54 protein-coding genes (1 of these 54 running past the window's edge) are annotated in these 57,671 nt (G+C 50.7%); 33 read left to right on the top strand and 21 right to left on the bottom strand.

Annotation, left to right across the window (positions count from 1 at the left end; genetic code table 11):
• Positions 1 to 280 precede the first annotated feature (280 nt).
• On the top strand, positions 281 to 2,221 hold the full coding sequence (locus ACEVG1_RS14815; protein ID WP_374744532.1) for an ATP-binding protein: 1,941 nt from the start codon (positions 281 to 283) through the stop codon (positions 2,219 to 2,221).
• On the top strand, positions 2,221 to 2,832 hold the full coding sequence (locus tag ACEVG1_RS14820) for a response regulator (RefSeq protein WP_374744533.1): 612 nt from the start codon (positions 2,221 to 2,223) through the stop codon (positions 2,830 to 2,832). Before ACEVG1_RS14815 ends, ACEVG1_RS14820 begins: the two co-directional genes overlap by 1 nt.
• 10 nt (positions 2,833 to 2,842) lie before the next feature.
• Here the strand turns inward: ACEVG1_RS14820 and ACEVG1_RS14825 are convergent, their stop codons facing one another.
• Positions 2,843 to 3,316, bottom strand: coding sequence for a fumarate hydratase (locus tag ACEVG1_RS14825; RefSeq protein WP_374744534.1), 474 nt, complete (start codon positions 3,314 to 3,316; stop codon positions 2,843 to 2,845).
• A 23-nt stretch (positions 3,317 to 3,339) separates the two neighbouring features.
• On the bottom strand, positions 3,340 to 4,737 hold the full coding sequence (fumC, locus tag ACEVG1_RS14830) for a class II fumarate hydratase (RefSeq protein WP_374744535.1): 1,398 nt from the start codon (positions 4,735 to 4,737) through the stop codon (positions 3,340 to 3,342).
• A 117-nt stretch (positions 4,738 to 4,854) separates the two neighbouring features.
• Between fumC and ACEVG1_RS14835 the strand changes: the two genes are divergently transcribed.
• Complete coding sequence (locus ACEVG1_RS14835; protein WP_374744536.1) at positions 4,855 to 5,094, top strand: DUF4160 domain-containing protein; 240 nt, start codon at positions 4,855 to 4,857, stop codon at positions 5,092 to 5,094.
• Positions 5,075 to 5,389: a DUF2442 domain-containing protein gene (locus tag ACEVG1_RS14840; protein WP_374744537.1), complete on the top strand. Its 315-nt coding sequence runs from the start codon at positions 5,075 to 5,077 to the stop codon at positions 5,387 to 5,389. Before ACEVG1_RS14835 ends, ACEVG1_RS14840 begins: the two co-directional genes overlap by 20 nt.
• 14 nt (positions 5,390 to 5,403) lie before the next feature.
• On the opposite strand, the gene ACEVG1_RS14845 is transcribed toward ACEVG1_RS14840, so the two are convergent.
• Complete coding sequence (locus ACEVG1_RS14845) at positions 5,404 to 6,681, bottom strand: hypothetical protein (RefSeq protein WP_374744538.1); 1,278 nt, start codon at positions 6,679 to 6,681, stop codon at positions 5,404 to 5,406.
• Positions 6,636 to 7,244, bottom strand: coding sequence for a Crp/Fnr family transcriptional regulator (locus ACEVG1_RS14850; RefSeq protein ID WP_374744539.1), 609 nt, complete (start codon positions 7,242 to 7,244; stop codon positions 6,636 to 6,638). The genes ACEVG1_RS14845 and ACEVG1_RS14850 overlap by 46 nt, the downstream gene beginning before the upstream one ends.
• 337 nt (positions 7,245 to 7,581) lie before the next feature.
• Between ACEVG1_RS14850 and ACEVG1_RS14855 the strand changes: the two genes are divergently transcribed.
• From ACEVG1_RS14855 to ACEVG1_RS14910, 12 genes are all read left to right on the top strand, one after another.
• Positions 7,582 to 8,046, top strand: a complete 465-nt coding sequence (locus ACEVG1_RS14855; protein ID WP_374744540.1) for a c-type cytochrome — start codon at positions 7,582 to 7,584, stop codon at positions 8,044 to 8,046.
• 33 nt (positions 8,047 to 8,079) lie between these two features.
• A complete protein-coding gene (nosZ, locus tag ACEVG1_RS14860; RefSeq protein ID WP_374744541.1) occupies positions 8,080 to 10,053 on the top strand; it encodes a Sec-dependent nitrous-oxide reductase in 1,974 nt (657 codons plus the stop codon).
• A gap of 23 nt (positions 10,054 to 10,076) precedes the next feature.
• Positions 10,077 to 10,658: a hypothetical protein gene (locus tag ACEVG1_RS14865; RefSeq protein WP_325636476.1), complete on the top strand. Its 582-nt coding sequence runs from the start codon at positions 10,077 to 10,079 to the stop codon at positions 10,656 to 10,658.
• A complete protein-coding gene (locus ACEVG1_RS14870) occupies positions 10,655 to 11,101 on the top strand; it encodes a nitrous oxide reductase accessory protein NosL (protein WP_374744542.1) in 447 nt (148 codons plus the stop codon). The genes ACEVG1_RS14865 and ACEVG1_RS14870 overlap by 4 nt, the downstream gene beginning before the upstream one ends.
• A 43-nt stretch (positions 11,102 to 11,144) precedes the next feature.
• Positions 11,145 to 12,362 carry a nitrous oxide reductase family maturation protein NosD gene (locus tag ACEVG1_RS14875; protein ID WP_374744543.1) on the top strand — a complete coding sequence of 406 codons (1,218 nt, stop codon included), beginning with the start codon at positions 11,145 to 11,147 and terminating at the stop codon, positions 12,360 to 12,362.
• On the top strand, positions 12,359 to 13,090 hold the full coding sequence (locus ACEVG1_RS14880; RefSeq protein WP_374744544.1) for an ABC transporter ATP-binding protein: 732 nt from the start codon (positions 12,359 to 12,361) through the stop codon (positions 13,088 to 13,090). The genes ACEVG1_RS14875 and ACEVG1_RS14880 overlap by 4 nt, the downstream gene beginning before the upstream one ends.
• Positions 13,087 to 13,854, top strand: coding sequence for an ABC transporter permease (locus ACEVG1_RS14885; protein ID WP_374744545.1), 768 nt, complete (start codon positions 13,087 to 13,089; stop codon positions 13,852 to 13,854). Before ACEVG1_RS14880 ends, ACEVG1_RS14885 begins: the two co-directional genes overlap by 4 nt.
• Positions 13,855 to 13,958: 104 nt before the next feature.
• Positions 13,959 to 14,912 (top strand): iron-sulfur cluster repair di-iron protein, encoded by a 954-nt coding sequence (gene ric / locus ACEVG1_RS14890; RefSeq protein WP_374744546.1) that lies wholly within the window; start codon positions 13,959 to 13,961, stop codon positions 14,910 to 14,912.
• 12 nt (positions 14,913 to 14,924) lie between these two features.
• Positions 14,925 to 15,767 carry a DUF2249 domain-containing protein gene (locus ACEVG1_RS14895; RefSeq protein WP_374744547.1) on the top strand — a complete coding sequence of 281 codons (843 nt, stop codon included), beginning with the start codon at positions 14,925 to 14,927 and terminating at the stop codon, positions 15,765 to 15,767.
• Positions 15,768 to 15,836: 69 nt separating this feature from the next.
• Positions 15,837 to 17,117, top strand: coding sequence for a hypothetical protein (locus ACEVG1_RS14900; RefSeq protein WP_374744548.1), 1,281 nt, complete (start codon positions 15,837 to 15,839; stop codon positions 17,115 to 17,117).
• Positions 17,098 to 17,427, top strand: a complete 330-nt coding sequence (locus tag ACEVG1_RS14905; RefSeq protein ID WP_374744549.1) for a metal-sulfur cluster assembly factor — start codon at positions 17,098 to 17,100, stop codon at positions 17,425 to 17,427. The genes ACEVG1_RS14900 and ACEVG1_RS14905 overlap by 20 nt, the downstream gene beginning before the upstream one ends.
• A gap of 100 nt (positions 17,428 to 17,527) precedes the next feature.
• Complete coding sequence (locus tag ACEVG1_RS14910) at positions 17,528 to 19,351, top strand: hypothetical protein (RefSeq protein ID WP_374744550.1); 1,824 nt, start codon at positions 17,528 to 17,530, stop codon at positions 19,349 to 19,351.
• A gap of 23 nt (positions 19,352 to 19,374) precedes the next feature.
• On the opposite strand, the gene ACEVG1_RS14915 is transcribed toward ACEVG1_RS14910, so the two are convergent.
• The 6 genes from ACEVG1_RS14915 to ACEVG1_RS14940 all read right to left on the bottom strand — a co-directional run bounded on the left by ACEVG1_RS14915 (position 19,375) and on the right by ACEVG1_RS14940 (position 25,993).
• Entirely contained in the window at positions 19,375 to 20,400 is a 1,026-nt protein-coding gene (locus ACEVG1_RS14915) for a cytochrome-c peroxidase (protein WP_374744551.1), read from the bottom strand.
• An 8-nt stretch (positions 20,401 to 20,408) separates the two neighbouring features.
• Complete coding sequence (locus ACEVG1_RS14920; RefSeq protein ID WP_374744552.1) at positions 20,409 to 21,269, bottom strand: MbnP family protein; 861 nt, start codon at positions 21,267 to 21,269, stop codon at positions 20,409 to 20,411.
• Positions 21,270 to 21,291: 22 nt separating this feature from the next.
• Positions 21,292 to 23,286, bottom strand: a complete 1,995-nt coding sequence (locus ACEVG1_RS14925; RefSeq protein WP_374744553.1) for a TonB-dependent receptor plug domain-containing protein — start codon at positions 23,284 to 23,286, stop codon at positions 21,292 to 21,294.
• Positions 23,287 to 23,290: 4 nt separating this feature from the next.
• Positions 23,291 to 24,190 carry a hypothetical protein gene (locus ACEVG1_RS14930; protein WP_374744554.1) on the bottom strand — a complete coding sequence of 300 codons (900 nt, stop codon included), beginning with the start codon at positions 24,188 to 24,190 and terminating at the stop codon, positions 23,291 to 23,293.
• A 67-nt stretch (positions 24,191 to 24,257) separates the two neighbouring features.
• Positions 24,258 to 24,464: a hypothetical protein gene (locus ACEVG1_RS14935; protein ID WP_374744555.1), complete on the bottom strand. Its 207-nt coding sequence runs from the start codon at positions 24,462 to 24,464 to the stop codon at positions 24,258 to 24,260.
• 260 nt (positions 24,465 to 24,724) lie between these two features.
• Complete coding sequence (locus ACEVG1_RS14940; protein ID WP_374744556.1) at positions 24,725 to 25,993, bottom strand: CynX/NimT family MFS transporter; 1,269 nt, start codon at positions 25,991 to 25,993, stop codon at positions 24,725 to 24,727.
• A 159-nt stretch (positions 25,994 to 26,152) separates the two neighbouring features.
• Here ACEVG1_RS14940 and ACEVG1_RS14945 point away from each other — a divergent pair, with 159 nt between their 5' ends.
• From ACEVG1_RS14945 to ACEVG1_RS14955, 3 genes are read left to right on the top strand one after another with little or no spacing between them, the layout of a single operon-like run.
• On the top strand, positions 26,153 to 28,276 hold the full coding sequence (locus ACEVG1_RS14945; protein WP_374744557.1) for a ribonucleoside triphosphate reductase: 2,124 nt from the start codon (positions 26,153 to 26,155) through the stop codon (positions 28,274 to 28,276).
• Positions 28,254 to 28,436: an anaerobic ribonucleoside-triphosphate reductase gene (gene nrdD, locus ACEVG1_RS14950; protein ID WP_374744558.1), complete on the top strand. Its 183-nt coding sequence runs from the start codon at positions 28,254 to 28,256 to the stop codon at positions 28,434 to 28,436. The genes ACEVG1_RS14945 and nrdD overlap by 23 nt, the downstream gene beginning before the upstream one ends.
• Complete coding sequence (locus ACEVG1_RS14955; protein ID WP_374744559.1) at positions 28,417 to 29,094, top strand: anaerobic ribonucleoside-triphosphate reductase activating protein; 678 nt, start codon at positions 28,417 to 28,419, stop codon at positions 29,092 to 29,094. Before nrdD ends, ACEVG1_RS14955 begins: the two co-directional genes overlap by 20 nt.
• A 263-nt stretch (positions 29,095 to 29,357) precedes the next feature.
• Here ACEVG1_RS14955 and carB read toward each other — a convergent pair whose 3' ends face one another.
• Positions 29,358 to 32,174 (bottom strand): carbamoyl-phosphate synthase large subunit, encoded by a 2,817-nt coding sequence (gene carB / locus ACEVG1_RS14960; RefSeq protein ID WP_374744560.1) that lies wholly within the window; start codon positions 32,172 to 32,174, stop codon positions 29,358 to 29,360.
• Between the two features lie 211 nt (positions 32,175 to 32,385).
• Here carB and ACEVG1_RS14965 point away from each other — a divergent pair, with 211 nt between their 5' ends.
• Positions 32,386 to 32,886 carry a hypothetical protein gene (locus ACEVG1_RS14965; protein ID WP_374744561.1) on the top strand — a complete coding sequence of 167 codons (501 nt, stop codon included), beginning with the start codon at positions 32,386 to 32,388 and terminating at the stop codon, positions 32,884 to 32,886.
• Between the two features lie 473 nt (positions 32,887 to 33,359).
• Complete coding sequence (locus ACEVG1_RS14970; RefSeq protein ID WP_374744562.1) at positions 33,360 to 33,890, top strand: AAA family ATPase; 531 nt, start codon at positions 33,360 to 33,362, stop codon at positions 33,888 to 33,890.
• Between the two features lie 92 nt (positions 33,891 to 33,982).
• Here the strand turns inward: ACEVG1_RS14970 and ahcY are convergent, their stop codons facing one another.
• The gene (gene ahcY, locus ACEVG1_RS14975) at positions 33,983 to 35,299 is read right to left on the bottom strand and encodes an adenosylhomocysteinase (protein ID WP_374744563.1); all 1,317 of its coding nucleotides are present in this window, start codon (positions 35,297 to 35,299) and stop codon (positions 33,983 to 33,985) included.
• A 178-nt stretch (positions 35,300 to 35,477) separates the two neighbouring features.
• Between ahcY and ACEVG1_RS14980 the strand changes: the two genes are divergently transcribed.
• A complete protein-coding gene (locus ACEVG1_RS14980) occupies positions 35,478 to 35,888 on the top strand; it encodes a BrxA/BrxB family bacilliredoxin (RefSeq protein ID WP_374744564.1) in 411 nt (136 codons plus the stop codon).
• An 86-nt stretch (positions 35,889 to 35,974) separates the two neighbouring features.
• Here the strand turns inward: ACEVG1_RS14980 and ACEVG1_RS14985 are convergent, their stop codons facing one another.
• Complete coding sequence (locus tag ACEVG1_RS14985; protein WP_374744565.1) at positions 35,975 to 37,534, bottom strand: Do family serine endopeptidase; 1,560 nt, start codon at positions 37,532 to 37,534, stop codon at positions 35,975 to 35,977.
• A 202-nt stretch (positions 37,535 to 37,736) separates the two neighbouring features.
• On the opposite strand from ACEVG1_RS14985, the gene dapF reads away from it, so the two are divergent.
• The 9 genes from dapF to ACEVG1_RS15030 all read left to right on the top strand — a co-directional run bounded on the left by dapF (position 37,737) and on the right by ACEVG1_RS15030 (position 46,370).
• Positions 37,737 to 38,525, top strand: coding sequence for a diaminopimelate epimerase (gene dapF / locus ACEVG1_RS14990; protein WP_374744566.1), 789 nt, complete (start codon positions 37,737 to 37,739; stop codon positions 38,523 to 38,525).
• Positions 38,526 to 38,528: 3 nt separating this feature from the next.
• The gene (locus ACEVG1_RS14995; RefSeq protein ID WP_374744567.1) at positions 38,529 to 38,918 is read left to right on the top strand and encodes a hypothetical protein; all 390 of its coding nucleotides are present in this window, start codon (positions 38,529 to 38,531) and stop codon (positions 38,916 to 38,918) included.
• A gap of 14 nt (positions 38,919 to 38,932) precedes the next feature.
• On the top strand, positions 38,933 to 40,015 hold the full coding sequence (gene atpB / locus ACEVG1_RS15000; protein ID WP_374744568.1) for a F0F1 ATP synthase subunit A: 1,083 nt from the start codon (positions 38,933 to 38,935) through the stop codon (positions 40,013 to 40,015).
• A gap of 41 nt (positions 40,016 to 40,056) precedes the next feature.
• Positions 40,057 to 40,266 (top strand): ATP synthase F0 subunit C, encoded by a 210-nt coding sequence (gene atpE, locus ACEVG1_RS15005; RefSeq protein WP_325636436.1) that lies wholly within the window; start codon positions 40,057 to 40,059, stop codon positions 40,264 to 40,266.
• A 97-nt stretch (positions 40,267 to 40,363) separates the two neighbouring features.
• On the top strand, positions 40,364 to 40,864 hold the full coding sequence (locus ACEVG1_RS15010; RefSeq protein ID WP_374744569.1) for a F0F1 ATP synthase subunit B: 501 nt from the start codon (positions 40,364 to 40,366) through the stop codon (positions 40,862 to 40,864).
• Positions 40,865 to 40,891: 27 nt separating this feature from the next.
• Complete coding sequence (gene atpH / locus ACEVG1_RS15015) at positions 40,892 to 41,440, top strand: ATP synthase F1 subunit delta (protein ID WP_374744570.1); 549 nt, start codon at positions 40,892 to 40,894, stop codon at positions 41,438 to 41,440.
• 112 nt (positions 41,441 to 41,552) lie between these two features.
• Positions 41,553 to 43,127: a F0F1 ATP synthase subunit alpha gene (gene atpA / locus ACEVG1_RS15020; RefSeq protein WP_374744571.1), complete on the top strand. Its 1,575-nt coding sequence runs from the start codon at positions 41,553 to 41,555 to the stop codon at positions 43,125 to 43,127.
• A 111-nt stretch (positions 43,128 to 43,238) separates the two neighbouring features.
• Positions 43,239 to 44,123, top strand: coding sequence for an ATP synthase F1 subunit gamma (gene atpG / locus ACEVG1_RS15025; protein WP_374744572.1), 885 nt, complete (start codon positions 43,239 to 43,241; stop codon positions 44,121 to 44,123).
• A 306-nt stretch (positions 44,124 to 44,429) separates the two neighbouring features.
• Complete coding sequence (locus tag ACEVG1_RS15030) at positions 44,430 to 46,370, top strand: polysaccharide biosynthesis protein (RefSeq protein ID WP_374744573.1); 1,941 nt, start codon at positions 44,430 to 44,432, stop codon at positions 46,368 to 46,370.
• A 1-nt stretch (position 46,371) separates the two neighbouring features.
• Here ACEVG1_RS15030 and ACEVG1_RS15035 read toward each other — a convergent pair whose 3' ends face one another.
• Positions 46,372 to 47,418: a 3-oxoacyl-ACP synthase III family protein gene (locus ACEVG1_RS15035; protein WP_374744574.1), complete on the bottom strand. Its 1,047-nt coding sequence runs from the start codon at positions 47,416 to 47,418 to the stop codon at positions 46,372 to 46,374.
• 73 nt (positions 47,419 to 47,491) lie between these two features.
• Between ACEVG1_RS15035 and ACEVG1_RS15040 the strand changes: the two genes are divergently transcribed.
• Together ACEVG1_RS15040 and ACEVG1_RS15045 are read left to right on the top strand one after the other, a co-directional pair.
• Positions 47,492 to 47,773, top strand: a complete 282-nt coding sequence (locus ACEVG1_RS15040; RefSeq protein ID WP_374744575.1) for an ATP-dependent Clp protease adaptor ClpS — start codon at positions 47,492 to 47,494, stop codon at positions 47,771 to 47,773.
• A gap of 140 nt (positions 47,774 to 47,913) precedes the next feature.
• Positions 47,914 to 50,400, top strand: a complete 2,487-nt coding sequence (locus ACEVG1_RS15045) for a TonB-dependent receptor domain-containing protein (protein ID WP_374744576.1) — start codon at positions 47,914 to 47,916, stop codon at positions 50,398 to 50,400.
• On the opposite strand, the gene ACEVG1_RS15050 is transcribed toward ACEVG1_RS15045, so the two are convergent.
• The 7 genes in view from ACEVG1_RS15050 to ACEVG1_RS15080 are tightly spaced (at most 22 nt apart) and all read right to left on the bottom strand, a layout consistent with a single transcriptional unit that may run on beyond the window.
• Positions 50,397 to 51,098 (bottom strand): YjjG family noncanonical pyrimidine nucleotidase, encoded by a 702-nt coding sequence (locus tag ACEVG1_RS15050; protein WP_374744577.1) that lies wholly within the window; start codon positions 51,096 to 51,098, stop codon positions 50,397 to 50,399. The two genes, ACEVG1_RS15045 and ACEVG1_RS15050, sit on opposite strands and share 4 nt — an antisense overlap.
• Positions 51,099 to 51,116: 18 nt before the next feature.
• Positions 51,117 to 52,115 (bottom strand): glycoside hydrolase family 5 protein, encoded by a 999-nt coding sequence (locus ACEVG1_RS15055; protein ID WP_374744578.1) that lies wholly within the window; start codon positions 52,113 to 52,115, stop codon positions 51,117 to 51,119.
• 1 nt (position 52,116) lies between these two features.
• Positions 52,117 to 53,361 carry a glycoside hydrolase family 26 protein gene (locus ACEVG1_RS15060; RefSeq protein WP_374744579.1) on the bottom strand — a complete coding sequence of 415 codons (1,245 nt, stop codon included), beginning with the start codon at positions 53,359 to 53,361 and terminating at the stop codon, positions 52,117 to 52,119.
• 13 nt (positions 53,362 to 53,374) lie between these two features.
• Positions 53,375 to 54,658: a hypothetical protein gene (locus ACEVG1_RS15065; RefSeq protein WP_374744580.1), complete on the bottom strand. Its 1,284-nt coding sequence runs from the start codon at positions 54,656 to 54,658 to the stop codon at positions 53,375 to 53,377.
• Positions 54,659 to 54,677: 19 nt separating this feature from the next.
• The gene (locus ACEVG1_RS15070; protein ID WP_374744581.1) at positions 54,678 to 55,844 is read right to left on the bottom strand and encodes a glycan-binding surface protein; all 1,167 of its coding nucleotides are present in this window, start codon (positions 55,842 to 55,844) and stop codon (positions 54,678 to 54,680) included.
• 22 nt (positions 55,845 to 55,866) lie between these two features.
• Positions 55,867 to 57,549, bottom strand: a complete 1,683-nt coding sequence (locus ACEVG1_RS15075) for a RagB/SusD family nutrient uptake outer membrane protein (RefSeq protein WP_374744582.1) — start codon at positions 57,547 to 57,549, stop codon at positions 55,867 to 55,869.
• An 11-nt stretch (positions 57,550 to 57,560) separates the two neighbouring features.
• Positions 57,561 to 57,671, bottom strand: partial view of a SusC/RagA family TonB-linked outer membrane protein gene (locus ACEVG1_RS15080; RefSeq protein ID WP_374744623.1) — the 3' portion only. 3,024 nt of this gene lie beyond the right edge of the window; 111 of the gene's 3,135 nt are visible here — the last part of the coding sequence; its start codon lies off the right edge, out of view — the gene reads right to left on this strand; its stop codon occupies positions 57,561 to 57,563.

The raw sequence follows: 57,671 nt of genomic DNA on the forward strand, positions 1-57,671 counted from the left end.
CAAAAACAGCACATCAACAATGAGATTTAGAACACAAAAAATTTTCAAAAACCAAATCCCGAAAGGCAGAATACCTAGTTTTTAGAGATGCCCTTTAGTTATCATCGTTATTATTTCTGAGAGCTGTTCGCTACTTTGCAATACCTCCATGGCGAAAGCAAAGGTAGGCGCCCGCAGCGCCCCGGTTTTACCCCCCAAAGGGGGTTTTTAATTGGGAGTAAACAACATACATTTGTTTTGGTGGAACGCTTACATTTGCTAAACCTATATAGGTAATCTTATGAAAAGACATAGACGTAAAAAGACAATATGGGCACGCCTGTTGCTGATTGTGTCCATGGCAATTGCATCCCCTATCCTTTTATGTGGGCAGTCGCTGGATTCGCTGGAGCAGGCGTTGGCAACAGGGAAGTTGACGAATGCGGAAAAAATAGACGTATATAAAGAGCTCGCGCTAGGGTATATCAATGACCATCCCAGTCGGTCCAGGTTGTTTAGTGTAGAGGGGCTGAACATAGCGAAACAGGAAGGCGATCAAAAATCCGAGTCGGCATTTCTGTATTACCTTGGATCTTCCTATTACGTAAGCACGGTATATGATTCTGCAGCTTTTTATTTCGACAAAACGTTGGGGTTGACACGGCAAAACAAGGACAACGAAAGGGAAATTTCTACGCTCAAAATGTACGGCCAATTATACCGCAGGCAAGGGCAATACGAAAAAGCGTTGGGACGGTATCTCGAAGCAGTGAAAGTAGGCGAACAACTCGTAGATGACCAACAATTGTGTGATGTTTATATGGGGATAGGTGGAACCTACCACCTCATGCAGAATAATAAGCAAGCATTGGCCTATTATGAAAAAGCAGAAAAAATTGCGTTAAAAGACGGGAATAAGCAAAACCTGGGGGATATTTATCTCTCATTGAGCAGTGTTTACAAGTACGAGGAGGGCGGCAAAGAAAAAGCGATACACTATGCGGAGGCGTCACTTACAATTCATCGGGAATCAGGTAGCCTTTCTAACGAAATCAAAGCGCTGCAAACACTTTGCGGGGCTTATTTTCAGTATGACGACTATACCAATGCGATGAAATACGCGGAAGAAGGGTTTCATCTGGCAAAAAAGATTGGCAATACAAATCTCATTGCGCACTCGTACGCAGATATCTCCAGTATCAGCTATTACATGCAACACTATGAAAAATCTGCCCAAGCCGCACTGGCGGCCCTGGAAACTGATTCGACAGATCACCATCTGAAACTGACGGTATTTTCCAACCTACCGTTGATATATGCCCACTTGGGAAATCTCGATGCGATGGAGGATTATTTTGCACGATACAAATCGGCTGTAGACCATTATAGTAATGAAATGTATCAAAATTCCCTGACCGAAATGGAGGTAAAATACGAAACCGAAAAAAAGGAACTCAAGATCGGAGCTTTAGAAAAACAACGGCAATTGCACGGGTGGTTAGGTGTTGCGGGGGCAACTGTGCTGCTTATCGCGCTGGCATTTGCGTTTGTACGCTTTCGCCTGGCGGTCAGCAAACGGAAGTTGGCAGAGGAAGCAACGCAACGCTTGGAGCAAGAACAGCAATTGGTGGCTGTACAGGCTACACTAGACGGTGAAGCGGCCGAACGTACGCGCCTGGCCAAGGACCTGCACGACGGACTGGGCAGCATGCTGTCTGCAGTGAAGATCAATTTGCCGCAGGTGAAAGGCAATGCGGTGCTGGAAGCGGTAGACGTTTCCCGCTTCCAGACAGCGTTGGGTATGCTAGACGATTCCATACAGGAACTCCGTCGCGTAGCGCACCACATGATGCCGGAGTCACTCTTGCGCTATGGCTTGAAAATCTCCCTGTCGGATTTCTGTGATGCCATCCCCGTGGCTCACTTCCATTATTTCGGCGATGAGGCCCGCCTGCCCGAGAAACTCGAGATCATGATTTACCGGTGTATCCACGAGCTGGTCAACAATGCACTGAAACACGCCGAGAGTACGCAAATCAATGTGCAATTGGTCCAGGAACCGGAGCGGATATCCTTTACCGTACAGGATGATGGCAAAGGCTTTGATGAGCATACGGTCCCCGAAGGGATGGGATTGCAGAACATCCGACAGCGGGTAGCTGCCTTTCAGGGCAAAATGGAGATTTATTCGTCCGGGCAGGGGACGGAAATCCATGTGGAACTGGAACTAAAAGGACAGTAATGATCAGCGTAGCAATCGTAGACGACCATAAGATCCTAACGGAAGGATTGCAGAGCCTTATTGAAGATTCCGGCGTAGCAAAGGTCGTTGGTGTAGCACATAGCGCCGCGGATTGTCGACTTTCTCTTGGCTTCTGGAAACCGGACGTACTGCTGCTAGATGTCGGCTTGCCAGATAGCAGCGGGGTGGATTTCTGCAAGGAAGTGAAAGCGCAGTTTCCGGAAATCAACGTATTGGCATTGACGACGCATAACGAATATACAATCGTACGGCAGATGCTGGATAATGGTGCTTCGGGCTACTTGGTCAAAAATGCCATGGCAGACGAGGTATTGGCTGGCATAGCGGCGGTGGCTGCCGGCAAGACGTTCCTCTGCCATGAAATCGATCTCTTGATGAAAAGGCCATCGCCAAAGAAAATCTGGTTGAGTCCGCGCGAACGCGAACTGCTCCGCCTAATTTCGGAAGGGCTGACCAACGGTGAAATAGCCGAGCAGATTTTTTTGAGCCCCGAAACGATCAAAGGGTACCGGAAGAACCTGCTATTGAAATTGGGCGCAAAAAACACTGCAGTACTGGTGAAAATGGCACTTGAGCAAAAATTGATTTGATTAACTCCCTTCATTCCCAGCGTTTCTTAGGTACGCAGGTGATGTCGGCCGTTTTGCGTAAAAGGAGCGGCCGTTGATCATACCGGTTTTCGAGTATCAGTGAGTCGGCGGTATACCGGACGATTTTGAATCGGGGCAGGTATTGTCCGATGCGGTAGCAACCCGAGATTTTCTGGCGCCAATCTGCTTTGGTATATAATCCATCCACAAGTAAGCTATCGCCCCTTACCACATAGATTCCTTTGGCGTATTCCGTCCATTGTCCTTCGTTATAGCAGGAATCCGCTATGTTTTTGGCTTTGGAGGTAACGTGCATGGTGGCATAGATGGAATCGCAGGTGAATTTCAGTTCATGCAGCGTATATTGGAGCAGGGCATCCTGCATGGGAATACTGTCCTGCCTCCACACCCCTTGCAGGTAATCAGCGCCTTCGTATTGGATATCGGGGTTGAAACGGCAGCTGCTTGCCAGCAAAAAAAGCATACCGGCTAGAAATAGCCGGCAACTCATTTCAATCCACCGATCATGTCTTCCGGCCGTACCCACTCGTCAAATTGCTCGTTGGTCAGCAGTCCCAATTCGAGCGCGGCTTCCCGCAACGATTTATTTTCCTTGTGTGCTTTTTTGGCGATTTTCGCCGCATTCTCATAACCGATGTGCGGATTGAGTGCCGTGACAAGCATCAACGAGTTTTCTACATGTTTTTTGATGCCATCGTAATTTGGCTCAATACCAATGGCGCAGTGGTCGTTGAACGATACGCAGGCATCGCCGATAAGCCGGGCAGATTGCAGGAAATTGGTTGCCATGACAGGTTTGAACACATTCAGCTCGTAGTGCCCATTAGCGCCGCCAAAAGAAATGGCTACGTCGTTACCGATGACCTGTGCGGTTACCATGGTCAGGGCCTCGCATTGTGTTGGGTTTACCTTGCCCGGCATGATGGACGAACCTGGCTCATTTTCCGGAATGACAATTTCGCCAATACCGGACCGCGGGCCGGAAGCCAGCATGCGGATATCATTGGCGATCTTATGCAACGATACAGCTAATTGCTTCAACGCACCGTGGCTTTCCACGATGGCGTCGTGCGAAGCCAATGCCTCGAATTTGTTGGGTGCGGTACGGAACGGCAATCCCGTAAAATCAGCGATATATTTGGCCACGTTTTCCGCATATCCCTTCGGGGTGTTGATTCCCGTGCCCACGGCAGTACCGCCAAGGGCAAGCTCCGAAAGATGGGCCATGGTGTTGCGGAGTGCTTTGAGCCCGTAATCAAGCTGGGCTACATAACCCGAAAACTCCTGTCCAAGGGTAAGTGGTGTGGCGTCCATCAAATGCGTACGACCGATCTTCACCACTTGGGCGAAGGCCTCGGATTTGGCTTTCAGTGTGTCGCGCAATTTTTCAACACCCGGTATGGTGGTTTCCACCAGACGCTTATACGCCGCGATGTGCATGGCCGTTGGATACGTGTCGTTCGACGATTGCGACTTGTTGACGTCGTCATTGGGATGAATAAAGGCCTTCCCTTCACCCAGCTTATGACCTTGCAGCACATGGGCGCGGTTGGAAACCACTTCGTTGACGTTCATGTTGGACTGTGTACCCGATCCGGTCTGCCAGATGACCAGGGGGAACTCGTCGGCCAATTGGCCCGCGAGTATCTCATCACATACCTGGGCGATGAGGTCGCGCTTTTCCGCGGGCAGTATACCCGCATCGGTATTGGTATAAGCGGCGGCCTTTTTAAGGTAAGCAAAAGCTTCGATGATTTCCTTGGGCATCGATGCCGAAGGACCTATCTTGAAATTGTTGCGGGAACGCTCTGTTTGCGCACCCCAGTACTTGTCGGCGGGTACTTGCACCTCGCCCATGGTATCGTGTTCTATTCGGTATGACATGGAATCGTTGTTTTGATATGTTGCAAAGGTACGAAGATACAGGAGATGTGAAAATGCAAAAGCATTGGCTAATAGACGGAACTTTCTTACCTTTGGTAAGTATTCGGGTTAAATTAGATGCCGACACTATTAATTGAGAGTGGATTCAGGTTTTATTTTTACTCCTCGGAAGGTAATGAACCACCACACGTGCATGTTCAAAAGGCCGATGCCGAAGGGAAAATATGGCTGGAGCCCTTGTTTGAACGTGTATACATGCACGGTTTTACCAAACAAGAAGAAAAGAAGCTGCTCGACATAGCAGATAGGCACAAAGAAGAATTTAAAAAAGTTTGGCATGAGTATTTCGAACAATAGGTACGATGCATTAGAGCAATTGATTTACGGGGAGAACATAAGAATTCAAGCGATTGATGTACATACCGAATTGGATTTACTTCTTGTACTTTTAAATACAGGGGGAGTTTTGCGAGAGTCAATTTCTCAGTATCCAAGATTGAAAGATGCTTCGGGCGATCAATTGAGGAATTATGAGCTCATTGGAAAGGGAACGGGCATCCATTGGCCCGATGTAGACGAGGATTTAAGCCTAAAGGGATTTCTGAGTAATAGCTTGAAAAGCATTATTTATAATAAACATAAAGTAGCCTAACAAACGCCCTCAATTCATAAGCGCTTATGCCGCTGACTCCACAATAACCCTACGATACCAACAAGGAGCACACCGGCCGCGACCGCCAGCAACAGGGGCACATGATGGATGGGCGTAAGGGCCAATCCCGAAATGCCCTGCGCCATCAAGAGTAATTCGTTTAATATGACTCCGGCCACGAAGACAGTCGTCGACGTAATGGCGAGACGGTTGATTTGTAGCACGCCAACGATATAGCTATATGCGATGATGAAGAGGCTGATGACAGCCAGTAAAACGAGGTGAAGGTAACCGATGACAATGGGGCGGAAACTGTAACTCAATTGGCTCAGTGATGGGATGACCGATAACCCTTGGAGGACGAACTTGATGGTCGCCGCGGTGGCCACGCCGATAAGTAGCCATTTTGCCACGGCGGTTAATGAATGCCCGAACACCAGTCGATTTACCACACAGCTACGCAGCCATTGTGCCCAAGCAATGCTTTGCGCCACCACTGCCACTACCACGCCGACGTAGAGCCAGGCAGGCATATCCCACCAGAGCACGGAAAGCAGGTAGTTGATCGGACAGGTTAACGCAAATAACCAAAATATGGTCTTTGGATGGTTTACGGACACGCCAATACGATTGAACCAATGTTGCACCAAGGCCATGCACGCAAAGAAAAACCAGCCGTTATACTGGAAATGTAAGTAAAAATATACCGAGGCGAGTTGTAGCCGGGAGTCTATATTGTTTGACGTCATGAGGTGGGCCAAGTAAAATGTACCTACGGATGATAGCACGAGAAACAGCAATGCTGCCCGAAGCCAACTAAAGGCAAGAGAATGACGGCCACTGATCGCCATATCCCGCCAACACATCACCGCAAATACGTAGGAAACCGCAACGGTGGCCGTTGACGCCACAATGGAGTAAAGCCCATAGCCTTGGAGAAAGAAACTGATGAGCATGCCATAGCTGGCCAGCAGGTTGGCAAAAACCGTGAGTTGATATCGCCAAGGTAGCTTTTCGTGTTGTTGCCGGTTGAAGATCATTGCCACCACCAACACCATCAATGCATGCGACACCCACCCGGCGAACGCGAAGTGGGAATGGGCATGGAGCAGGAATTTCTGGTTGATTGCCGGCATAGGGAGCAACACTTTCAGTCGCATCAATAGGCCGAGCGCGGCAACCAATAATAGATTGAAAAGTGCCAATAACAGCCATTGGCGCACAGTGATACGGCCGAGGGCAGCCATCAGACCCCGTCGGCCGGAACGAATACTTTGCCTTTTACGATGCATAACTTGTCCTCTTGTTGCAGTTGCTTGATGGCCCGGATAACCGTTTCAACCCGTAGACCGAGCATGTTGGCTAGTTGCTGCCGGGTAACCATCAACCGGTTGCAGTCTTGGCATATCAGCTTGCCGTGCCGGTTGAAATAATCAATTAATTCAACAAGGGCAGTTTGGGGATTGTTTTTAGCCAGCGCATTGAGCAAGAAGACCTTGAAACGTAAATGGGAAACCATAGACTTGGTAAATGCCAAGTGAATGTCGGGATGTTCGGCAAGCAGCTCATGGAATGAGGTGGTGCTCAACCGCAGGAGGGTGCAGGGCGAATCGGCCACTGCGCTGGCCCCGTAGGGCTCCCCATCGAAAAGCGGCAGCTCACCGAAAGCTTCTCCAGCTTCCACGATTTTGTGAAGTACTTCTTTCCCGTTATCATCGAAGTGCGACCACCTTACCTTACCCGAAACCAATTGATAGTAGAATGTTGCCTGCGCACCTTCATTGAAAATGATCTCACCCGCCTCGGTATGCCGATAGGTTGCGCCTTTTTCTAATAGTAAATCGGTGTCTATCATGATGTTGAGATTAAAATAGTATCAACATTTCGTTAGCAATAAGCGATAGATACAAAGGTAATGGCTGGTACATGAAGGCCGCATGACTGCTGTCAACTGTAGAAGTGACAACAATCATAAATCATTAAAGTGTGATTTATATTATTGGAATACAATGTGTTAATGGTTATCTGGTGTTACCTTGTGCGATACGACAGGTTGTTTTGTGACCGTACGCATAAAATCACTAGCGCACGCTACTTAGTTTTGCTTCAGAAAGAAGGGAACGTCATACAAGGTAAATTAAAAACAATTCGTACCTTCATGGGTTACAATAATAACCCTAAAAAATAATAAAATGAAAAAGCTACTGGTTCTACTGACGCTGGGAGTTGCGCTGTACGCATGCTCCCAAGGAGGAAAACAAAACAACGACAACAACGCTACCGCACAGTCTACGGCCAACCCCGAAGACTACGATCCGAAGCGGGGTGAAGGAAAATTTGACAATGTGGACGTGGGCGATCAACTGGATGCAGCTATGGCACAGGAGGGCAAAGTGATTGCCGACCTGAAATGTGCAAGCTGCCATAAATATACCGATGAGCGGCTGGTCGGACCGGGTTGGGCGGGCGTTACCGAAAAACACCGTCCCGAATGGATTATGAATTTTATTACCAACCCCGATCCCATGATTGATAAGGATCCTGAACTACAGGCGCAGTTGGAAATCTGCTTGGTGCGTATGCCCAACCAGAACCTCGCTGATGAAGAAGCACGCAAGATCCTGGAGTTCATGCGTGAAAATGACGGGGTACAATAGCGAGACTTTAATATATCACTAATATATCGTATAATGAAGCCAAAACAATATCTCCTGTGGATGGCCGCCGTAGCCGCGGTATCGCTGTCCTTCAATGCTTGCAGACCCAAAGGAGCTGGAAGCGCAGTGTCTGGAAATGCGGCCCAACGGACGTATGTGCCCCCCGGGCAGTATGATGAATTTTATACCTTCACCTCCGGTGGATTCAGCGGGCAAATGAGTGTATACGGCTTGCCTAGTGGCCGGCTATTCCGGGTTATTCCCGTGTTTTCGGTCGATCCCGAAAAGGCATGGGGGTTCAGCGAGGAAACCAAGCCCATGCTGATGACCTCACATGGCTTCGTTCCGTGGGATGACCTGCACCACATCGAATCGTCTTTCACGGATGGCATGCCGGATGGTAAGTGGGTGTTTGCCAACTCCAACAACACGCCTCGCCTGGCGCGGATCGACCTCACGACGTTCCGTACGGCGGAGATCATCGAAATCCCCAATACGGGCGGTAACCACTGCTCGCCGTTTACCACGGAAAATTCGGAATACGTGATTGCCGCAACACGCTTCAGCGTACCGCCGGATGGGCCCGAGAGCGATGTGCCTATCGATTCCTATAAGGAAAATTTCAAAGGCCACATCAGTTTCGTAAGTGTGGATAAAGAAACCGGTGAATTCGATATCACGTTCCAATTAAAAACCCCCGGTCTGAATTTTGACTTGTCCGGTGCTGGAAAAGGCATATCAGGTGGATGGTTGTTTATCAGTTGCTACAACTCGGAGCAGGCCCACACCTTGCAGGAGGTCAACGCCTCACAGAACGACAAGGACTTCATCATGGCCATCAACTGGAAGAAAGCGGAAGAATATTTCAAGGCAGGGCGTGGTACCAAGCAAACCAACGTGCGCTATGCACACAACAAATGGGATGAACATACCCACAGCGCTACCCACGAAATAAAAACCGAAGTCACCGTGTTGGATGTGGCCGAATTTGACGACTTGGCGTATTTGCTCCCCTGTCCGAAATCACCCCACGGGGCTGACGTGAGCCCTACTGGCGAATACATTGTAGGCAGTGGTAAGCTGGCCGCGTTAATCCCGGTATTCAGTTTTGAGAAATTGCAGCAAGCCATTGCCAATAAGGAGTTCGAAGGCGAGCGTTACGGTGGTATACCCGTCATGAAGTACGAGTCAGTACTGCATGGGGAAGTCCAAAAGCCCGGATTGGGACCGCTACACACCGAATTTGACGCCAAAGGGAATGCCTATACTTCTTTCTTCGTTTCGTCGGAAGTGGTAAAATGGAATGTAGAGTCGCTGGAAGTCCTCGATAGGCAACCTACGTATTATTCTGTTGGCCACTTGATGGTGGCGGGTGGAAACTCCAAGAACCCCTATGGCAAATATTTGGTAGCGTACAACAAGATCACCAAAGACCGGTTCCTGCCTACAGGTCCCGAATTGGCGCACAGTGCCCAATTGTTTGACATCAGCGGCGATAAAATGGAATTACTCCTCGATTTCCCGACCATTGGCGAGCCCCACTATGCGCAAGCCATACCAGCGGAGATGCTGATGGATAAATCGTTGAAGATATACGACATCAATGCCAACGCACACCCGCATAAAACGAACGGCGAAGCCGAGGCCCGTATAGAACGTGAGGGTAACATTGTGCGGGTGTACATGACCACCATCCGGTCCCACCTCACTCCCGACGTCATCGAAGGCATACGGTTGGGCGATGAGGTTTATTTCCACGTGACCAACCTGGAGCAGGATTGGGATATGCCCCATGGATTTGCTATCAAAGGCGCCAATAACTCCGAGCTACTCATCATGCCGGGTGAGACGACAACGCTCAAGTGGGTGCCGGACCGCGTGGGTATCTTCCCATTCTATTGCACCGACTTCTGTTCGGCATTGCACCAGGAAATGTCAGGCTATGTACGTGTCTCTCCTAAAGGAAGTAACGTACCCATGACAGCCTATACCGGCACCAAAAAATAAGTGACGTGAAAAGCCAATATCCTATGAAATCATTGCACAGGGCCATACTCGCTATCAGCGGCGTGGCCCTGCTTGCCGTCATCGCATTGCCGATATGGCGTATCGAACTGGACGCTGCACAGTATCCCGAAGGGCTCGAACTGTTGATATACAGTTATAAACTGGATGGACAGGTCGACATCATCAATGGATTGAACCACTACATCGGGATGAAAGTACTCCATGCCGAGGATTTTATCGAATTTACCGTACTGCCTTACTTGATCGGTATCTACGGGCTTGCCTTTATTGTGGTGGGGCTTTTGGGGCGGCGGCGGTTGTTATACATTCTGTTTGGGGCATTCCTGCTTTTCGGGGTCGTCGCGATGGTCGATTTTTGGCGCTGGCTGTATGAATACGGACACGACCTCGACCCGACGGCACCTATACAGGTGCCCGGCATGGCTTACCAGCCACCGTTGATCGGGTTCAAACAGTTGCTGAACTTCGGTGCATTTTCGATACCCGATGTGGGGGGATGGATATTTATTTCCTGTGGTGTACTGCTAGCATACTGCGTTTTTGCCGAATGGAGATTGGTTAATACAAAACAAGTGGTATCATGAATATCATACGATTAGTAAGTTTATTCGCATTGGGAGTGGTGTTGGCATTGGCCGTTCAGGCATGTGGCGGCGGCGGACCGGAACCCATCAACTACGGGCATGACCAATGCGGTCATTGTAGGATGACGGTTAGCGATGCGCGCTTCGGATGCAAACTCGCTACCACGAAGGGCCGGGCGTACAATTTCGACGATGTGCAATGCATGATTGCTTTTGTGAAGGCTGGTAGCGTTGCCCAGGAAGATGTGGCTGAATACTACCTGCCCGATTATAGCCATGCAAATAAATTGCTCCCTTCAGACGGACTTTTCTTCCTGAAAAGCGAGTCCTTGAAAAGTCCCATGCGCGGTGATGTCGCGGCATTTGCGACCCGGGAAGAGCTGGCACAAGTGCAAGAGACTCATGGCGGTGAAGAACTGACATGGGCAGATCTCTGGAAATAAGTGGAATGTATCGATGTTAAGGCCTGTTTACGGTGTTTTTTGTATGTGTGTTTGCCTGATGGTGGGGGGCGTGGGATATGCCGCTACCATTCAGGTTGGCCCATCGCACCCCATAACTTCCATTAAGCAAGCCTTGGCGAAAGCAGTAGCTGGCGATACCATCCGGGTACACGCTGGGATATACCGGGAGGGCAATATCGAAATCCGGAAGGGTATTGTCTTGATCGGTGTGGACAACCCGATCATCGACGGTGAAAAGGAATACGAACCCTTTTCCGTTTTCGTTCCCTATGTGACGATAAGTGGTTTTACCATCAAAGCGTCCGGCCAATCGTCGATACGGGATATTGCGGCCATCAAGGTCTACGATACGCACCACATCACGATTGCGGACAATATGCTTGATGACAACTTTTTCGGCATCTATTTACAGGGTTCCCAGCAATGTACCGTACGCAACAATCAGCTTACAGCGTATGGTGAGACCGAACAGCTAACCGGCAACGGGATACACAGTTGGAAAAGTGACAGCCTTTACATCACTGGCAACCGCATCACTGGCCACCGCGATGGGATATACCTCGAGTTCGTCACGCACACTGACGTTCGCGATAACGTGGCATCGGATAACCGGCGGTATGGACTCCACTTTATGTTTTCGCACGAAAACGGGTACTATGGGAATACCTTTTCCCGCAACGGCGCAGGTGTGGCCGTGATGTATACCAAACGGGTGCGCATGGAAAATAATGTATTCAGCGAGAACTGGGGAGATGCAGCCTATGGGCTATTGCTCAAGGATATCACCGATAGCCACATCGAGCATAACGTGTTTTCCCGTAATACCACGGGGATACTGATGGAAGGAAGCAACCGCGTGCAGATACAACGCAACCAATTTGAAGGGAACGGCTGGGCGATGAAAATGCAATCCAGCTGTATGGACAATATGCTTACACAAAACAATTTTGTACAAAATACCTTTGATTTAGCGACCAACGGTTCCTTGAAACTCAATACATTTGTGCGCAATTACTGGGATAAATACGAGGGATACGACCTGGATAAAGACAAGGAGGGGGATGTTCCGTACCGGCCGGTTAGCCTGTTTTCCATGGTGGTGGAGAAATATCCGACGGCCATGCTGTTGTTTCGTAGCTTCATGGTTACGCTGCTCGACCGTACCGAACGGGTGATGCCCAGCCTTATCCCCGAAGATTTGAAGGATGATTTTCCGATGATGACCCCTGTCGCCCTATGATTACCATACAACAACTATCCAAGCGGTTTGGCAAACTGCAAGTGCTCGATGACGTCTCGCTCACCTTGTTGGGAGGGGAATGCGTGGCCCTGATCGGCCCCAATGGGAGCGGGAAAACGACGCTGATCAAAGCGATACTGGGCATGGTGGTACCACAATCGGGGACGATTTTTTTCAAGGGGAACCCGATTGGTCGGCAATGGGAGTACCGGCGCGACATCGGCTACATGCCGCAAATAGGCCGGTATCCGGAAAATATGACCATCGGACAGGTGCTGGACATGATGCGCGATATCCGCAAAATGCCGGAAGCGGCGTTAGATAAGGATCTTTTCGACGTGTTCGAACTACATAATATGCTCGATAAACGCATGGGTACGCTGTCGGGCGGAACACGGCAGAAAGTGAGCGCCTGCCTGGCGTTTATGTTCGAGCCCGAAGTACTCGTCCTCGACGAACCCACCGCCGGCCTCGACCCGGTAGCCACGGAGTTGTTGAAAGATAAAATACTGACAGAAAGAAGCAAAGACAAGTTGATTGTCATTACCTCGCACGTGCTGAGCGATTTGGATGATTTAGTGACCCAGGTCATCTACATGCAGGACGGGCATCCGCTGTTCCACAAATCACTGGATGTCTTGAAAGAAGAAACGGGTACCGACAAACTGGGCAAAGCCATCGCCAAGGTCATGGCCAAAGACGCAGCCGGAAAGGGGGTAACCGTATGAACAAAATTGTAAAATACGTCATTGCAGACCTGTTGCGCAGCCGCACGGTCATGGTATATGCCGCGGCACTGCTGGTGCTATCGTTCAGTGTATTCAGTATCGAAGACAACGCTGACAAAGGGGTGGTTAGCCTATTGAATATCATCCTGTTCGTCGTCCCCTTGGTGAGCATTATTTTTTCGACGGTATACCTGTATAACAGCGCGGAATTTATCGAATTGCTCGTTAGCCAGCCATTGAAACGCCGAACGATATGGCTAAGCATATTCACCGGATTGGCCGGTGCCGTGGCGCTTGCTTTCCTCATCGGCGTAGGTATACCCGTCATACTATATGCGTTTACCCCCTCGGGCATCATACTGCTGCTTTGCGGTATGCTATTGTCGGTCGTATTCGTATCGGTAGCCCTATGGGCTGCGGTGCGTATCCGCGATAAGGCGAAAGGCATTGGCCTATCGATCCTGTTGTGGCTATACTTCGCCCTGCTCTTCGATGCGCTGGTGCTGTTTATCCTATTCCAGTTTGCCGACTACCCCATAGAGAAAGGCATGGTTGCCGTATCCATGCTCAATCCAATCGATATCAGTAGGATATTGATTCTGTTGCAGGTCGATCTGTCGGCAATGATGGGCTACACCGGTGCCATTTTCCGTAATTTCTTCGGAACAGGATGGGGCATGGCGATAACAACCCTGGTACTCTTATTATGGGTAGTCGTGCCCGCGTGGTTCTCCACGCGTTTTTTTGAACGGCGCGACCTCTAATCCGTGCCGCAAATGACAACGTAATGTCAAAAAGTAACGTAGTAAATAAATAAAGGATAAAAGTGTCCGATATTAGTAAGTGTTTAACAAATAACAAATTAGTCATGATTAAAACAGCAGTATTGGATGTGACGCAGATCGAACCGCGGCTAAAACATCCCACCATTTTCGAGCATTTCGATGCATTGGAACAAGGCGAGAGCTTCATCATTCACAACGACCACGACCCGCGGCCGCTTTATTACCAATTATTGGGCGAGCGCGGTAATATTTTTACTTGGGATTACCTGGAATCGGGTCCCGAAACGTGGCAGGTACAACTAACCAAGCCGGCTGCCGAAGCCGAAGAGACCGTGGGCGAGATTGCGGCAAAGGATATGCGCAAAGCTGAAGTATTCAAGAAGCTGGGTATCGATTTCTGCTGTGGTGGCAAGAAGACGCTGAAGGAGGCTATTGCAGAGTTAGGACTGACGGAAGCGCAGGTCAAGGAAGAGCTGGAACGGTCGGAAGCTGCTAGCGGCGGACAGGCTACGCACGATTTCGATTCGTGGGATCTGGGCTTTTTGGCCGACTACATTTATAATGTGCATCACAAGTACATCCGTGAAAGCGGTCCGGTTATCGAACAACTAGCGGAAAAGGTGGCGTCGCGCCATGGTGCCGTGCACCCCGAACTCTTCGGACTGGCAAAGGGGTTAAAGGAACTGATGGCCGAGCTGTACAGCCACGTGCAAAAGGAAGAACGCGTACTGTTCCCGGCCATCAAGACCCTGGAAAGTAGCGGCGACCCCGCGCAGACCGTATTCGGAATTGAGGGGCCGGTACACATGATGGAGGCCGAGCACGACTCCGCAGGCGATGAGCTCAAGGCGTTGCGGAAATTGACGAAAGACTATGAGCTGCCCGCAGATGCTTGCAATTCCTATACCTACCTCTTCGATAAAATAAAGGAATTTGAAAACGACCTCTTCCAACATATCCATTTGGAAAACAATATTTTGTTTCCCAAAGCATTGAAGTTGGAGAAGGAACGTTTGAGCGGCGTGGGAACAGTGTAAGGAGGAAATACCATGGTTATCAGCGAACATACCCGGGTAGCTGAGGTGATTAAAGCCAATGCCGACAGCATCGCAGCGATAGCGGCATTGGCCAAGCCCCTGCGTAAATTGAACAATCCGCTGCTGCGGCGGGTGATGGCGCCGCGGGTGACGTTGGCCGAAGCGGCCGCCATTGGCGGCTGCTCTTTAGCGGATATCCGGGCAGCGTTGGAACCACTGGGTTTCCAGTTCGCAGCGGATGAATCGGCCGCAGGGCCGGAGATACCCAAGCCGGTGCGGCAACCCGACTGGCTCGCCTGCGCCGGCGACACGGAAAAAGACCTTTTTGACGTGCGCGGTATCATCGAGTCTGGCGACGACCCCCTGAAGGCCATCGTGCAGCGATACCGTGCGTTGCCACCGGGAAACCTGTTATGTATCATCAACTCGTTTATCCCGTATCCGCTGCTCAGCCTGCTGGATAAAAAAGGCGCCAAAAGCTACGTGGAAACCGTGGCGGCAAACGAGCACCATACGTGGTTTTTCAAACCGAGGGTGGTGCTCCGGGAGGAAACAGAAACAGCGACCACAGATCGCGTGGTGATGCATGACAAAGAGTCGTTCGAACAGGTGTTGGCCGCTTACCCGGAAGCACAGCGTGTTAAGCTCGACGTGCGACCGCTGCCCATGCCGCTGCCCATGGAAACCATCCTCGAAACGTTACCCACGTTGGCGCCAAACCAAGTGCTGTACATACAGCATAAGCGGGTGCCCCTGCACCTGTTGGAAGAACTGGCCGACCAAGCGTATACCGCACACATCCATGAGGTGGGCGAGGGGGACGTGCGGATGTTGATTATTAGTCGTAAGTCGTAAGTTACTTAGTGGTAAGTTGTAAGTCGTTCGTAAGGCAGCAAACAGCAAAGCGCAAAACAGCAAACAATCATGGCAGACATCAGCATCGGAAAGGCACCCCATCCCATAGCGGTATTGCCGTTTTATGGTACCGGAGCGGTATGCTTCGCGGCACTGGCTGTACTGCTTTTTTTGGCTGCCGGTGAGCTGACGGGGCATCATTTCAGTCCGCACCTCCTAGCCATCGTGCATACGGCAGCATTGGGCTGGGGTACGATGGTCATCTTCGGCGCTGCCTATCAGCTCCTGCCGGTGATCTGCGAGCGCGACCTCTACAGTGTGCCTTTGGCCGTTGCATCATACCTCACGCTCACCTTGGGTGTGTTGCTGTTGGTATGGTCATTTTGGATATTCGAAGTGGGTATTGTGATGATTACCGGCGGCGCACTGGTGGTGATGGCTGCCCTGCTCTATACCATCAATACCTGCGTTACGGCCGGCCGGAACCAACGGACCACGCCCCAACAGGCGTTTATTGTGAGCTCGGCACTGTGGCTGCTCGTTACCGTTACCCTCGGGCTGTTATTGGCTATCAACCTACGCTATACGTTCATACCACGCAATCACCTCGATTTACTGAAGCTCCATGCCCATGCCGGGCTCGCAGGTTGGTTCCTGCAACTCATCACCGGGGTAAGTACCAAGCTGGTGCCGATGTTTCTGCTCGGCAAATCAAAGCGCGAATGGTTGCTCTGCACGGCGCTGGTGTTGCAGAATGTCGGGTTGGTACTGTTCCTTGTCGACGGGTACTTCAATCCCATCACGGCAAAAATGCTGGTTTATGGCGGTATCGTTGCGCTGGGTACGTTAGCCTGGCTGCTTTACCTCGCGGATGCGTATCGCAACCGCTTGCGCCGGAAAGTAGAGCTACTGATGAAGCATGCTGCCGTTTCATTCGCTTGTCTGGTAGCGGGTTTTACCCTAATCCCGATTGCCCATTACTTCTCGGACACGCGCTGGGTATCCCTTTACGGTACGTTCCTTTTCCTCGGATGGATTACGGCCATTATCCTGGGCAAAACATTCAAAACCCTGCCGTTCATCGTTTGGAGTAGCCATTACCGGCACCTCAACGGCAAAGTGAAGGTGCCGCTCCCCAAGCAATTGTATAGTGAACGGCTTACCGTTTACCAGTTTTACCTGTATGTCGCGGCTTTTGTATCGCTTGTGATAGGAATGGTGATGGATTACACTCCGGTCATACGCACGGCGCTATTGCTTTGGATAGTACTGGCCGCCGTGTATGTGGTGAACGTGGCCAAGACGATTTTTCATAAACCGATGATTACAGATGGAGATAAAACTCAATGATCCGTTTGCCGTGGAATTACTCAAGGCACAGACGGCGCTGATGCAGGTCATCGACCCGGAGCTGTACGTCAATATTGTTGATCTCGGCTTGGTTTACGGTGTCGATTTTACCGATGCGGCAAAAGTGAAGGTGACCATGACCCTCTCCACGCCCGGCTGCCCCATGGGCGATGCGATAACGGGGGGTGTGGAAAATGCGTTGGGCGCTGCTTTTCCGGACCGGGAAATCGAAGTCGATATCGTATGGGAGCCCCGGTGGAACTACCACATGATTACCGATGAAGGCAAAGCCCAGATGGGGCTGGAATAAGGACGATTTGACTAAGCTGATTCTTGTCACTTGTAATGGTGACCGCCGTCACATGACCGGGGGAAGGAATCCCTAATTTTGCTATACATATATATAGACGATGAACGATACCAACCAACACACGTTCCACATACCCGTCATGGGATTGGGTTTTACCATCGACACGCCACTGAAAGTGGCGCGGTTTGGTATTTCATCGGCATTATCCCTAGCCGACGACCACCTGCTGGAACAGATGCGTGCATTTTACGCCGCTCAATTCGGCCAACCTTTTACCCCTATTTCGCAAAAGGCTGAAGATTCTCGGGCCAGGCGGATTACGGCGTACCTTAACCTCCTACAAGATATCGTAGACGCGCAGATGGAGCAATTGCGTGCGGCCCCCTTCGGGGCAGACAGTGAACTTACCCGTTATTTTGAGTTGTTGCCGGAAGGGTCGTCGGCTAAGCGCAACTACCTTGCCATGTGTGCCAGCCGTGGTGATAAACGCGGGAAAATGGCCATGGAACTCCGTGCCGCGGTTACAGCGGGAGCGGTCGACGTAAATATCATGACCAAGGTGGATAAGGCCAATTACGCACCGGATGGTACCCCATTGCCACCGGAATATTCGGACGCGTTGGCTGCCCTGCGGGGTTTTGCGCGGAGTAAACTTCGGTCGTCTGTTATCCTGTCGGCTGGGCTCAATCCACGGCTCTATAGTTATTTTGAGCAATTCGACGACTTTTTTCCCGGTAGTGACGGAGCGCTCGCCAAACGCATCACGCTCAAAGTCAGCGATTACCGCTCGGCATTGATCCAGGGCAAGCTATTGGCAAAGAAAGGTTTGTGGGTGTCGGAGTTTCGCATCGAGTCCGGCCTGAACTGCGGCGGACACGCGTTCGTGAGCGATGGTATGTTGCTGGGGCCGATTATGGAGACGTTCAAAACGCAACGCGAGGCACTGTATGCCGAACTGAAAGGTCTGTGCGACACAGCGCTCGGAAATAAGCAACGGTTGGGGTTCCAAGCCAACCCCCCACAACGAATCACCGTACAGGGCGGTATCGGTACCGCGGGAGAGGACCGTTTTTTATTGGACTACTATGAACTGGATGGTACGGGGTGGGGGAGCCCGTTCCTGCTGGTCCCCGAAGCGACCAGTGTGGATGACGATACGTTGGCGAAGTTAGCAAACGCGGCGCCTGATGATTTCTACCTGAGTGATGCATCGCCGCTGGGTGTGCCGTTCCATAATTTCAGGCCGAGCAGTTCGGAAGAACAACGGAAACAACGGATTGTCCGGAATCGGCCGGGCAGCCCGTGCCACAAGAAATTCCTTTCATTTAATACGGAGTTTACCGATAAGCCTATATGCACCGCATCCCGGCAATACCAGCACCTGAAACTCAAGGAAGCGAGGATCAACTTTCCCGAAGAACAGGCGTACCAGGAAGCTGCAGCAGCGATTGTAGAAAAGGACTGCCTGTGTGAGGGCCTTGCCGCACCCGCGGTACTGACCAACGGCATCCCGCCCAAGCATAAACTCAAAGCGGTGACGATATGCCCGGGGCCCAACCTGGCCTACTTTTCTAAAATCGCATCGCTCAAGGAAATGGTCGGCCATATTTACGGTACGGCCAATCTGTTGAACAGCCGCTTCCGCTCAAATTTGTTCGTCAACGAGCTGCGTCTCTATATCGACTACCTGAAAAAGGAAATCGAGAAACACCAGCACGATTTTACCGAAAAGCGAAGCGCCCACTACCAGACGTTCCGCGATAATCTGCTGGGTGGTATTGTCTATTATCGATCCATCATGCCGGCCATGCAGCAATATGCGCAGACAAATATAGACGATATGAAATCCGCGATGGCCGATGCGGAGAAAACATTGCTTCAACTGGTTTTTGATGCTAAAAGGCCGATGTTGCAGCCTGTTTGAGACGCTCGGGAACGATAGGGATGTTACCGTTTTCCAACAAATGTGGGGTCGCTTAGCGTATGGATAAAGGCAATAAGATCTTCTTTTTCCTGCTCGCTTAGCGGTATCCGATTGCCATTCGCTTTCAGGCTCGGATCGAGGTTTTCGGCGGCTAAAACACCATTATCAAAGTAATCCAATACGGCTTTCAAGGTTGGGAATTGCCCAAAACTTCCATACGGGGCCGTATATTCGGCATTTCGCAACGAAGGCACCCGGAAGCTCATGTAATCTTCGGGCTTGCCGGTAACCCGTGCACGGCCGGTTTCTTCCGTGCTGGGATTCACGGGAAAGCCGACGTTCCGGAAACTTTGGTCGGTAAAGAGCGCCGTGCTGTGGCAACCTTCGCATTTCTGTTGGAAAATCTGGTGACCCCGGGCCTCGGTTTCCGTAAATGCCGCGCCCTCGTTCCGCATGACGTTATCGTACTTGCTGTTGGCAGAGATCAATGTATAGGCGTACTGGGCGATGCTCCGGTAAATGCGGTCGGGCGTAATCTGGTCATCGCCGAAAGCATTCCTGAACAGGTCTTGGTAGGCGCGTTCATCCTTTATTTTGCCGATGGCCTCCAAAATCGAGGAATCCATCTCCTCGTGGGTGATGATAGGTACAAGGGGTTGCTTTTCGAGTTGGAGGATATTCCCGTCCCAATTATAGAATCGCATATACGCCAGGTTCTGGATGGGTGGTGTATTGCGGAGCCCAACCCGGTCGTAAATCCCTATGGCTTGTGGATGGTTATCTGCAAACGCATTTGACCGGTTGTGGCAGCTGGCACAGGAAATCGTATTGTTTCCACTGAATTTCTTCTCATGGAATAATTTCTCTCCCAACTCCACGCCATATTTTGTGGGCTTATTGCCTGCTACCGAGCCGTTCAGTGGCGGGAAACCAACCGGTATATCCAGTGGGATTTCGGGGTTATCTAAAGGTGGGGGAACAATAACCTCATCGCTGTTACAGGATAGTAACAACGATGAGATGAAAATCAGGGTGAATATCTTTTTCACTAACTCACTTAATTCTGTACCCCACCGACGGAAAACATGCCCGTGATGTCGCTTGATCCCTCACCCCCCAGGTTGTCGACGAACAGCACCATGTTGGCAGCCGTATGGACACTTGGTGTCGCGTTTCCGTCCCCTAGCGCAATTGTATTGGTTTTTCCGCTCAACAGCTTGTCAAAATCGGCGTTGATGGTAACCCGTGGTGCATTCCTGCCGACAACCGCGTTGTTGGGAAGCGTGAGGGTAATATCCCTGTACGCATCGACCCCCTGTGTATAGGTGTCGGGGTCGCCATTTGTCCCCTCCACGGTGCTTCCGGTATGGATGGATAACTCCTTATGGTCTGTATCATAAAAACCCTCAATCTTGGTAAAACGGTATCCCGTTCCCCATTCCCAATGCATTTCGGTGTCGTTGGCCCCAGCCGCTGCATAAAAATTTGGGAATCTTGCTTCATCCAGCGTATTCAGTTCGGGTTTCACGCCCAAACCGAATTTCAGCTGCTTGTACTCCCCCGCCGGAATATTGTTCAGCACATAGTCCAGCGTCTGCGGTTTGGCATGGTTTACGACGGTCGCGCCCTTGTCCAAATCGCTGATATTATACGGGATTTCGTTGCCGTCCGCTTTCACCAAACGGATGTTGCTGATTACGTACTTCAGTTCCGAAAAGTGGTGTACCTGTCCTTTGGCAGAGGTGTTTACCGTAGCGGTAGATGATGTGGCTTCGCCCAGCACGATGGGGGTATTTTTAAACGTGTTGTTGAAATGAAGCGTGATGTTATTGGCAACAGGGTTATTGTCGTTTTTGCTGCAAGCTGCCAGTGCCACTAACGCAACGAATACCAGGGAATATGTTTTACGTATGTTCATTTTGAGTAATTTTTAGTTGTTCTTAGAATTTAAAGGTCAGCGAGCTGAAAACATTGCGTCCCATCCGCGGGATGTTACCCCAGTCGGCGTAGGTGCTGTAATAGGCATTGAACAAGTTTTCTGCCCCTACCTGCAACGTGGTTTTGAAATTTTTGAAGGTGAAGGTGTAATCGGCAGATACATTCCAGATCCGGTAGGCCGGTGTGAGGTCTTCGCCGTATTCGGGACTGAAGTTTTCCTGCGCCAAATCACCATGCAGCGACGTCAGAATCCCAAAATGGTTGTGCATAAAATGAAGGGATGTTTGATAACTCAGGGGCCGGATAAACGGCAGATTCCCATCTTGGTTGTCCATGGCCCGCGCATAGGTGGCTGTTCCTTTCCAGTGGAGATGCGTAAGGATATCGTAATGGGCATTGAGCGATAGGTTGAACAGTTTCGCGTGGTCTAGCGACGTGTATCCTTTCACGCCGACCGATTGATAGTTCATCGGGCTACCTAAGCTCAAGATCCGACCCACGATGTAATTCCTGATGTGGAAATAGTTTGCCTTGGCTGCGATACCCATGCGTTCGTTTTTAAACCCGGCGCTTGCATTAACCTCGTACGAAGCCTCGTTTTCCAGATCTGGGTTCCCGATGTAATCGTAACGGTCAAAGCTGTTGTAGATGTAATATCCGTACGCTTCCGAGACCGAAGGTGCCCGGTGTCCATAACCTGTTCCAACCGAAAAATCAAATCGATCGATCTGGAGTTGGTAGCTGGCGTGCAAGGCCGGCAACACCCTGTTTTTCTCCTGCGGAGCGCCGGGGTGGAAAATCCAGTTGAACTCCACGTATTTGGAACGGTTGTAATTCCATCCCAAAGAGCCGCCGAAATTGACGGTGCTTATTTCTGAGAGGTCCCACGCATTATTCACCGAAAGGCCGGCAAAACGGGTGGTAACCCAGGGCCAGCTGTAGGCAAACATCGTTTTCTTGCTCCGGTCCTGCGGATACATCGTCATCTCTGCAATCGACAGGTTATTGTACACATTCAGCTGGATGTCAGCGCTGTAATCGCCACGCTTTAAATTAGCTTGGGAAACCAGTCCGTAAGTAGTGCTCCACCCCGGCATGTCCATGTGGACCAGGTTTTCGGGGCGCTTGGTGTCATCCATATAATGCTCCATCGCATTGAAATAAAGCTTGGTGTCCCATGCCCGCATCCATCCGTCTTCGAACAACTGCTTGTAAGCCGCCGACGTAATAATCGCCCGCGATCGCCACAAATCCATCGGCAGTGCGGGGAAACCGACATCGTCGGCCTGGTCGAAAATAGCATCCACCCGTACCGAAGACAGTGCCCCCGTTTTGTATGCCAACCCCAACGACGTGTTGAATTTCTGGTATTGCGAGTGGTTTACCTTGGCATCGATACCATCGTAATAATTGCCTGCCTTCCGGAAGGCGATGCTTCCGTCTGCCACAAACTTATCATCTGCATACGACAGGTTCCCCAGGTTGAAAAACTGGTTGTTATTGAACTCGAAGCCGGTTTGGTAAGCCCCACCCCATATCCTTTCGCCAGCCGCGCCGAATGGGGTGCTTTTCCTTTTCAGGTCAATGCTGCCCGCCACTGTGGCGCCGTGCAGGCTACCCGCCTGACCGGATGTTACATCGATGGTGGCGAGGTTGTTGCTCTCCACATACGAGGTGATCGGATCCATTTTGTCGGTACATGCGCCAAACACGTGCATACCGTCGATGGTCACCGTCGAACGCTCCGTACTCATGCTGTTGAGCAGGGGCTCCCAGGCATACGCACCCCGTTTGATGAAACTGATGCCGTCTGTGGAGGCCAGAAATTCATCTACTGAAACGGCCATTTTCAGTTCGGTCTCGATTTTTCGCTTGGCGATGGCAGTGACGCTAACCTCCTCCAGGGTTTTGACGGTGTCGCTTTCCGAATGTACATGTTGCGCGCGCGTGTTCATTCCGAGGAAAAGAACTAGAAAAATGATAAGGAGCTGCTTCATATCCTTAGAACAAAACATCGATGTACAATTCGCTCTTTACACCTTCAACGCCCGGCGTGAAATCCATAGGCACTTCGGTACCTTTAACGATTCTTCCGTCCGCGTTCAGCATGATGAAGTTCAGCGTCCAGTTGCCCGTCATGGTATAATTGACCACGCCGTGGTACAATCCGTCGCTTTGTTGCGTCAAGTCCACGTTATTGGGCGACGAATGGTTTCCCATGGAGGGCTCCGGCATACGCGGGTCCAGCAGCAGCGTGTAGCCACCTGCCTCGGTGTACGCTAGCCGGGAAGGGTCGGTGCCGTTCAACCGGTAAATACCCGCAATCAACTTGTTTTCGGCAACTTTCGGCCTCAGCGGTGCCACCAACGTGATGATATACTGTTCGTCGTCTTTTCCCGTAAATGCCGTCATGTTCAGGTTTTTGTTGGGCTGTTCCTGAACAGTGATGGGGAGCTTAGCCGTAAAAGTTTGGTTGTCATGGGTGAAGCCAATGTCCAATGCCCAGTTCCCGTCCGCGTCGCTTTCGCTCGTAAAGACCGAGTAGCCCGAGTAATAGTTGCTGTCCGGTTTGTACGCCAATTCGTATTGATGCGGACAAGAACCGGTTACGCCCCCGGCACCGGTGTTGATGGGCAAAAAGGTGATGCCAGCAACCTCGGCCGTCACGCTCGTTGCGCTATTCGTGATTTTCACGCGGATTTCATTGTAACCTTTATAGAAAGCGCCATTCAGTGCCTCAATGCTGATGTCGTAACCTCCGCTATGGATGGTGGCGGCTTCTTTAAACACCGTATGGCCGGGGGGAACAGTGTCTGTAATGCCCTCGTAATCCGTTTTTTCTTTGGTACACGATAATGCCGCGAAGCACACCGCACCAAGAAAAAATAATAATTTTTTCATGTCGTTGTTAACGAATGTCTGGTGAACAATGGTTGGAACAACCTTAAGCTATGCCTTGTGGGTAAGGTTAGCCAATGGGTGGGCGGAATACGGCGGTGTGGTAATTAAATCGGTAATCGACGAGGTCAAGTGAAAAATGGTCCTGGTCGGTTACTTCCTGTGGCTGGGGCAAAGTAAGCGCTACGCCTCCGTTATGCACATACAGCGAACTGTATTCGTACATAACCATATTCTTCTTTGCCTCCTTATCCTCTTTTTCTTCTATTTTCTTCATCAACACGCATTGGCCGTTGCAATGGAGTTGAGGTTGGTCTTTATTGATACACTTTGCAATATACTCCGGTAAGTGGATTTGATACTCCACGGTCATGATACTGCGATAGAACGATTGCAGTGTCAGCGCCACGAAGAGTATATATGCACAAAAACGTATCAAAACCCGTTTACTTATTTGCGTAAAGCATCCGCGACAAAGATAATGAAACAATCCACCCGGGAAATGACATCCGTCATTTTTATCGATATATTCGTATGCTACCCGTCGATCAGTTGCGGCTTGGCCACCTTCATGCCCGTGATGTATAAAACGACGGTGGCTGCGGCCAGCAGAAGAAAGGGCGTTTCCCAATTTCCCACCCAGTCGTATATGGCGCCGAATAGCGGCGGACCTGCGGCAGCCAGTGCGTAGCCGAAAGACTGTGACATGCCCGAAATGCGGGCTGCTTCGCGGGTGGTCCGCGTACGGAGAACAAACCACATCATCACCAAGCTGAATGCCAATCCGGTGCCCAAGCCGAAAAGGATCACGGCGGGGATGATGAACTGCGTGCGCCAGCCGATGATGAGCAATAAGCTCAGTGCCAATGTACTGCCGATAAACCATACCAGCGGTTTATGGTCTTTCATGCGCCCGATGATGATGGGCCCGACAAACATGATGGGGAGCTGTGTGAATTGGATGAATGACAACACCCACCCCGATGTTTCGGCCGCCATGCCCCAATCCTGTAACACGACGGGCAGCCAAGCCACCGAGCAGTAGAAAAGCAGTGATTGGAGCCCCATGAAAAGGGTGATGTACCAAGCGAGTCGCGACCGCAGCATCGATGTGCCTGTTTGCCTATTTGCTACAGATCGATCGGCGGACGCGTCGCTCGAACTACGATTCAATTGTGGTGCCCAGAAGACGATGCCGACAACTGAAAAGACAAGCCACAAACCGATAGACCCTTTCCAGCCATGGCCCGTCCAATGGCCTATCGCAATGCTGAATCCGGATGCTAGCGAAGCGGTGATGTTCATTGCCACACTATAGATGCCGGTTACCAAGCCGATTTTCTTGGGGAATCGCTGTTTGATGAACGGTGGCACAAGCACGTTGCCAAATGCGATGCCGCAGCCTACGAGTGCGGCTCCGGAAAATAGCAACGCGGTATTTGACGATGCTCGGATAAGCAACCCGAAACCGATGGCCCATATGGCGGCCCAAAGCAGCGTCTCGATACGCCACCTGTCGGCTAATTTGGGTGCTATGGGAGAGAGCATGGCAAACGCCAATAGGGGAATGGTGGTGATGAGGCCTGCCAGCGTATTGGAAAGGTCCAAAGCCTCTTGGATCTGCGGGACCACCGGGCCCACGCTGGTGATAGGTGCCCGCAGGTTGGTGGCTACCAGAATAATGCCAATCAACAAAATAAATTTACTCCATCGCGCCGCCGTGGCTGTTTGCTCCGTTACCATGTCAAGATAGTGAGACCCGATCCCATGCGCGGGCGAAAGTAGGGTTAATTTGGGCGATGCCACAATGGATTCCGCATTTTGACAATAGGATTATCAACCTACGGCAGGATAGCGCTTTCCACATGTCGCCCCCGGTGTGTATATCTTTTTCCGCCGATTGTGCGTACGGTCATAAAGTCGACTAATGAAGTGGGATAATTTTGTGTGTATAACGAACAATGTATGGAAAAGTACGTCATCAAACGGAGCGGAGCTTACGAGCCCTTCCAATCCTATAAAATCAAAGACGCCATCACAAAGGGCTTCGAAAGCGTATCCGGGTTGTTGGACGAAACGGTCTATGAAACGGTCGTGGCATCGCTCGAGGAAAAAGATACCTGGGCGGTGGAGGAAATCCAGGACCGTATCGAAAAGGCCCTCTACGAAAGGCAGCACTTCGAAGCCATGCGCTCTTTTATGGTGTACCGCCATACGCGGAAGTTACAGCGTGAGCACATCCATGGTTTTAACGAAGATACCACTTATGTGGATAGTACGCAGACCATTGAGGAGTACATCACGCAAACGGACTGGCGCATCAACGCTAATGCGAACGTTTCCTATTCCAGCGCCGGACTGATAAACAATACCGCCGGTAAGGTGATTGCCAACTATTGGCTGGATAAGGTATACAGCAAGGAAGAGGGATACGCGCACCGTAATGGCGACCTACATATCCACGACCTCGACTGCCTAACGGGATACTGTGCAGGGTGGAGCCTGCGTGTACTGCTCAACGAAGGATTCAATGGCGTGCGGGGTAGGGTGGAGAGCCGCCCACCATCCCATTTCCGCGAAGCCCTTGGGCAGATGGCCAATTTCCTGGGCATCTTACAGAGTGAATGGGCCGGTGCACAAGCATTCAGCTCATTCGATACCTACCTGGCTCCCTACGTGTTCAAAGACCAGTTGCCTTATGCCGATGTGTTAAAGGCCATACGCAGCTTCGTGTACAACCTCAACGTACCGGCCCGATGGGGGCAGTCGCCCTTTACCAATATCACGCTCGACTGGAACGTGCCGGATGACCTCAAGGACCAGATTCCCACACGGCGCGAAATACACCTTTTCGAAGGGTTGCAGGATGAAGCACTGCGCCATTTGGCGCGCGAGCGGGGGGCTGAATTTTTGGAAGACTTATGCTACAAACATTTCCAGCCCGAGATGGATATGATCAACCGGGCCTATTACACTGTGATGACCGAAGGGGATGCCAATGGCCAGCCATTTACGTTCCCCATACCGACGGTCAACATCACGGAAGATTTCGATTGGGAAAGCGAGAATGCGACACTCCTATTCGAAAACACGGCCAGGATCGGATCTTCCTACTTCCAGAATTTTGTGGGCAGCCAGTATATGCTGGATGAGGCGGGCGATCGGGTGGAAAATCCGGAAGCGTACAAACCCAATGCCGTGCGGAGCATGTGCTGCCGCTTGCAACTGGACCTCCGGGAATTACTCAAGCGGGGGAATGGCTTATTTGGCAGCGCGGAAATGACCGGCAGCATCGGCGTAGTTACCATCAACATGGCGCGTTTGGGTTACCGCTTTAAGGAAGACAAAGAAGGCCTGTATCGGCAGCTCGACCATTGGCTCCTGCTGGCAAAATCAACCTTGGAGAAAAAACGGAAGTTCATCCAGGAGCTGTACGACAGGGGCTTGTATCCCTATACCAAGCGCTACCTGCCGCATTTCCGAAATCACTTTTCGACCATCGGCGTGAATGGCATGAACGAGATGATACGGAATTTTTCGGGCGATCGGTATGACATCGTTTCGGATGAAGGGGTAGCGTTTGCCACGGCAATCCTCGAACATATCCGCATGCGTATGCGCGAATTTCAGGAAAGCACGGGCAACCTATACAACTTGGAAGCCACGCCTGCCGAGGGGACGACCTACCGTTTTGCCAAAGAGGATAAAAAACGATTCCCGGATATCTTGCAAGCCGGGCAGGGCGAAAATATCTACTACACCAACAGCTCGCAACTGCCGGTCGATTATACGGAAGACCCCTTTGAGGCGTTGTTGCTGCAAGATAACCTGCAATGCAAATACACCGGTGGTACCGTACTGCACCTGTACATGAGCGAGCGGCTCAGCTCGCCCGATGCCTGCCGGAATTTTGTACGTACGGTTATCAGCCATTTCAAACTGCCCTATATCACCGTTACACCGGTATTCAGCATCTGCCCCGTACACGGGTATCTATCCGGTGAACATGAGTATTGCCCCCAATGCGACGAACTTATTTTAGCAACTCACCAACATACAATAATAGATGGATACACAACAACAACATGACCTGGTTTTGGAGCAAAACCGGGAGAAACGAAGCAAATGCTTGGTTTACACACGCGTAATGGGATACCACCGTCCGGTGGAGAGTTTCAATATCGGAAAGAAAGGGGAACACCGGCAACGAACGCATTTCACCGAACGCCGTGCCGAAACCCATCTATAGCATCACGCCGTTTACGCTATTGGATTTTCCCGGCAAAACAGCCTGCATTCTTTGGTTTGCAGGCTGTAATATGCGTTGTACCTATTGCTACAACCCTGATATCGTTCTGGGGAAGGGGCACATCTCCCTGGTGGAAGCCCTGGGGTTCCTCGAGTCGCGCCGGGGGCTGCTGCAAGGCATGGTACTGAGTGGCGGTGAATGTACGTTACACCCCACGATTTTCCCGTTGCTTGAGGCGGCGAAGGGGTATGGCTTTGACGTGAAGATCGATACCAATGGCTCGCGGCCGGAAGTGCTGAAGGCATTGATAAAGCGGTGTTTGGTCGATTACGTGGCGCTTGATTTCAAGGCGCTGGAGCACCGTTACCACACGATAACCAAATCGGGTTTGTTTACGGAATTTGTCGAGAGCCTATCGCTGCTCAATCGGTCCAGTGTGCCGTTTGAAGTGCGCACCACGGTGCATAGCGATTTGATTACCCATGATGATTTGCAGGCGATGGTTGGCTGGTTACAGCGGCATGCTTACAGGGGACCATATTACATTCAGCATTATGTAAACGATGTGCCCGTACTCGGCGCGCTGGGCCGATCGCGGAGAGACGCGGTCCAAGCTGCCTTATCAGTGGATGATATACGGGTCATGGAACGCGGATAATTCCGATATTTCTTCTGAAAATCCCTACTATTTATAGGAACTTTATAGGGATATAATAGGGTTTTTATAGGGACTTCATAGGGGAAAATACCTATAATGTACCATTTATATACCTATTACTTATTTTTAATCTACCATTTATATAAAAGAATACGAGGAAGACTAGCTGGCTTTGGAGTAAAAAAATGGTAAACGTGGACAAAAAACGGCCCCAACACCGTGACAGGGATTGGGGCCGCATATGTTTGTTTTACGACGTACCGCTACTTGCTTAGGTACATCGACTTCTTGGCATACATTTCCCGGAAAAAGGGGTCGTCCAAGTCCTTGATGAAACGGATGGCTTCACCGGTAGATTTCATTTCAGGCCCCAGTTGCTTATCAACATCAGGGAACTTGTCGAACGAGAAAATCGGTTCCTTGATAGCGTAGCCTTTGAGTTTGCGCTCGATGGTAAAGTCCTTGAGTTTGTTGGCACCCAGCATCACCTTGGTGGCAATGTTCACGTAGGGCACATCATACGCCTTGGCGATGAACGGAACGGTACGCGATGCCCGCGGATTGGCTTCGATGACATATACCTTTTCATCTTTAATCGCAAACTGGATGTTGAGCAGCCCACGTACATTCAATGCCTTGGCGAGCTTGATGGTATATTCCTCCATCTTTCGCTGCACATTTTCGGACAAGCTGAATGTTGGCAGCACCGCACTGGAATCGCCGGAGTGGATACCTGCCGGTTCGATATGCTCCATCATCCCGATGATGTGTACGTCTTCCCCGTCACAGATCGAATCGGACTCTGCCTCTTCCGCCCTGTCGAGGAAATGATCGATCAGCACGCGGTTGCCAGGGAGGTTGCGCAGCAATTTCACAACCGCCGTTTCCAGCTCTTCATCGTTGATGACGATGCTCATCCGCTCGCCGCCGAGTACGTAACTTGGGCGGACCAATACCGGATAGCCCACGTGCTTGGCTACCTGGAGCGCTTCTTCTGCGCTTTCTGCCACACCGTATTTAGGGTACGGGATGTCCAGTGATTTGAGCAGGTCGGAGAAGCGCCCGCGATCTTCGGCCAAGTCCATGTCGTGGAAGGATGTGCCGATGATCTTTATACCATTGGATTCGAGCTGTTCGGCCATCTTCAGGGCCGTTTGCCCGCCCAGCTGTACGATAACGCCTTCGGGTTTTTCCAGTTCGATGATCTCCCGTACGTGCTCCCAGTAAACCGGTTCGAAGTAAAGTTTGTCGGCCATGTTGAAGTCCGTCGACACCGTCTCGGGGTTGCAATTGACCATGATCGACTCGTATCCGGCTTCTTTGGCGGCGAGTAGGCCATGCACGCAGGAGTAGTCGAACTCGATACCCTGTCCGATACGGTTGGGACCGGACCCAAGTACAATGATTTTCTTCCTGTCGGATACCACGGATTCGTTTTCCTCTTCGAAGGTAGAGTAGTAGTAAGGGGTTTGTGCCGGAAACTCCGCGGCACAGGTATCCACCATTTTGTATACCCTACGGATGCCCAGTTCCTTCCGTCTGTTGTAGACATCGTCTTCAGACACATTAGTGAGCAACCAAGCGATTTGCTCATCCGAGTAACCTTTTTGCTTCAAGGTGATGAAGAAATCCTTGGGGATATTGTTGAGCTGGTAACGGCGCAGTTCGGTTTCGAGGGCGACCAACTCTTGTATTTGGATCAGGAACCACTTGTCGATATGGGTTGCTTTCCGGATGGACTCCAGCGGAACGCCCAGTTCGAAGGCATCTTTGATATGGAAAAGGCGGTCGCTGCTGGGGTGTTCCAGGCTATACATGATCTCCTCGAGGTTGCGCAGCTGTTTGCCATCCGCACCGAGGCCGTGGCGGCCCGTTTCGAGGCTCTGGCAGGCTTTCTGCAAGGCTTCGATAAAGGTACGGCCGATGGCCATCACTTCGCCCACCGATTTCATCTGTAGGCCGAGTTCGCGATTTGCACCTTTGAACTTGGCGAAATTCCAACGGGGCACCTTTACGATGACATAATCCAGCGTGGGCTCGAAATAGGCCGACGTGGTTTTAGTGATCTGGTTTTCTATTTCATCCAGGTGATACCCGATGGCCAGCTTAGAAGCGATTTTGGCAATGGGGTAACCCGTTGCTTTAGAAGCCAGCGCAGAAGAGCGCGACACGCGCGGGTTGATTTCGATGGCGATGATATCCTCGTTTTCGGGGTTCACCGAAAATTGTACGTTGCAGCCGCCGGCGAAGTTACCGATGGCCCGCATCATCTTGATGGCCTGGTTGCGCATCTCCTGGTAACAACGGTCGCTCAACGTCATGCCGGGCGCTACGGTAATCGAATCGCCGGTATGCACACCCATCGGGTCGAAGTTCTCGATGGTACAGATGATGATCACATTGTCGGCACCATCGCGCAGCAATTCCAGTTCAAACTCTTTCCAGCCCAATACGGCTTGTTCCACCAGCACTTCATGCGTGGGAGAGGCCTGCAACCCGCGACTGAGTGCCGCCTCGAACTCTTCCTTTTTATGCACAAATCCGCCGCCGGTACCGCCCAGGGTGTACGAGGGCCGGATAACCAACGGGAATCCGATTTGCTGGGCAGCTTCCTTACCTTCGAGAAAGGAGTTGGCAATCTTGGATGTAGCCACGCCCACGCCGATTTCCACCATCAGTTTACGAAACTCTTCCCGGTTCTCGGTTTTCTCGATGGCCGCGACGTCCACGCCGATTACCTGTACGTCATATTTTTCCCAAAGCCCGCGTTCGGAAGCCTCTATGCATAGGTTAAGTGCCGTTTGCCCACCCATGGTAGGGAGTACGGCATCAATCTGCTGCTCACGTAGGATTTGTTCGATGCTTTCGCACGTGAGCGGCAGCAAGTACACATGGTCGGCAATGACCTTATCGGTCATGATGGTGGCCGGATTGGAGTTGATGATGGATACGGTAATCCCTTCCTCCTTAAGCGAGAGGGCAGCCTGTGATCCCGAATAGTCAAATTCGCAGGCCTGGCCGATAACGATGGGGCCTGAACCGATAATTAAAACCGAATTGATGGAAGTGTTTCTGGGCATTTTTCCGAGCGTTTTGTCGGAGTGCAAAGGTATGTTTTTTAATGGAATAAACGATGGATAATTTCAATAACCGTCATTTATTGTTCGGCCCGTCGTTTCTGCCTACCTGTTTTTAGGTATTTTTTCGCCGTTCTACATAAATTATTTTTTGCTAACACGGGAATATCTTACTTTTGGGCGTTTATTTTATTTACAACATAAAATTAAAACCATGAAAATTAAATTGACGTTATTGACCCTATTTGCGGCATTTGCTTTCACGGCATCTGCACAAGATTACAAAAACTCTATCGGTATCCGTCTCGGTGGTGGTTATTATGACTTAATTGGTGCTTCTTTCAAGACGTTTATCTCAGATCCGGCAGCGCTGGAGTTCAATTTGGGTATCCGGCCGAGCATCACGTACGGTCTAACCGATGGCATTACCAACGTGTCCGTATCCGGCGCTTACCAGCACCATTTTCCAATTGGCAATATTGAAGGTTTCAAATGGTATGTGGGTGGGGGTGCTGTCATTGCGCACACTTCCAGCAGTTTTGATGATTGGCAGGGTATTTCCGTGGGTATCTTCCCTACCGGCGGTGTTGACTACAAATTGAAAAATGCACCGTTCGCGTTTTCTGCCGATGTTAGACCTACGGTACACGCGGTGAAGACCTATTTCAATACCGTATATATGAATGGCGGCGTAACCGCCCGTTACGTATTTTAAGAACAAGCGGTTTTACTGCAACGGATTGCCATTGGTTGAAGACGCCAATGGCAATTTTTTATGCCTTTCCGTTGTGATACTGAGCCTTTTTAGCCTACCATAGGCACAATAGGCAACGGACGGCCCCACTCCGCCGGTGTTTATGTACGCCCCGGAAGGACGTTGTTTTGGTGCGCCGGAGCATACTTTCCATTAGAAATGATATGGTTTCTGTTCAAGACAGTATTGTTATGAAGTTATGTTACGCAACATAGGTCGAAGAGCAGGCTGTTTTTTAGCATATATTTTTAGGGAAGCATGCACACCGTCTTACAGTGGTTACGGTGTATGGGCTTATGGGAAAAACTGTTACCTTTGAATAAGGTAGAACAATCAGTTCATGCATGAAGTCATTATAGAACACAAAGGCCGGAAAACCCAGGAATGACCAAAATCACGACAGCTTCATCGCCATTGAAGAGAAATTTAGAGGGATGAAAATTAGCCGGCAACCCCTCAAAATAGCCATCGTCGGTCCCGAGTCGACCGGCAAATCGACCATTGCGGAGCAACTGGCTCGGCAACTGGATACGGTATGCGTACCGGAGTATGCACGTGAATATTGCCGCCACCTGAACCGGGAGTACACCTTGCAGGATGAAATGAACATGTTCTACGGACAGCTGGCATTGGAGCGTAGTTTGGTGCCACTTGCGCAGAATGACGTGTTGGTCTGTGACACCATGTTCCTGACCATTAAAATCTGGTGCGACCACCTCTTCGGGCATACGCCGGACGAAGTATTGGATGCGCTCCGGGCGAGCCACTATGATCTATATTTACTGATGGACATCGACTTGCCCTGGGTGGACGACCCACTACGGGATTTCCCAGGCTTGCGCGAACATTTCATGGGGGTTTGGCACAGCGAATTGCAAGCAATTGACGCCAACTACCAGGTGATTTCAGGACTAGGTGAGGATCGGTTTAACAATGCATGGGAAGCCGTCCGAAAATCTCTATAAAAATAAAAGCCGCCCGTATGGGCGGCTCCGTATTCGTGTAAAGACAGTAATCAGCAACCTGCAAAAAAGCAAATTGGCAGAAAAGCGGATGGTTAATACCGGTAATGCTCAGGTTTATAGGGCCCTTCCACCGGTACGCCAATGTATTCCGCTTGGTGCGGTTCCAACTCTTCCAACTCCACACCGATCTTAGCCAAGTGTAGTCGGGCTACCTTCTCGTCGAGGTGTTTCGGAAGGGTATACACCTTATTCTCGTAATTCGCGGTATTGGTCCACAACTCGATCTGGGCCAGCGTTTGGTTGGTAAACGAGTTGCTCATCACGAAGGATGGGTGCCCCGTAGCGCAGCCCAGGTTAACGAGGCGGCCTTCGGCCAGCAGGATGATGTCTTTGCCATCAACCGTATATTTATCAACCTGCGGCTTTATTTCAACTTTGGTGTTCCCGTAGTTGTTGTTCAGCCAAGCCACGTCGATCTCGTTGTCGAAATGGCCGATGTTGCATACCACGGCTTTATCTTTCATCGTTTTAAAGTGCTCGCCGCGGACGATGTCGCGATTACCCGTTGTTGTTACGATGATGTCGGCTTCCTTGACGGCATTGGCGAACTTCTTCACTTCGTAGCCCTCCATCGCGGCCTGCAGGGCACATATCGGATCGATTTCGGTAACGATGACGCGCACACCGGCACTGCTCAGCGATTCCGCCGATCCTTTCCCTACATCGCCATACCCGGCTACCACGGCAACCTTGCCGGCCAGCATCAGGTCCGTGGCACGGCGGATGGCATCCACCAGCGACTCGCGGCAACCATATTTATTGTCGAATTTGGATTTGGTAACCGAATCGTTTACGTTGATGGCGGGCAGGTGCAGGGTGCCGTTCTTCATCCGTTCGTACAGTCGGTGCACGCCGGTGGTGGTTTCTTCAGAAAGCCCTTTGATACCTTTGATCAATTCGGGATATTTATCGAAGACCATATTGGTGAGGTCACCGCCATCATCCAAAATCATATTGAGCGGCTGGCGATCTTCGCCGAAGAACAGCGTTTGCTCGATGCACCAGTTGAATTCGTCTTCGGTCATGCCCTTCCAGGCATATACCGGAATGCCGGCGGCCGCAATGGCGGCAGCGGCATGGTCTTGCGTGGAGAAAATGTTGCACGACGACCAGCTTACTTCTGCACCCAACTCGATGAGCGTCTCGATGAGTACTGCCGTTTGGATGGTCATGTGCAGGCAGCCCGCGATACGGGCCCCAGCCAGTGGCTTGGAAGCACCAAATTCTTCACGGAGCGCCATCAAACCGGGCATTTCGGCCTCGGCCAATTCAATTTCTTTGCGGCCCCACGCGGCGAGGTTGGTGTCTTTTACCTTAAAAGGTACGTATGCGGTGTCTATCGATGACATAATGCGTTGTTTTTGTGAACTGCAAAAGTATTGGTTTTGGGGGTTATATTCAAACTTACTTGGTAGCTCGCAGTTAAAAATTGACAATGAATTGAAATTGCCGATTTGTTTTACGCCCGTCGGCATGGTATCTTTGCAGGCATATATTTAATTGGAAACTAACAGAAAGGACTAAGCAATGTATCCAGAATACTTGGTTGCGCCGATGCGCAAGGAATTGACCGACGTAGGTTTTGAAGAGTTAAAGACCCCGGAAGAGGTAGACACGGCCATAAAAAACGAAGGGACCGTATTTGTAGTGGTTAACTCCGTGTGTGGTTGTGCGGCTGCCAATGCGCGCCCCGCTGCGGTAGCGGCTATCAAGAACGAGAAACACCCGGACAAGGTGGTTACCGTATTTGCCGGGATGGAAAAAGATGCGGTAGATAAGGCGCGTGCCCACATGTTGCCCTACCCGCCGTCGTCGCCTGCCATGGCCCTGTTTAAAGACGGTAAGCTGGTGCACATGATTGAGCGCCACCAGATCGAAGGGCGGCCTGCCCAGATGATTGCCGATAACTTGGTGGCTGCCTTTGACGAGTATTGCTAAGGGCAATCGCTATTTTTTAAAAGTATCCTAACAGTAAAGGCGCCTCATGAGGCGCCTTTACTGTTTATATAAGAAGCGGGCGTTCGCTATTCGATAGGCCCACTGATCGTGCTTATTGCGCCGCGCTGGGGAACGATGGTTACCTTGATCATTCCACGCTGGGTTTTACCGAGCGCACTCTCTACATCATCGGGCGAGTTGACGGCAACGTCATTCACATGGGTAACTACCTGCCCGCGCCTGATATTCTGGTAGTCAAACCAGCCACCTGGATGTACTTGCGTAACCGTTACGCCAGACGAAACGCCTAATTCCTTTTTCTTGGCATCAGGGGTTGGTACAAAGCCGGCACCCAACTGGTTGTAGATTTCGGTTGCACTACGTTTGGCGGCACTTTCCGATTCGGCTTCACGTTCTGTTGAGCTTGTGTCCTCTTTCAGGGTCACCGTTACATCGCGCTCTTTGCCGTCGCGCTTATAGGTGAGTTTTACCTTATCGCCCGGCCGCAATCGATAGATGCGTTCCTGCAGATCTGAGGATGAAGTGATGGCGCGTCCATCAAGTTTGGTGATGATGTCGCCTGCCTTGATGCCCGCTTCCTCAGCGGCACCCTTCGCTACAACGTCCGACACGTGGAGTCCATTTACCTCGCTGATCCCCAGTTCTTTGGCAAGCGCTGGGCTAAGTTCCCTGAAGGCAATGCCGATCAAACCACGTTTCACCCGGCCGAACTGGATGAAATCGTCCGATATTTTCTTGACCAGGTTAACAGGTACTGCAAAGCCATAGCCCGCATAGGTGCCTGTGGGGGTCATGATATTGGAGTTGATGCCAATCAACTCACCCGCTGAGTTGACCAGCGGCCCGCCGCTGTTGCCTTTATTGATTACAGCATCTGTCTGTATAAACGATTCCACGGCGGTGTTGAGCATAGGTTGGTCGTCTGTTTGGGGGTATCCGCCACGCTGCTGATACTCCCGCTGCTGCAACTCACGGGCAATGATTCCGGTAGAACGGCCGGTTGCACTGACAATCCCTGCCGTCACCGTGGATTCCAGCCCCAATGGGTAACCAACGGCCAATACCCATTCGCCAATGCGGACTTTGTCTGAATCACCGAATCTAACAAAGGGAAGACCTTTCTCGTTAATTTTGATCAGTGCTAAATCGGTATTGGGGTCACGGCCAATGATTTTGGCTTCCACCACACGTTTGTCGGTCAATTGGACTTCTATTTTATTGGCATCTTCTACAACGTGGTTGTTGGTAACGATGTAACCATCTTGCGATATGATCACACCCGAGCCGGTAGCTTGGGCCGGGGGTTGCGATTGCTGCCGTTGCCGTGGCATTCCGAAAAACTCTTCAAATAAGTCCATCGGCGCCGCATTGCCGCCCCTCGAACGCCCGGGATAGGTGGTAGTGATGTGAACCACGGCAGGTGCCACCATGGCCGCGGCTTGGGTAAAGTCCGGGTTGCCGGTCGATGATACGACATTCGGCACCGGGTTGCTTGCGTAGTGCAGCTCTTGCCGTTCTTCAAATGACATCCTGCTTTCCTGTTTGCTTTCAAACAGCTTATAACCGCCCACAGCAATCAAGCCTCCAACCAGTGCGGTCAATAATGTTAATCCTAATTTTTTCATGATAATTATTCCTATCGTTATAAGTCGAAAAATCTTGCTTCTGCAAAAGATAGTCAAAGGTAATACCAATTGGCATGCGAAAGCAAATGGAAAGACCCACTTTTCTGTTAAATAATGTTAAAGCAGCCGGTTATGTGAACCCGATAGTCCGTGATGATTTATTGAACGGATATACCTACCTTTGACCCGATAACGGGAATACATGGCAACATATGCGTTTTACAAGTACCAAGGAGCAGGCAATGACTTTATCCTCATAGATAACCGTAATCTGCTGTTTGACAAGGATAATGTCGATTTGGTACATCGGCTATGCGACCGCAGGTTTGGCATCGGTGCGGACGGGTTGATGTTGCTGCAGCCAGTAGACGGATATGATTTTGAGATGGTATATTTCAATGCCGACGGCCGAGAGGGGAGTATGTGCGGGAACGGCGGGCGTTGTATCGTGGCATTCGCGAGGGATTTGGGAATAATTGGCAAAACGACCGACTTTTTGGCAGTGGATGGGCCCCATCATGCCGAAATTGATGACGAGGAGAGGCGCGTAAGTTTGCAGATGATCGATGTCGATGTCATTGAACGCGATGGTGCGGCTTATGTGCTCGATACGGGCTCGCCGCATTACGTGGCGTTGGTGGATGGATTGGCGTCTTTCCCCGTGGTCGCCGAGGGCAAGCGTATCCGCTTCAATGGGCGTTATGGTGCTGCCGGTATCAATGTGAACTTCGTGGAGCCCGAAGGCCCCGGTTACTACGTACGTACGTATGAACGTGGTGTTGAGGATGAGACGCTGGCCTGCGGCACTGGGGCTACGGCAGTGGCGATAGCGATGGCAGTGCACGAGGGGAAAAGCGGTTCATTGGTGGTCCCTATCCGGGTAGCCGGCGGTAATCTTACCATCCGATTCAAAAAAAATGGAAACCACTGCACGGATGTGTTTCTAGAGGGCCCCGCTAAGTTTGTATTTAAAGGTGAAATAACGGTGTAGCACATGACCTTGTTGCGCTTCCTCTTCTATTTCCATGGATTCTCACTGGTCGTAGCTGGTATCGCCGCAATATTGCCTTTGTTATTCGATGGCGTTCCCGTTTTAAGCCCCCACTTCTGGTTACTTTTCGGGGTGGTGTTCGCCACCACGCTGTTGGCGTACCTGCTGAGTGACCTGGGTATTCGAAAGGGGGGCGAATTGTCTATTTTGAGCCTAATTGGAGGGCTTTTTGTCAAGCTGCTACTTTGTTTGGCGGTGGTGGCCGTGTTAATTATAAAATACCCTGATAATAAGATGCTTACGGCATTGAATTTTTTTTCGCTATATTTCTTGTTTACAGCCTTTGAAGTTACCTGTTTGTTACGTAACTTGCGCGACCAAAATCAGACGTAAAAAATTGGGAATAGATGGATTTTAGGCACTTTTTCGACTCAAAAAAAATCAGCTTCATCGCTATTTTCGCCGTTCTAACAACCTTTTCCGTTGCACAAACTGCCGATTCCACCACCACAGCCGCTGCTTCGGTAGGCCATGAAACCCATGGCGAGGAAGCATTCAAGCCCACCGAGGTGATCATGGAGCACATTGGCGATTCGCATGACTGGCACCTTTGGGGGCATACTTCCCTGCCGTTACCTGTGATACTTTATACCGATAAAGGGTTTGAGTTTTTCCTGTCTTCCCAGTTTCATCACGGTGAGCACGACTACCAAGGGAAATACTATACCTACCGGTTGGTGGACAAGAAGAAGATACAAGTGGTGGGCACAAACGGGACCGTGGATGAAGCGGCATCGAAGAATGTGTGGGATTTTTCCATTACCAAGAACGTGGCCGCCATCTTTCTCTCGGTCATCTTGCTGGTGCTGATTTTTTCTTCTGTGGCACGTGCTTACAAAAAGCGTGCGGGTAAGGCGCCGAAAGGGCTGCAATCGTTTCTTGAGCCCATTATCCTATTTGTTCGGGATGACATTGCCCGTCCGAATATCGGTCATAAGTATGCGCGCTTTATGCCGCTTTTGCTGACCATATTCTTTTTCATCTGGTTTAACAATCTCTTGGGGCTGATACCGATTTTCCCGGGCGCGGCCAATGTTACGGGCAATATCGCAGTGACGTTTGTGTTGGCGTTCATCGTGCTCGTTGTCGTGAATATTAACGGGAATAAACATTACTGGAAACATATCCTTACACCGGACGTTCCATGGTGGTTGTATCCGATTATGATTCCGGTGGAACTGGTGGGTGTTATCTCGAAGCCTTTCGCATTGATGATTCGTTTATTTGCCAATATCACGGCGGGGCACATCATCATCTTGAGTCTGATTTCATTGATTTTTGTATTCCAGTCGATAGCTATTGCGCCGGTTTCGGTAGCGTTCGTATTGTTTATGAACGTGCTGGAGCTGTTGGTAGCGGCCTTGCAGGCCTTTATATTCACGTTGTTGACGGCTTTATTTATCGGGATGGCCATTGAGGATCATCACTAATGCATTTTACACTATTATATATACATTAAATTCAATTTGTTATGGTAGGTTCAATTGCGGCAATTGGTGCCGGATTAGCAGTGATCGGTGCCGGACTCGGTATCGGACAGGTAGGTGGCAAAGCCATGGAAGGTATTGCACGCCAGCCTGAGGCTGCTTCTAAAATTCAGACCGCGATGATTATCGCAGCGGCCCTTATCGAAGGTGTGGCCCTGTTTGCAGTCGTGGTTTCTTTGATGGGATTAAATTAATCCGCAGCAAAGTGTAACTGAATCGAGGGTCGGGTAGCCGACGATTGGTCTAACGCCCGACCCTTATTTAAACACAGCATAAAATTTAGTATCGTATATGAGTTTTGATATTGGTAATCCGAGTTACGGATTGGTTTTTTGGACCTTGGTTGCTTTCATCCTGCTCCTGCTCCTGTTGAGGAAATTTGCATGGAAGCCTATCATGGAGGCCATCGGTGAGCGTGAGCAATCGATAGAAAGTGCGTTGGCATCCGCAGAGAAAGCGAAAGAAGAGATGGCCCGCCTTACTAACGAAAATGAGCAATTGCTCAAAGCTGCCCGGGCCGAGCGGGATGTGATCCTGAAAGAGGCCAAGGAATTGAAGGACCAGCTGGTGGCGGATGCGAAGGTGCTTGCCCAAGCAGAAGGAGCCAAGCTAATCGAGCAGGCACGGAAAGAGATCGATGACCAGAAGAAGCAGGCATTGGCCGAGGTGAAGAGCCAAGTGTCGTCACTCTCGTTAGACATTGCCCGCAAGGTGCTCCAAAAAGAATTTGAAAGCGAACAACGGCAGGAAGCATTGGTGGCTGAACTGTTGAAGGACGTGAAGTTAAGTTAACTAATCCGAGGCAAACAGTAAAACGATATGTCGGAGTTTAAAGTTGCGTCGCGGTATGCCAAGTCACTCATCGACCTGGCGCAGGAGCAAGGAAACCTGGAGGTGGTAAAACAGGATATGGAGCAGTTCGTGGCTACACTGCGTGCCAATGGCGAACTGCAAGCTGTGCTGAAGAACCCCATCATGAAACAGGATAAAAAGCGTAACATCCTCGATGCGTTGTTCGGTGGCAAAATCCACCCTTCCATCGTGGCTTTTTTCCATATCATGGTCCGGAAGGGGCGTGCGGGTATCCTTTATGCGACAGCGCGCGAGTTTATCCGCGAATACAACGAAGTAAAAGGTATCGTTTACGCCACAGTGGTGTCGGCAACCAAGTTGTCAGCAGCAAACCTGGATGGGCTACGGAAGGTAATCGCCAGCGAAATCAATGCGGAGGTTGTGCTGCGTAATACGGTAGACCCCACGTTGATTGGCGGGTTTGTGGTAAACGTGGGCGACAAACAGATCGACGCTAGCATCAATGGCAAGCTGAATAAATTAAAACGCCATTTCGAAACACAGGTGGTTAGTTGAGAAGTTAGGCGGCAGACGCTAGACAACAGACATACCGCAAAGAGCAAAAAAGCAAACAGCAGAAACGCAAAAGGCAAAATACAAATAGGCAAACAGCAAAAAAGCGAATAAAATGATAGAGGTAAGACCCGATGAAGTATCGGCAATTTTAAGAGAACAATTGTCGAGCTTCAAATCAGAAGCCGAGCTTGAAGAAGTAGGTACCGTACTGCAGATCGGTGACGGTATTGCGCGGATATACGGCTTAACCAAAGTCCAGTCCGGTGAGTTGGTTGAATTTGACAACGGATTGCAAGGCATTGTGCTGAATCTCGAGGAAGATAATGTGGGTGTGGTATTACTTGGGAAGTCCGACGAGATCAAGGAAGGCGATACGATTAGGCGCACGCGCCGGATTGCGTCTATCAAAGTAGGTGAAGGCATGCTCGGACGTGTAGTCGATACATTGGGACAACCCATCGACGGCAAAGGTCCAATTGTTGGCCAAACCTATGAAATGCCGATCGAACGTAAGGCACCCGGTGTTATCTACCGCCAGCCGGTAAACGAACCCCTGCAAACAGGTATCAAGGCGATCGATGCGATGATTCCCATCGGTCGTGGGCAGCGGGAATTGGTAATCGGTGACCGCCAGACAGGAAAGACGGCGGTATGTATCGATACCATCATTAACCAGAAGGAGTTTTACGATGCCGGTGAGCCGGTATTCTGTATATACGTGGCCGTTGGACAAAAGAACTCAACGGTTGCGAACATCGTGCGGACGTTGGAAGAGCGCGGGGCCATGCCCTACACCGTTGTGGTGGCAGCTTCTGCTGCCGACCCTGCACCCATGCAGTTTTACGCACCCATGGCCGGAGCCGCTATCGGTGAGTTCTTCCGCGACACGGGTCGTCCCGCATTAATTATCTACGATGATTTATCAAAGCAGGCAGTAGCTTACCGTGAGGTGTCACTTCTGCTTCGCCGCCCACCGGGCCGCGAAGCGTACCCTGGCGACGTGTTTTACCTGCACAGCCGTCTGTTGGAGCGTGCCGCGAAAATCAATAGCTCCGATGCCATTGCCCAAAACATGAATGACCTGCCCGATTCAATAAGGGGGCTTGTGAAGGGTGGCGGTTCGTTGACGGCGTTGCCGATCATCGAAACGCAGGCCGGTGACGTATCTGCCTACATCCCGACCAACGTAATTTCGATTACCGATGGACAGATATTCTTGGAATCAAACCTGTTCAATGCAGGCGTGCGTCCTGCAATCAACGTGGGTATTTCGGTATCCCGCGTAGGGGGTAATGCCCAAATCAAATCGATGAAGAAGGTGGCCGGTACATTGAAGCTCGACCAAGCCCAGTACCGGGAGTTGGAGGCATTCTCCAAATTCGGTTCTGACCTCGACGCGGCGACCAAGGCCGTGCTAGATAAAGGGGTGCGCAATGTGGAGATCCTCAAGCAAGGGCAGTTCGCTCCGGTGCCGGTAGAAAAGCAGGTAGCGATTATATACGCGGGTGTAAGGGGATTGTTCCGGAGCGTGCCGGTAAGTAAAGTGAAAGAATTTGAAGCTGAGTACCTACAGCAATTGGAGCAGCGCCACCCGGAAGTGTTGAAAGCCCTGAAGGAAGGGAAATTCAACGACGAGCTGACGGGCGTATTGGAGAAGGTTGCGAAAGAGCTGGCAGATAAGTATTAATAATTGGACATGAGACAGTAGATATGAGATGTTAGATATGAGACGACGACCGGACGAGTGGTGGCGGTCTAACGTCTCAAATCTAACATCTCAAATCTAGTATCAAAGAAAATGGCAAATTTAAAAGAGGTAAGGAACCGGATTACGTCGGTCACTTCCACACAGCAGATTACGAAGGCGATGAAAATGGTTTCGGCAGCGAAACTAAAACGGGCCACGAATGCTATTCTGCAATTGCGCCCTTATGCCGAGAAGCTCCGGGAAATTTTGGCCAATGTATCGGCCAGCGTGGAAAGTGGATCTTCACCTTATACGGTTGACCGTAAGCCCAACAACGTATTGATGGTGGTCGTCGCTTCCAATCGGGGATTGGCCGGTGCATTCAACGCCAACGTCATCAAGACGGCCAACCAACTTATTGCTGAGCGGTACAGCGAACAGCTCAGGGCCGGCAATGTGCACATTATCGGCATTGGAAAGCGGGCACAAGATTATTACCTTAAACGTAGCTATCAGGTAGTAGGCAACCACAATGATTTGTTTCTTGAGCTCAACTTCGAAAATACTTCCAAGATTGCCGAACGGATCATGAGCGGTTTTGCCAATGGTGAATATGACCGGGTAGAATTGGTGTATAACCGTTTCAAGAATGCGGCGGTGCAACTTCTGACGACGGAACAATTACTTCCATTGCTGCCCTCCAACGAGGTTTCTACCACGGCGGAAGCAGCCGTCGATTACATCATCGAACCTTCGAAAGAGAAGATTGTAGAGGAATTGATTCCCAAAGCGATACGCGTACAGCTGTATAAGGCGATATTGGACTCACATGCATCCGAACATGGCGCGCGGATGACGGCCATGGATAAGGCTACCGACAATGCCGGTGAATTACTCAAGTCATTGAAACTTTCTTACAATCAAGCCCGTCAGGCGGCGATCACTACCGAACTTACCGAGATCGTGAGTGGCGCTGCGGCCTTATCCAACGGTTAGGCACCTAGCGTGTAAATTGCTTACAAAAAAGGACATTTAATGTCCTTTTTTGTTTCAGGAATATCGGTCGTCTTTAAAATACCCACAAATAGGTATATGCGATTGAAAACAAATCGGCTATATTTGTGTTGTTTGTTTCGTAGCGGACGATAGCACTCTTTGGCAAGGTTATTGAGTAATTGGAATCGCAGCGTGCGCGGGAGATCAGCGTTTTTGATCATCTTAGTATTTTTTTATTGTAGCAAAAGTGGGGTGGACATCGTTTATAATGCGAATGGATAGTAGGTGCTACATTATTTGGCTTACATGAAAGAACTCATACTTCGCTTCAAAACGGTGCCTCGTTGGGCAATCCTACTCCTGGATTTACTGATACTGACCTGGTCATTCTCATTATCTTATTTTATAGCGAAGCAATTTAATTTCCACGACATTGTACGTGGGCATTTCTTCATCTATACGGCCATGTATAGCGGCATCGCCTTGCCCGTCTTTTTCTTGATGCGCATACATACGGGCTTGATCCGGTACTCGGATACACGGGATATGTTGAAGATTTTTTCCGCGATGCTCTTCACTTCGGCCGCTTACCTCATGGTGGTCTATTTGATTCTCGGACCACTGTTAGGGATCAACGATGCCCAGTTGGGTTTGGTGATGCTCATCAATTTTTTCATTGCGACTTCCCTGCTTATCATGCTGCGCATTACGGTGAAAAGTATTTACTTTATGCTGATGCGGAAGGCACAGGATGTGGATACGGTTCGGGTGTTGATTTATGGGGCCGACCAGAATGCGGTGATGGCCAAACAGGCATTGGAAAATAGCACGGAATCCAAATTCGTCATCATAGGCTTCATTGATACGAATCGGAGTAAGTTGAATAGTTATATAGAACGGAAGCGGGTTTACCACGTAAAGGACCTTCCGGCCCTGAAAGACCGGTACGCGATCGATCAGATGATTTTTGTGAAAGACCACTTGGGTAGCAGAGACAAGAAAGTCATCGTAGAGCGCTGTTTACGGCTTGGTATCAAAGTATTGACCGTTCCTCCCGCTTCGGAGTGGGTTTCCGGAAGGTTGCGGTTGCAACAGATCAAGAATCTGCGTATCGAGGATTTGTTGCAGCGGGCGCCGATTAAAATCAACAACGATAAGATATGCGATGACCTGTGTGGCAAACGGATCCTGATTACGGGGGCTGCCGGTTCCATCGGCTCGGAAATAGTCCGCCAGGTATTGCGCTACGAGCCGCAGATGCTCGTGCTTTGCGACCAAGCAGAATCACCCATGCATGAAATCCAGTTGGAGATCGAGGAGAAATTCCCGAGTAGCAACGTCGTTATTGCAGTTGCGGATATCCGCAACCTGGAGCGCATGCATCAAATCTTCAATGACTACCGACCCGAGTTGGTGTACCATGCGGCCGCATACAAGCATGTGCCGATGATGGAACGGAATCCGGGTGAAGCGGTAAGTACCAATGTGGGGGGTACGAAGAACGTCGCCGATCTATCCATCCTTTTTGGCGTGAAGAAGTTTGTGATGATATCTACGGATAAAGCCGTGAACCCAACCAATGTGATGGGGGCATCCAAACGGATTGCCGAGATATATACCCAAAGCCTTGACGGGCAGCAGTCCTTGCAATTGGTTGACGCTGCATCCGGGCGGAGTTCTACGGTAAAAGGTACGCGCTTTATCACGACCCGTTTCGGTAATGTGCTCGGGTCAAACGGGTCTGTAATTCCCCGTTTCCGGGCGCAGATTGAAAAGGGAGGCCCGTTGACGGTAACACATCCCGAAATTACGCGGTATTTCATGACCATACCCGAGGCCGTGCAGCTGGTATTGGAGGCTGGCACGATGGGGAAAGGTGGCGAGATTTATGTGTTTGACATGGGCAAGCCGGTTAAGATTGTTGATCTGGCCCGGAAAATGATCCAGCTTGCCGGTTTGAAACCAGATACAGATGTAGAAATCATCTATACCGGTTTGAGAAGCGGCGAGAAGCTTTATGAGGAGCTGTTGAACGACGGCGAGAAGGTATTGCCCACGCATCACAGCAAGATTCATATCGCCCGTGTTAGCCCTGTCGACTACGACTACGCAAAGCGGTCCATCTATGAGTTGGTCGCGTTGAATGAACGGAAGAACAGCAGCGGGGTTGTTCGGAAGATGAAGGAAATCGTTCCGGAGTTTGTCAGTAAGAATTCACCCTTCGAAGCGCTGGATTCGGTAAGTTAAGTTACCATCTGATTAGCGCGCTTGCCCAAGTGAATCCGGAGCCGAATGCGGCCAGGCAGATCAGGTCACCGGGTTTGATTTTTCCCGCTTCCCACGCTTCACAAAGCGCAATAGGAATAGAAGCCGCCGTGGTATTGCCATATTTTTGGATGTTGTTGAAAACCTGGCTGTCCGATAATCCCAATAATTTCTGGACGTATTGGCTGATCCGTAAATTCGCTTGGTGGGGCACGAGTAAATCGATATCTTTTTCCGAAAGACCATTGGCCGCGAGCGCTTCTTTAATGACCTCGGGAAATTTGACCACGGCCTTCTTGAAGACTGCGGGCCCATCCATATAGGGCAGGGCTGCACCGTTTTCCAACTGCTCGGTCGTCAGGAAAAGCCCTCCCAGTTCCTGCTCGGGGAAAGGCGTTGCATCGTTCAGCCATTTATTCGCGTGGGCACCGGGGTAATACATTGCCAACAATTCAGCATCCGCACCATCGCTGTGCAGGTGCGTGCTGAGGATGCCTTTCCCTGTTTCTTGGGTGGGCTGCAACACCACGGCGCCGGCACCGTCGCCAAAAATCACCGACACGTTACGGCTGCGGGTCTCGAAGTCCATCGCGAATGAATGTTTTTCGCTGCCCACCACGAGGATATTTTTATACATACCCGTTTTTATAAACTGGTCGGCTACCGATAGGGCATATACAAATCCCGAACATTGGTTGCGGACATCCAGCGCGCCGACCTCACGCATACCCATTTCGCGCTGCAGCAATACCCCGCAACCGGGGAAATAGTAATCGGGGCTCAACGTGGCAAAGACGATAAAATCGATCTCCTGCGCCGTGGTGCCAGCACGTTGAATGGCTACCTTTGCAGCTTCGATGGCCATGGTCGTGGTGGTCTCTCCATGGCGGTTGGCAAACCGACGCGCTTCGATGCCTGTCCGCTCCCTGATCCATTCGTCGCTCGTGTCCATGAAACGGGTTAAATCCGTATTGGTATATACATTTTGTGGGACGTAAAATCCAACACCCGCTATCTTCGATTGATACATATAAGCCTATCTTAAACCCCTGTTCTTTGATACAATTGTACGGAAATTTTATAAAAAGACGTAACTTTGTATCATGACGGTCGAAACGCAGGAAGAAACCTTTACACTAGATCAGATACTGGCCGCTGTCACTCCGGGCCATCGCCTGATCCTCTGGAATGACGATACCAACACCTTTGACCACGTAATCAACTGTCTGGTCAAGCACCTCCAGTATACAGCGACCGAAGCCGAGGATATTGCTTGGAAGGTCCATAATGAGGGGAAATGCGCGGTGTTGGAAGGAAGTTACACCGAGGTGGAGGTGTATCGGAAAATACTTAAATCCGAGGGTCTCACGGTAAGCGTGGAGTAATACGCGACTGTCAAGGTAACAATGTAAGCGAAGCAACCCCCCAGCTGTAATAAAGCGGTTACCATCAATAGCAGATTGCGATAAAAGCACAATCTTTGCGGCCGTTATACAGGTGCTATATTAAAGATAAGAACAAACAGATGAACGCTTCATGCAGGATGAGGGAGATTAGGTATATTGTTTTATTGCTGGCTTTCGCATGGCCTGCCGTCGTGTCTGCACAACAGACATCCGGCACGCTATCCGCGGTAGTTATTGATGAGGTATCCAAGGAGCCTGTTGGCTTCGCCAGTGCGGCAATCCTTACGCAGGCATCCAAATCATATGTGGATGGGGTGCAAACCCTGGATGATGGGAAAATTCGGTTCAACGATGTCAAACCCGGTGTCTATGCCATTCGTATTACCTACGTCGGTTATGAAAATTACCTGCAAGAGCATGTGACGGTCGACGCAGGTCAACACGTCGATCTGGGCAACATTCTATTGAAACCCTCGGGCGAACTGCTCGAAGAGGTTGTGGTAGAAGGGACCCCTCCTGCCATGCAAATAGGTATAGACCGTAAGATATTTAATGTGGCCCAAAGTACGTTGAGTGTAGGTGGAACCGCAACCGATTTGCTAGGCAACGTACCTTCGCTGCAGGTAGATATGGATGGTACGGTCAGTCTGCGCGGATCCAGCAGTGTGCGGATTCAGATCAATGGCCGCGAGTCGGCACTGGCAGGAAGCGATGTGACGCAATTCCTGCAATCGTTGCCCGCCAACGCGGTGGAACGGATTGAGGTTGTGACCAACCCGTCATCGAAATACGATGCCGAGGGGCAATCGGGCATTATCAATATCGTATTGAAAAAAAACACGTACCTGGGTTTCAATGGTTCGGTCAACGTTTCGGGTGGGTCTTATGACAATTACATGGCCGGCCTGAACCTCAATTTCCGCAACCGGAACTTCAATTACTACGGTGGCTATACGTTCAACCGCCGGAACATGGTGGGGGATGGTGTAAACAACACCGAGCTACTTAGCAACAACAGCCAAACCAACAATATAAGTGAAAGTGCACGGCTTGGGCTCAATCACAGCGTGCAGCTGGGCTTGGATTACTACCTCGGTGAGAAGACGCTCATTGGGCTGGCGGGTAATCTCAGTTTACGTGGCAATGACCGTAACGAAGACTTGTTGTACCAGTACTTCAACCACCCGCAACTATCGGGTAATAGCAATAGATATTCCCGCCAAGATGAAGACGACCTAGGATACGAAGTTACATTGGATGTAAAGCGTACTTTTGGGCGCGAAGGGGAGGAGTTACTGGCCAACGTTGCCTATGGATACGATGGTGAAGAGGGGGTAAATAGGTTTAATCAAGACTATACAACGCCCCCTGCGGAGATGTATGAGCGGATGCGTATAAACGATACCGAAGAAAAAGGTCGCAATATCAATATTCAGTTGGACTATGTACGGCCATTTGGCGACAACCATAAATTTGAGGCAGGTTATCGGACCACCGTACGCGGTAGTTTAGAGCATCAATACTCACAAGTGGATTCTACCGATGGCCTGCGGCCGGATTATCGGGTAAGTAATGATTTTGATATGACCAGCAGTGTCCACGCACTGTATGCCAACTACCAGAATAAATTAACGGATAAATTGGGGTACCAAGTTGGCCTCCGCGCCGAACAAGCCTACCTCGACACCGAGTTGGGACTGCTCACGCCGGGGTTGCCTGAGAGTGAACGTACAACGACTGGCCGGCTGGATTACTTCCGTGTGTACCCCAGCGTATTTCTAACACAGGAGTTTGGTGACCAGAACCAACTCCAACTGAGTTATACCCGCCGGGTAAGCAGGCCACGGGGGTGGCAGGTCAATCCTTTTGTAGACGTGTCAGACAACCTGAACCACCGGCAAGGAAATCCCAACCTGCTCCCGGAAGACATCCATTCATTCGAACTGGGTTATACGAAAACGTGGCCATCGCTCTTGGTCACCTCGTCGGTGTACCACCGTATCGTAAATGATGTTACGCAACCCATTATCCAAGAAGTGGATGAAAATACCGGCGTCACCTTGATGCAATGGCAGAACCTCAGCCGGAATGAATCGACCGGACTGGAGTTGATTTCGCGGGTCGATTTATCCAAGAAATGGGATGTGATGGCCAACGTAAATGCATTTCACACACGTTTCCAGGGAAGTGAGGAATTTGGGGTAGCGGGATCCGAAGGCTTCAGCTGGGATGGCAATGTAATGACCAACTATCGGTTTACACCCATATTTTCGATGCAGGCCAAGTTCGATTACCGTGCGCCGCGTATCATGGCGCAGGGAAAGATGATTGAAAATTATGTCATCGACGCAGGATTGAAGCTCGACGTGCTGAACCGCAAAGGTAGCATCACGTTCAATGCACGCGATTTGCTGAACCAGCGCCGATTCGGTGGCTTTACCACGAGCAATGGCGTTCACCGCTATTTCGAACATCGGTGGATGCGGCGGTCGTTCATGCTCTCGTTCAACTACCGCTTCGGTGACCAGCGTCTTAAACGTGAGGAACGCAAGCGTAATGAAGGTATGCAGGACTTCGGCGGCGGTGAAGGTGAGCAGCAGTTTTAAAACAGCTGTTTGAGTGCCGCCAGCGTGCTGACGCTCTGTTTGACGTCTGACGGTACCTCTGCATTATTGGGGTTGAAATAGATGGCATCCATGCCCACATTCTGGGCTCCCCGGATGTCCGCATCCAAGCTATCCCCAACCATCACGCTGTCCGCCACGGTGGTATTGGCATTGCTAACCGCATGGTGGAAGATTTGCGGGTGTGGTTTATGGAAACCCACCATCTCGGATATCACAATCGTTCGAAAGTATTTTTTCAGGTCGCACGTGGTGATTTTGGTCTCCGAAGCATCGCCAAATCCGTTGGAGATGAGGTGCAGCGTATATTTCTCTTGCAGGTAAGCAAGCGTTTCATGTGCATGCGGGAAAAGGTTTGTTTTCTGGGGGCATAAGCGGAGGTAATCTTCCTCAAAAGCCGGCGGAAACCACTTCGGGTCGATACCAAATTCGCTGAAAGTGTCGGCAAACCGGGCTTCGCGTAGGGCGGCCTTCGTAATTTTGCCGTGGTGGTAGAGTGCCCATAGGCGGTGGTTATTCCGATTGTACGTGTCGATAAACACGGTAGCAGACTCAATGCCTAAGTTGTGGAAACGATAGGTTTCAAAAAGTTCTGTCAACGTTTCTGACGCATTCTTTTCGAAATCCCAGATGGTATGGTCCAAATCGAAGAAGATGTCTGTCTTGCCTGTACGTTGCATCGGGCAAAGATAGCGATTCTACTGCATATGGAGGCTCCGTAGTTGCTTGCGTATGTAGTTGCCCGCAGGCGTGAGCTGTTGCGCCGTCCATTTACCCGAAGTGAGAGCGCCGGGGGCAAGTATGGCCGTGGTCTCGGCCTTATCGGTGATGTTCCAATTGGCCCAGCTGAGCTGGTGTTTTTCCATCCAGTCCATCCACTGTTCAGTTTTTTCTCTGTCAAACACGCCGTCGCCATTTGACTCGCCGACACCCCATTCCGTGATAAACAAGGGAAGTCCTTTGGCCAGTGCCGTTTCGGCCTTCCGCCGCAGGTTATCTTGGTGGTTGGGGTCGCTGGCGTAGAAATGGAAAGAGTAGGCAATGTGGTCATAGCCGGTAATGGGGTCGTTTGCCGTTACATCCACATCTTGGTCCCAATGGGGGCTGCCCACGATGATGAGGTTATCGGGGTCGTGTTTCCGGATTTCGTCGATAACGGCGATGGAGTAATCTTTGATCGTAGGCCATGGGTGCCGCTCCGGCTCGTTCCAGATTTCGTAGATGATATTGGGTGTACCCGCATACCGCTTGGCCATTTCGGCAAAGAAGGTTTTCGCCTGCTCAATGTTCTTGTCCGCATGATGGTCGTGCCAATCAATGATCACATACACGCCCCGCTCGATTCCACGGTCGGCGATTTGCCTAATCAATGCCGCTTGCTCCTCGGGGTGTTGTAAGTAGCCACCATCCGGCTCGATGGCCATGGAGAGCCGGATAAGCGAAACATGGAAGTCATCAACCAGCCAATCGACCACCGCATGGTTATAGTATTTCCGTCCTTCCCATATGCTCCAGGAGAAACTCATGCCCCGTAATTGGGGCGGCACTCCATGTTGGTTGACGATGCGATTGCCCACGGTTTGTAGGATGCCATGTTTTGCGATGGGCGTGGTTGTCGGTGCTTCCTGGCCGTCGGCTCGGCACGCGCAAACGGTTACGCACAGTGTCAGGGAGATGAGGGTATATAGCGTTTTCATGTTAAGGTAGTTGATACATATTCGGCATTTCATCGGCGAAATAAATGTAATCATTGTTTTTGAATGAAAGGAAGTCCACTTCCGCCGGATGGCCTTTGTAGGGTGTCCAGAAACTGTCTTTACGGCTTGCCCATACCAATACATAGGAAAGCCGGACCGGTTGGTGTTGAAGCGCCTTGAGCAATACCGCGGTGTACCAATTGGCTTGGCCCAGATTCGAAAGTCCCGTTTCAGTAAGAGCAGCTGCCTTCTGGTGCTGCACGGCATAGTCGGATACAATTTTCATTTTTTGGGCGGCGGCGCTTACGGTCGCACCGGCTTGTAAATCGCCATAGTTATCCATGCCTACCAAGTCTACATAATCATCGCCCGGGTAGCGCTCCAGGTATTGCGCTTCGGTGTTGAAATTCCTGTCGGGCGACCACGCATACAAGAAGTTACGTACGCCCAATTCATCCCGAAGATATTCGACGGTGAACTGGTACAGTTGCTTGTATTCCGTTACGGTGCAGTGTGCCTTACCCCACCAAAACCAATCGCCGTCAAATTCGTGGAATGGCCTGAAGATGACCGGTACCAGTTTGCCGTCGGTGCCTATCAACGACTTCGCGTATGCCGCAATGGTTTCCAAGGAGGTCTTGTATACCTCATGATGGTCTCCTCCCGGCAATATCCTGCTAACGGCCTTCACCGGCGAATCGCTCCAATAGAAGTTCCCTTTCGATACAGGGTTGCCGTAATGCCAGCTATAGGTGTTGATTCCACCACGGTCGTAAGCCTCGATGGTCAACTGGCGGGCAATGTCCCGTTCGTAGGCAAACCAGCTGTGCCCAGGCTCGAAGAATCCAGCGATGTGGTTGAAATCATGGCCATACACTGCGGGGTAAGCGCCCGTTACCGTTTTTACATCCGACTTTTCGGTTGCCACGGTAGGAAGATGTTGCTCGTTTGCCCATTCCATCCCGTCCCCGTCGACTCCGCGCTTGGTCGCGTCCTGATGGCCGAACAGGATATGTTCTTCGGCTACCCGCTTCAGGTTATAGAAGAGTGCTGCGGTTTCATCGCTTGCATCCTTGTCAACCAACTCAAGCTTGATGTCAGCGAGTGTAGTCGGGCCGTCTTCTTTCGGAGCCTCCTGTTCCTCCTTTTCGTCGATTTTATTTTCCACGGGGGCTTTGCTGCAAGCTGTTCCGGTAAGGAACAGCCAGCAAAGCCCGATACCATATAAGTGAAAGCGGTTTTTCACGCTATATGTTGATTTATCTTAAACCTACGTGGTCCATATATACGGTCCCAGACCAACCTGTTTCCTGAAAGACAAGTTCGGTCATGGTTGCCGGATTACCCAATTCCGTCAACGGTAATTTATATTCTACCCATTCGCCTTCCGTAATGGTGATGACATAGGCGGAACTCCCATTTGTGGTCAGGTTGATGGTTTTCCCCCCGGTGCCCGGGGTGCCGAAAATGGAAAAAGCGATTTCCTGGTAGCCTGCGGTGTTCACACTGAAATTAGCAAACTTCAATGCGCCCCAAGAACCTTGGTAACTCACTTTAATGGCAGCATTCCCATCCCGGACATTTTCTGAGTTGTTGAAGTCCACCGTGCTTCCCCAACCCCAATTTTGGGCGCTGTTTTCCAGCTGGTCTATGTATAACGGATAAGCAAGCGGGTCAGGAGCAACCGGGTCGCCAACAAACGTCAGGATGTCCTCGCTTTCCACGGCGATTTTTGAAAAGGCCACAATCGAAAGGGTACCACGTGTCGCTTCCTCAGGGATTGCGATGACCAGTTCGGTTTCCGACCGGCTCACGAAGTCCATAATCGTATCGGCAACCCCTTTTAATACGATTCCTTTAACGAGGTCGAGGTCTGCGCCGCTTACGGTGAGGTTCGCCCCGCGGTCCACGGGGTTGGGAGAGAAACCCGTTATCGAGGGAAGGGTAACTTCCAGTTGATCTTCCAATTCGATGGTTAGGGGTTCTGTACCGCCCGTGAGCACCGTCAGCGATCCCGATTGGGCGTTCATAGGCACGGTAACCACCAGTTCGGTCAGCGACTGGCTGACAAATTCGGTGACGGGAAGCTCATCGGCAAAAACTATCGACGTTACCCAATTGAGATATTCCCCTTGAAACGTGATCTGCTCGCCCGGTTTTGCCGAGGTGGTGAAATCGGTGATGACCACAGGAACTTCCAGATTGAGCGGTGATTTCGACGTGATATCCCCTTCCGATGTTTTTAATGTGATGATACCCCGTTCCGCTTGTTCAGGGACCGTGACAACAATTAATTCGGACGTCTGTTCAACAAAGTTAGTACTCTGAATGCTTGCTCCTACGAACTCAATGGCCGTTACTTTATCCAAGTTATTGCCGATAATCCGCATTTGCTCGCCATGTTGTATGCCGGCAGGGCCGAAACTGAGTAATTCCACGGCAGAAGAAAGCGCTTCTTTTTTCTCACAGGAGAGTGTAATGAACAGGAACGTACCTGCCAATGCAGCAAATACAAGCCTGATGGGAAATTTCTTCGGGTTCATTATCTTCGTGTTTTAGGTGTCATTTGCTTTTGTTTTCGTCGATTTTCGGTACAATCCGGAAATTGTCAAATGCGATGTCACAGTCCAGATCGCCTGGGCCATGAATCAGTATCCGCGTCCAATAACCATCGGGATTGACTACCGGAGTAACGCCCAGGTCCTTGTAGCTCTGCATCACCACCTCATATGGAATGGCCACAGTCTGCCATTTCCCACCTGTATTGAACGGGGGCGCCCATTGGTAGGCATCGTTCACTTCACTAGGAAGACCAAAGTTGAATTTGATCATGTTGTTGTTGTAGGGCTTCAATGTGTTGACCTCGAATTTAAGGTAATAATTTTCCGGCTTGAGGATCGCTTCATCCGGGATGTTTTTACTGATGTCGCCCATGGCACTGGCGGGGCCGCCCGCAACTTCCGTCCATGCCCACCCGGAGATGGCGCGGGTTATCCGGATATAGTTACCATTGATGGCGGGCGGGTCGCCTGCACCTGGATTGCTGACCACGAAAGCGGCATTCCACCAACCGGTGAACGGGTCGCTGCTGAGGATGATGTTCCTACCATCCCTAAACCAGAAATCGGATGGTGTTCGGCCGAAATTGGTTTCGACGGTGATCGGTCCCGGCTGTGCCCCTTCGGGGATCCGTACTTCGAGCAGGTCGTCTTCCACGGAAACCAATTCGCCCACAGCCCCGCCGGTAAAGGTGACGGTAAGCGGCTCATAAAAATAGTTGCCCCGGATGGTGGCTACTTCGCCTGCGAGGGCGTATTCGTTGTTGATGGAGTTGACGAACGGTTCGCTGATCTGTACTTCAAATTCGTGCTCCAGCGTATTGCCGTTTGCAAAAACGATACGCATTTGGTTGGTGATGTCCAATGGGACCAAACTCGGTACGCTAACCAGTATGCTCGTGTTGGTGATATACGTGGTGGTCAATACGGCCTGCCGGTCATTGAACCAGATTTCGCGTGCGCCACCGAGGTTCTCACCTATGATAGCAATGAGGTTACCTTGGCCCGCACCAATTAATAGTGAATCGGCAGACAAGGGGTCCGTGATCCGTACATACCGGATTCTTGGATCGCCGTTATTCGGAAGGTCGGCTTCTGAACACGATGTATAACTTCCCACCGTCGCTATCGCGATGGCTAGGAACAGTATGGGGGTGAATATCGATTTCATTTTAGTTCGGTTTTATCAGTCGCTATTTGTTGAAATAATCCACCGGTGGCTTCCGTAAATTGGGTGCCTGACTTAATTCCGCGGTGGGTATAGGCAGGAGGAAGTTGCCCGAATTGGCGTCAATGCCCCTGGTGTCGACGTCTACCCAAGGTGTTTTCGTGAAGGTCCACGAGGTGGGGTTCGGGAATTGGTCGGGTTCAGCAAAAAACTTCTCACGGTCCTGGCCATTCAGTATTTCATATGCTTTGGCAGGATTGTAATAATGCAGGCTCACCAGATCATACCAGGCCATGCCTTCCATGGCAAATTCGATGAAGCGTTCCTTGAAAATCACATCCAGCGTGAGCGGGTCTTCAAAGGGGGGCAACCCGGACCGTGTGTGTACCTTATTGAAGTATTCGAGTGCGGTAGCATCCGTGGTGGAGGCGCCATTACCCAGTACGGCTTCGGCATAGATGAGGTAAATTTCGGCCAGTCGTTGCATGTACGTGTCATGCCCGTAGTTTTGGGAAGCGGCTTGGCCTCCTACGTCATCCGCTTTGCCGGTGACATATTTCTTGATGGATGCGAAATTGACATCGGTGCCGGTAAACGGAAATACAAGTTCCTGCGAGCCGCCGGGAATGGTCTGTGTAATTTCGGGGTAGTGCGCACCGGGCAGCATGAAGGTAGCCTTAAGCCGCTGATCCAACGTGCGCCCCTCCATACCGGTTTCAGTAGGTGTGATGCCATCATAGAGTGACAGCATCCACCAAGTAGCCCCTTTGTCGCCGCCCCAGCCATCGCCGTTGGCGATATCGCCGCTATAAGCGAGGTACGCCGGAGTCGAATTTTGTGTGCCCCATGCACCGGGCGCGAATGCCCATTGCAGCGAAAACAGGGACTCCGCGTTATTATCGTAAGGAAACAAGAACAGGTCGGCATAGTTTGTCAGTAAGGAGGCCCCACTGAGGTTGATGACCCGTTCGGCATAGTATTTTGCACTATCGAGGAAGACCTGGTCGCGCGTACCGCCGCCGCCCGAAGCGACACCGGCGCGGTTGAGGTAAAAGCGGGCCAGCATCCCTTCGGCCGACCATTTGGTGAGCCGCCCGGGGCGAATGGGTTCTTCGGGCAGGTCTTCTGCCGCAGCCCGCATCTCATTGGTAATGAATTTCCATACACTTTCCGGCGTATTCCGTTGGACAGTGGTGTCCGAGAGGAGCGTGAGGTTGTTTTCGATAATCGGTACAGCCCCCCAGTTCATCACCAGGAAACGGTAGGCAAGTGCCCGCATAAACCGCGCCTCGGCAATAGCGAGCCGCTTGACGGTCGGTGAGACAGCGGATCCTGCGTACGTATTGATGTTTTGGATAGCCAAATTGGCTTGGCCCACCACGATGAAGAATGAACGCCATGCCGCGCCATTATCGGGGTTATCCCCGGTGGTGTTGAAAAGGACGTTTCCCCGGTCATTATACGCTGAATACGCCGTTCCAGCGCGGAAGTCGCCCAAATTGTAGGATGCTTTATCGTTATAATCAAACCACACTTTGCTATAGAGCAGTGCCGTGGCTGCAAGTACCTGGTCGTCGGTTTGATAGAAGTTGGCATCCACGATTGCGTCCGTAGGGGGCTTTTCGAGAAAACCCTTGTTGCAGGCGGAAAAGGCCAATAAGACGGTGATTAATGTTGCGCCGATAGGAATATGTTTCGTAATTGTCATGATCGTCGTATTTAAAAACTTAATCCTAAACTGAATGAATAGATGGGAGTGAGCGGGTAGCGACCGAAATCCAAGCCGATCGCTTGGTTTACGTTACTGGCATCCCGCCCGATATAGGCACC

The sequence above is a fragment of the Parapedobacter sp. 2B3 genome, from assembly GCF_041925275.1.
In the GTDB taxonomy this organism is placed as follows: domain Bacteria; phylum Bacteroidota; class Bacteroidia; order Sphingobacteriales; family Sphingobacteriaceae; genus Parapedobacter; species Parapedobacter pyrenivorans_A.

Bases quoted from the DNA above. Each gene is read 5' to 3' on its own strand.
- ACEVG1_RS14815 (WP_374744532.1), top strand. From the start codon at position 281: ATGAAAAGACATAGACGTAAAAAGACAATATGGGCACGCCTGTTGCTG.
- ACEVG1_RS14820 (WP_374744533.1), top strand. From the start codon at position 2,221: ATGATCAGCGTAGCAATCGTAGACGACCATAAGATCCTAACGGAAGGA.
- ACEVG1_RS14825 (WP_374744534.1), bottom strand. From the start codon at position 3,316: ATGCTTTTTTTGCTGGCAAGCAGCTGCCGTTTCAACCCCGATATCCAA.
- fumC (WP_374744535.1), bottom strand. From the start codon at position 4,737: ATGTCATACCGAATAGAACACGATACCATGGGCGAGGTGCAAGTACCC.
- ACEVG1_RS14835 (WP_374744536.1), top strand. From the start codon at position 4,855: ATGCCGACACTATTAATTGAGAGTGGATTCAGGTTTTATTTTTACTCC.
- ACEVG1_RS14840 (WP_374744537.1), top strand. From the start codon at position 5,075: ATGAGTATTTCGAACAATAGGTACGATGCATTAGAGCAATTGATTTAC.
- ACEVG1_RS14845 (WP_374744538.1), bottom strand. From the start codon at position 6,681: ATGCATCGTAAAAGGCAAAGTATTCGTTCCGGCCGACGGGGTCTGATG.
- ACEVG1_RS14850 (WP_374744539.1), bottom strand. From the start codon at position 7,244: ATGATAGACACCGATTTACTATTAGAAAAAGGCGCAACCTATCGGCAT.
- ACEVG1_RS14855 (WP_374744540.1), top strand. From the start codon at position 7,582: ATGAAAAAGCTACTGGTTCTACTGACGCTGGGAGTTGCGCTGTACGCA.
- nosZ (WP_374744541.1), top strand. From the start codon at position 8,080: ATGAAGCCAAAACAATATCTCCTGTGGATGGCCGCCGTAGCCGCGGTA.
- ACEVG1_RS14865 (WP_325636476.1), top strand. From the start codon at position 10,077: ATGAAATCATTGCACAGGGCCATACTCGCTATCAGCGGCGTGGCCCTG.
- ACEVG1_RS14870 (WP_374744542.1), top strand. From the start codon at position 10,655: ATGAATATCATACGATTAGTAAGTTTATTCGCATTGGGAGTGGTGTTG.
- ACEVG1_RS14875 (WP_374744543.1), top strand. From the start codon at position 11,145: ATGTGTGTTTGCCTGATGGTGGGGGGCGTGGGATATGCCGCTACCATT.
- ACEVG1_RS14880 (WP_374744544.1), top strand. From the start codon at position 12,359: ATGATTACCATACAACAACTATCCAAGCGGTTTGGCAAACTGCAAGTG.
- ACEVG1_RS14885 (WP_374744545.1), top strand. From the start codon at position 13,087: ATGAACAAAATTGTAAAATACGTCATTGCAGACCTGTTGCGCAGCCGC.
- ric (WP_374744546.1), top strand. From the start codon at position 13,959: ATGATTAAAACAGCAGTATTGGATGTGACGCAGATCGAACCGCGGCTA.
- ACEVG1_RS14895 (WP_374744547.1), top strand. From the start codon at position 14,925: ATGGTTATCAGCGAACATACCCGGGTAGCTGAGGTGATTAAAGCCAAT.
- ACEVG1_RS14900 (WP_374744548.1), top strand. From the start codon at position 15,837: ATGGCAGACATCAGCATCGGAAAGGCACCCCATCCCATAGCGGTATTG.
- ACEVG1_RS14905 (WP_374744549.1), top strand. From the start codon at position 17,098: ATGGAGATAAAACTCAATGATCCGTTTGCCGTGGAATTACTCAAGGCA.
- ACEVG1_RS14910 (WP_374744550.1), top strand. From the start codon at position 17,528: ATGAACGATACCAACCAACACACGTTCCACATACCCGTCATGGGATTG.
- ACEVG1_RS14920 (WP_374744552.1), bottom strand. From the start codon at position 21,269: ATGAACATACGTAAAACATATTCCCTGGTATTCGTTGCGTTAGTGGCA.
- ACEVG1_RS14925 (WP_374744553.1), bottom strand. From the start codon at position 23,286: ATGAAGCAGCTCCTTATCATTTTTCTAGTTCTTTTCCTCGGAATGAAC.
- ACEVG1_RS14930 (WP_374744554.1), bottom strand. From the start codon at position 24,190: ATGAAAAAATTATTATTTTTTCTTGGTGCGGTGTGCTTCGCGGCATTA.
- ACEVG1_RS14935 (WP_374744555.1), bottom strand. From the start codon at position 24,464: ATGAAGAAAATAGAAGAAAAAGAGGATAAGGAGGCAAAGAAGAATATG.
- ACEVG1_RS14945 (WP_374744557.1), top strand. From the start codon at position 26,153: ATGGAAAAGTACGTCATCAAACGGAGCGGAGCTTACGAGCCCTTCCAA.
- nrdD (WP_374744558.1), top strand. From the start codon at position 28,254: ATGGATACACAACAACAACATGACCTGGTTTTGGAGCAAAACCGGGAG.
- carB (WP_374744560.1), bottom strand. From the start codon at position 32,174: ATGCCCAGAAACACTTCCATCAATTCGGTTTTAATTATCGGTTCAGGC.
- ACEVG1_RS14965 (WP_374744561.1), top strand. From the start codon at position 32,386: ATGAAAATTAAATTGACGTTATTGACCCTATTTGCGGCATTTGCTTTC.
- ACEVG1_RS14970 (WP_374744562.1), top strand. From the start codon at position 33,360: ATGAAAATTAGCCGGCAACCCCTCAAAATAGCCATCGTCGGTCCCGAG.
- ahcY (WP_374744563.1), bottom strand. From the start codon at position 35,299: ATGTCATCGATAGACACCGCATACGTACCTTTTAAGGTAAAAGACACC.
- ACEVG1_RS14980 (WP_374744564.1), top strand. From the start codon at position 35,478: ATGTATCCAGAATACTTGGTTGCGCCGATGCGCAAGGAATTGACCGAC.
- ACEVG1_RS14985 (WP_374744565.1), bottom strand. From the start codon at position 37,534: ATGAAAAAATTAGGATTAACATTATTGACCGCACTGGTTGGAGGCTTG.
- dapF (WP_374744566.1), top strand. From the start codon at position 37,737: ATGGCAACATATGCGTTTTACAAGTACCAAGGAGCAGGCAATGACTTT.
- ACEVG1_RS14995 (WP_374744567.1), top strand. From the start codon at position 38,529: ATGACCTTGTTGCGCTTCCTCTTCTATTTCCATGGATTCTCACTGGTC.
- atpB (WP_374744568.1), top strand. From the start codon at position 38,933: ATGGATTTTAGGCACTTTTTCGACTCAAAAAAAATCAGCTTCATCGCT.
- atpE (WP_325636436.1), top strand. From the start codon at position 40,057: ATGGTAGGTTCAATTGCGGCAATTGGTGCCGGATTAGCAGTGATCGGT.
- ACEVG1_RS15010 (WP_374744569.1), top strand. From the start codon at position 40,364: ATGAGTTTTGATATTGGTAATCCGAGTTACGGATTGGTTTTTTGGACC.
- atpH (WP_374744570.1), top strand. From the start codon at position 40,892: ATGTCGGAGTTTAAAGTTGCGTCGCGGTATGCCAAGTCACTCATCGAC.
- atpA (WP_374744571.1), top strand. From the start codon at position 41,553: ATGATAGAGGTAAGACCCGATGAAGTATCGGCAATTTTAAGAGAACAA.
- atpG (WP_374744572.1), top strand. From the start codon at position 43,239: ATGGCAAATTTAAAAGAGGTAAGGAACCGGATTACGTCGGTCACTTCC.
- ACEVG1_RS15030 (WP_374744573.1), top strand. From the start codon at position 44,430: ATGAAAGAACTCATACTTCGCTTCAAAACGGTGCCTCGTTGGGCAATC.
- ACEVG1_RS15035 (WP_374744574.1), bottom strand. From the start codon at position 47,418: ATGTATCAATCGAAGATAGCGGGTGTTGGATTTTACGTCCCACAAAAT.
- ACEVG1_RS15040 (WP_374744575.1), top strand. From the start codon at position 47,492: ATGACGGTCGAAACGCAGGAAGAAACCTTTACACTAGATCAGATACTG.
- ACEVG1_RS15045 (WP_374744576.1), top strand. From the start codon at position 47,914: ATGAACGCTTCATGCAGGATGAGGGAGATTAGGTATATTGTTTTATTG.
- ACEVG1_RS15050 (WP_374744577.1), bottom strand. From the start codon at position 51,098: ATGCAACGTACAGGCAAGACAGACATCTTCTTCGATTTGGACCATACC.
- ACEVG1_RS15055 (WP_374744578.1), bottom strand. From the start codon at position 52,115: ATGAAAACGCTATATACCCTCATCTCCCTGACACTGTGCGTAACCGTT.
- ACEVG1_RS15065 (WP_374744580.1), bottom strand. From the start codon at position 54,658: ATGAACCCGAAGAAATTTCCCATCAGGCTTGTATTTGCTGCATTGGCA.
- ACEVG1_RS15070 (WP_374744581.1), bottom strand. From the start codon at position 55,844: ATGAAATCGATATTCACCCCCATACTGTTCCTAGCCATCGCGATAGCG.
- ACEVG1_RS15075 (WP_374744582.1), bottom strand. From the start codon at position 57,549: ATGACAATTACGAAACATATTCCTATCGGCGCAACATTAATCACCGTC.